This is a genomic window from Maribellus luteus (assembly GCF_003576475.1).
GTDB classification, from domain to species: domain Bacteria; phylum Bacteroidota; class Bacteroidia; order Bacteroidales; family Prolixibacteraceae; genus Draconibacterium; species Draconibacterium luteum.
Genome location: NZ_QWGR01000021.1, coordinates 1 through 57671, shown reverse-complemented (window position 1 = coordinate 57671; position 57671 = coordinate 1). Strand labels below are relative to the sequence as shown.

Sequence of the window (57671 nt, the reverse complement as noted above, 5' to 3'; positions counted from 1 at the left end):
AAGCATGATTTTTACCAGCTCGTCTTTGTAGTAACCATCGGTTTTGCCCAGTAATTGTGCCGATTTGTTGGTGCCGGTAACCAGTGCCTCTTTCAGGCCGGCTACAATTTCATTTTGCGTAAGCGGTGCATTGGCATCCAGAGTTTGCTGAGCCAGTTGAGTTAATTCGGCACAGCCGGTCAGTAAAATCAATAAAAGGGGGAAGAGTTTTTTTCGAATCATTTCTTTGTGTTTAACAGAGTGTTATTTATTAAAAAGCTTTTTAACCAGGTCATCGCGTCCTTTGGATTTCAGGTCGTTGATGATCTTGTTTTTGAATTCCTTTTTGTACCAGAAAAAGAACTGGCGTTGCTTTTCCTTGGCATCGCGGTTTTTAGCAGTGTAAATTTCCTCCATCGTGTAAGGATGGTAGCCCGAATAATAAACCACGGTGGCCAGCGTCATGGGAGTAGGTGTAAAGTCCTGCACCTGCTCCAGTTTGAAATCCATGTTTTTTGTTTGAATGGCAAGGTTAGCCATGTCTTCCGATTTACTGCCGGGGTGGCTCGAAATAAAATACGGGATCAGTTGCTGGTTTAAATTTTCTTCTTTATTGATGCGTTTGAATTCCTCGTTCAGCTCCTCAAACAATTTAAAAGAAGGTTTTCGCATAAACTTCAGCACCTCGTCCGACGAGTGTTCGGGAGCTACCTTTAAACGTCCCGAAACATGGTGCTTGATGATCTCGCGTAAATACTGATGGTTGGCTTTGTTCGCCTCTTCATTGTTGGTTTTTTCGAGGATCATATCGTAACGAATACCGCTACCCACAAAGGCTTTTTTGACTTTCGGGTGCTGACGCACTTTTGCATACAAGTCGAGCATGGGTTGGTGGTTGGTATCCAGGTTTTTACAAATACTGGGGAAAATACACGACGGCCGTTTGCATTTTTTGCAAATCTCTTCGTGAATGCCTTTCATTTTGTACATATTAGCCGACGGACCTCCCAAATCGGAAATGTAACCTTTAAAGTCGGGCATTTGCGTTACCTGTTCAACTTCCTTTAAAATGGATTTTTCGGAACGGCTGGCAATAAATTTTCCCTGGTGTGCCGAAATGGTACAAAAAGTACAACCTCCGAAACATCCGCGGTGGATGTTGATCGAATGCCGGATCATTTCGTAAGCCGGAATGGTTTCCTTGCTGTTGTAACGCGGATGCGGCAAACGTGTGTAAGGCAGGTCGTAAACCTTGTCGATCTCGCTTTCCTTGAAAGTGGGCCACGGTGGATTTACTACTACTTTCCTGTTGCCGACACGTTGCACCAGCTTTTTGGCCTCCATTTTATTCGACTCTTCTTCGATGTGCATAAAGTTGCGCGCATACTCTTTTTTATCGGCGAGGCAGGTTTCGTGCGAAGCCAGTTCCAGCTCATCCCAGTTCTTTTTGGTGGCATAAGCTTCATCCTCTCCAACCATAAAGGCAGTCTGGGGAATCGTTGTGAGGCTTTCAACAGGAATGCCGCGTTTTACAAGCCTGGCAAATTCCTCGATCGTTTTTTCACCCATTCCGTAAAATAGAATGTCTGCCTTTGTATCTTCCAGAATCGAAGGCATCAACTTATCCGACCAGTAATCGTAGTGGGTAACCCGTCGCAACGAAGCTTCAATCCCGCCAATTACAAGCGGAACATCAGGATATAGCTTCTTTAAAATATTACAGTAGGTAATGGTGGCATAGTCCGGGCGCTGTCCCGATCTTCCGCCGGGCGTGTAGGCATCCGACGATCGTTTGCGTTTGCCGGCCGTATAGTGGTTTACCATCGAGTCCATGTTTCCGGCGGTTACCGCAAAAAACAGGTTCGGGCGTCCCAGCTTTTTGAAATCACGCAGGTCGTCCTTCCAGTTCGGTTGCGGAACAACCGCCACACGCAGTCCTTCGTGTTCCAGAACCCTTCCAATAACCGCAGCGCCAAACGAGGGGTGATCGATGTAGGCATCACCCGTAAAAAGGATCACATCGATCTCATCCCATCCCATCTGCTGCACCTCTTTTTTCGATGTGGGAAGCCAAAGGCTTATATCCGTTTTATTTTCCAATTTTTCTTGTTTTTCTCTACCTATAACAAACCGGGGGCAAATATGATCAAAAAAAAGCATATCGCCTTGTTTATCTGATAAGTAATGGAAAGGCCGCTGTAGAAAGGGGAAATAAAACATGGTTCGAAAACTAAAATTGAAAAAACATTCTATTTTTGTAGAGGTACTACTTGAGGTTTTACACCGTTAGCAACAAGAAATGGAGTTACTGAATCCGAAAGATCTGTTCAACGATCGACCTGCCATCCTGGCCAGCGGAGATTATTTCGCTAAATTCCTGATGTATATTCTTCGTTTTAACAAGCTCAATAAAATTTACAGCCAGATTGCTCAGAAAGAAGGCGTGGATTTTATTGATGAGCTGATAAAAACGCTGGAAATCAACATGGTTTTCGATGAGAGTGAATTGAAAAAGATTCCCAAAGAAGGCCCGCTGATTGTGGTGGCCAATCATCCGCTGGGAGGATTCGACGGTTTGCTGCTGATCAAGTACCTGTCGATGGTGCGAAGCGATGTAAAAGTGCTGGCAAGTTTTCTTTTGAAAAAGATTGAGCCGGTTTCCGAATATTTCCTGTCAGAAAATCCTTTTGGTACACGGGAGGAAAGCATGGCAGGTTTGGGAGAAGCCGAGACGCATTTGAAAAATAACGGTGTACTGTGTCTTTTCCCGGCGATTAATGTAAGCACCAAAGACTCGTTTGACGGAGTTACCGACAAGGTGTGGCAGTTCCCGATTGTGAAATTCATCAAAAAAGCGCAGGTTCCGGTGGTTCCGGTTTTGTTCCAGGGAAGCAACAGCCGTTTGCTGCAGTTTTTTGCCAAAATTCATCCGTCGCTGAAACATGCCCGGCTGCCCTCTGAGTTGCTGAGCAAGCGGCACAAGAATATTAAGTTGAGAATTGGGAGCCCGGTTTCGGTAGCGGAGCAGGATCATTTTTGCGATGTGTACCAGTTTGGGCGTTTTCTGCGTGCCAAAACCTACAGCATGGAATCGGATATTGAGGTGAAGCGTTTTTTCAATTATTCGATCAAGCCGGAGATGAAGCCTCAGCCGATTATTGACCCGATCCCGACAGAATTGATTCTGAAGGAGATTCAGTCTATAAAATGCGATTATACGCTTTTCAAGCTCAAGAATTATATATCGTACTGTGCTCCGTCGAAGTTGATTCCCAATATTCTGAATGAAATTGGCCGTTTGCGCGAGATCACGTTCCGCGAAGTGGGCGAGGGTACCAACCTGAGCATCGATGTGGATGAGTTTGATTTGTACTACAACCAAATGTTTATCTGGGACGAGGAAGAACAACGGATTGTAGGAGCTTACCGGATCGGGCAGGGCAGAGACATCATGGAGCAGTACGGGAAAAGAGGATTCTATCTGCAAACCCTGTTTCGCCTCGATGATAAACTGAAGCCGGTTTTGGAGGAAAGTCTTGAACTGGGGCGTTCGTTTGTAATAAAGGAATACCAGCGAAAACCGATGCCGCTCTTTTTGCTGTGGAAGGGAATTTTGTATTTCCTGCTGAAAAACCCGGAATACCGCTACCTGATTGGGCCGGTGAGCATCAGCAACAACTATTCGAAGGTTTCAAAAGATATGATCGTGCGCTTTATCCTGCGCAATCATTTGAACTGGCAACTGGCAAAGTACGTCCGCTCGCGAAACAGCTATACCTTCAAAAGCGACAATACCGATCTGAATTTGCTGATGGAGAACATGGACAGCATCGACCGGCTGGATAAAACCATTGGTGATGTGGATGAGCTAAATTCCGGGTTGCCCGTTTTGCTGAAAAAGTACATTAAACTGAACGCCAAAATCATTGGCTTTAATGTCGATCCGAAATTCAATAATTGTCTCGACGGACTGATTGTACTGGATGTGTACGATGTTCCGAAAAATACCATCGAATCGCTCTCGAAAGAAGCCAACGACGGATCTATTCTGGATCGTTTTTATGGAAACAGGGAATAGGAGTTCAGAGTTTAAAGTTCAGGGAAAAGAGCGTATTGTGGGCTTTACGTATTTTTAGAAGCAAGTTTTCAGTCGCAGTCACAGTTTACAGTTTAATTTTCTGATGACTCTTCGTTCGAAGTTCAGAGTTTGTTCTTTCACCAAAAGCTTAGGTGGACAGGGTTAATCGTCATTTATTTATCCCAGGCTAGTGGCTCGAAGCTGATAGCTCTCAGTTTTCTTCGATAATGTTTTTAACGCGGCCTACCTGTCCGTCGTCCAGCATTACTTTTATGCCATGTGGATGATTGGGGGATTTGGTAAGGATTCGTTTAACAAATCCTTCCGTTAACTCCCCGGTACGCTGGTCTTTTTTCAAAACAATTTCGACCAGCATGCCCGGTTGGATATTTTTGCGTTGCCTGCCGTCCATTAGCCCTTGTACATTCTTTCGCGTTGTTCCTTAATCCTTTCGTCGGTGATGTAATCGTCGTAATTCATCAGCTTGTCGATGATTCCGTTGGGTGTGAGTTCGATCACGCGGTCGCATACCGATGAAATAAAGGTATGGTCGTGCGACGACATGAAAACATTGCCCGGGAATTTAACCAGGTTGTTGTTAAAAGCCTGGATCGATTCAAGGTCGAGGTGGTTGGTCGGTGTATCCAGAATCAGTGCGTTGGCATCGAGCAGCATCATTTTGGCGATCATACAACGCATTTTTTCTCCACCCGACAATACGTTTACTTTTTTGTAGATTTCTTCACCGGCAAACAACATTTTTCCAAGGTATCCGCGAATGTAGATTTCGGTGGTGTCGTTGGTAAACTGGCACAGCCAGTCGAACAGTGTCATTTCGCCCTGGAAGAACTCCGAGTTATCAATAGGTAAATAAGCGGTTGTAATGGTTTGTCCCCACTGAAAAGTTCCTGAATCGGCATCGCGGTGTCCATTAATGATCTCAAAAAGAGCAGTCATCGCACGGTGGTCGCGCGAAAGGAAAACGATTTTCTCCCCTTTTTGTGTAGAGAAAGAAACATCGCGGAACAAGGTCGTTCCATCAATACTTGCACTCAGGTTTTCCACATCGAGGATGCGGTCGCCGGCTTCGCGTTCCGGTCTGAAAATAATACCGGGGTACTTACGGGTAGAAGGTTGAATTTCGTCCACATTAAGTTTATCCAGCATTTTCTTGCGGCTGGTGGTTTGTTTCGACTTGGCCACGTTGGCGCTGAAGCGTGCAATAAATTCCTGTAATTCTTTCTTTTTCTCTTCGGCTTTCTTGTTCTGGGCCGCCTGTTGTCTCAGGGCAAGCTGGCTACTTTCGTACCAGAAGGTATAGTTTCCGGCAAACAGCTTGATCGCACCAAAGTCGATGTCGATGGTGTGGGTACTGATCGCGTCAAGGAAATGTCGGTCGTGCGAAACTACCAAAACCGTATTTTCATAATTCGCCAGGTAGTTTTCGAGCCAAACCACGGTTTCAAGGTCGAGGTCGTTGGTAGGCTCGTCGAGCAACAAGTTGTCAGGATTTCCAAAAAGTGCCTGTGCCAGCAGCACCCTCACTTTGTGGTTCCCGCTCATGTCTTTCATCAGGGTGTAATGAAAATCTTCTTTTACCCCCAGGTTGCTCAGCAGTGTTGCGGCATCGTTTTCTGCATTCCATCCGCCCATATCGCCAAATTTTTCTTCCAGTTCGGCCGCTTTTAGGCCATCCTCTTCCGAAAAATCGGGTTTGTTGTAAAGAGCGTTCTTTTCCTGCATCAGGTCCCACATTTCGGTGTAACCTTTCATTACAGTATCGAGTACCGTAAACTCATCAAAGGCAAAGTGATCCTGGCGCAACACCGAAAGCCGTTCACCCGAACCAAGGGTAACCGAACCGCTGGTAGCATCAATGTCACCTGATATTGCTTTCAAAAAAGTTGACTTGCCGGCACCATTGGCGCCAATCACGCCGTAGCAGTTGCCCGGAGTGAACTTGAGGTTAACGTCCTGAAACAATACGCGTTTCCCAAACTGAATACTTAAATTCGATACTGTAATCATTTTCTAATCCATTTTACCATTTAGCCCTTCGAAAAGGGCGTGCAAACGTAAGTAATTATTTGTGAATGTTTTCACTGAATTGGATACGAAGGTACAACCAAAACCTAAACTTAATAATGCAATTCGCTTTTTCATTACTTATTCACAATCCTAAACCCTTGATTCAGTTATGTGTTGTAACGAAAGGTGAAATAAAAAGTTAACATATTATTAATGGATTTCTTTTTTGTTTCTTCCTCTCAATTTCCGAAATTGAACTACTTAATTAAAATAAACTGCTTGAAATGAACAAAATTTTACTTCGCCTGAGAATGATTCTCATTCTCTTTTGTGCATCGTTCGCTTCGTTTGCACAATCAGTCCTTATCAATGAAATAAGGATCGATCAGCCTTCAACGGATAATGACGAGTATTTTGAATTAGCCGGAAATGCCGGACAGGATTTAAGCGGGCTTACTTACCTGGTTATCGGTGACGGAACAGGTGGAAGCGGTGTGATTGAGGCGGTTGTGGATCTGACCGGACAGCAAATTGCAGGTGATGGCTTTTTTGTGGTTGGAGAATCGACCATGACCATTACTACTCCCGATTTTGTAGCAACGCTGAATTTTGAGAACGGCGACAATGTCACGCATCTACTGGTATCTGGTTTTACCGGAGCACTTGGCGACGATTTGGATCTTGAGGATGACGGAGTGCTGGATGTAACGCCTTGGACGGAGATTGTGGACGGAGTTGCTTTGCTTCAGTCGACCACTTCCGGCGAAAAAGTGTACAGCACCGTTCAGGTAGGGCCCGAGGGTACTTTTGTGCCGGGACATGTATTGCGGGATTGCAGCCAGCTTTGGCAAATCGGCCCTTTTGATCTTGGGGAAGGAGACACTCCGGGAGCTTCCAATTGCGACGGCCCTGTGGAAGTGAAGGTGGTGATCAATGAATTTTCTGTTTCTACCACCGGTACCGACGTGGAGTATGTGGAAATCAAAAGTAACCCGAATACTGATTTAAGTGCTTATTCTGTGCTCGAAATTGAAGGAGACGGAAGCAGCGCCGGTACAATCGACGAGGTGCTTGCTTTGGGAACAACAGATGCAAATGGCTACTACCTGGCCAATCTTCCGGCCAACGCACTCGAAAATGGTTCGTTGACTTTGTTGTTGGTAAAGAATTTTACGGGAGCATTGGGCGACGACCTGGATACGGATAATGACGGTGTTCTGGATGCTACTCCCTGGGAGGAGTTGACTGACGATGTAGCAGTGAATGACGGAGGTGCCGGTGATTTGAACTACTCCACTTCTGTTTTAACCGTTTCTTTCGACGGTCTAGCTTTTGCACCGGGCGGTGCTTCGCGTATTCCGGATGGAACGGATACCGACTCTCCTTCTGATTGGGTGAGGAACGATTTTGATTTGTACGGAATATCAGGTTATGAGGGAAGTCCTGCAAATGGGGAAGCGATAAACACTCCGGGAGCCGAAAACGAAAAATATGTTTTTGTTGAAACCATTTCGCTGATCATTAACGAGGTGGATGCAGACACACCGGGAACAGATACGGAAGAATTTATTGAATTGTATGACGGCGGTTTGGGAAATAAAGCGCTGGATGGTTACATCGTGGTTCTTTACAACGGGAACGGCGATGTTTCGTATGCAGCTTATGACCTGGCCGGTTATTTTACCAATGCCGAGGGGTATTTTGTTATCGGAAATGCGGATGTAGCCAATGTTAATCTGGTGGTTGCAAGTAATGCCATTCAGAACGGAGCAGATGCAGTTGCCTTGTACAAAGATACGATCACAAATTTCCCGAACGGAACGCCGGTGACGCTTACCAACCTGGAAGATGCACTGGTGTATGATACCGATGATTCGGACGATGCCGGTTTGCTGGTACTGCTTGAAGCAGGCGAGCAGCAGGTAAATGAAAACATGACCGGCGACAAAGACAACCTGTCGATGCAGCGGATTCCAAACGGAAGCGGAGGCGCTCGCATGACGGCAAGCTATTCGATGTTCAAGCCTACACCCGGAACCGAAAATGGAGTGATTGTTAATCCTCCTGCGCCCGACGTAATTTCGATTGCTGATGCCCGCGTTGCTGCCGAAGGAACAACAGTAACAATTACCGGAACTTTAACGGTTGCCGATCAGTTTGCCGGTTCGGCCTACATGCAGGATTCAACCGCCGGGATTGCTGTTTTTGATGCACTGGTTCACGGTGCGGGAGTTTTCCAGATTGGCGATTCCATTACCATTACCGGAACAAGAGGTGTGTATAACGGACAAATTCAGATCAGCCCGGTAAGTGAAGTGACTTCGCACGGAGCTGCTCTTTCTCCTGTTCAGCCCAAAGCGCTTACAATGGCCGAGCTTTCTGCGCATCCGGCCGAGTTGGTAAAACTTACAAATGTTACTTTCCCGGCACCGGGAGCATTGATTTTTGGGAATTCAAATTTAGTGGTTGCTGATGCTTCGGGAAGTGGCGAAGTCAGAATCGATGCCGATGCCGCTGATTTGGTTGGCCTTGCTCAACCCGAAAATTGCGAAGAGCTAGTAGGTGTTGTTGGCAGGTATTACGATTTATTTCAGCTGATGCCGCGCATAAAAAGCGATTTGCCTTGCGCCGAAAAATACAAACAAACGGGAGATGATCTGGCTATCTCAAAAGAACAAACGCTGGATGTTGTGACCTGGAACATCGAGTGGTTTGGCGACGAAGGAAATTCTCCGGCCAAAGGCGATGCCAATACGGTTCAGAAAGACAGTGTTAAGGCTGTGCTGAATGCATTGGACGCTGATATTTATGCCGTGGAAGAAATTTCGGATGATGTTTTGTTTGCGCAAATGGTCGGTGAAATGAACGGTTACAATTACGTGCTTTCTGATTATACATCAAATCCGAATGATGCCGGCGTAAAACAAAAAGTGGGGTTCATTTACAAAACATCAACTGTTTCGGTGGTGAAAACCATGCCGCTCCTGGCTTCTATTCATCCTTACTACAATGATGGCGATGGTTCGGCGCTTGTCGGATATCCCGATCCGGATGTAACGCGGTTCTATGCCAGCGGCAGGTTGCCTTTTATGATGGTGGCAGACATTACCATCAACAGTGTTACTGTTCGTTACCATGTAATCGATATTCATGCGCGAGCCAACAATAGTTCCGATCCTTTGCTGCGTTACCAGATGCGGAAATACGACGTGGAGGTGCTGAAAGATACACTGGATCAACATTATTCCGATGCCAACCTGATTCTTTTGGGTGACTACAACGACGACGTGGATGTAACAGTGGCTGATATTACAGCGACTACTGCTTCCAGTTATGAAAGTTATGTGGCGGATGCTGCCAACTACAAAGCGCTTACCGGTGTTTTAAGTGAAAATGGTTTTCGTTCGTATGTGTTTGAAACAGATATGATCGACCACATTTCTGTAAGCAACGAATTGTTTGACGAGTACATTGAGGGTTCGGCAAGAGTTCATTACGAGTTTTACGACAGTGATTATACCAACACGGCTTCCGATCACTTCCCGGTTTCGGTCCGTCTTCAGGTTCAGAGTTTGGCTGTCAGTTCAGTTTTAACCACCGAAATAGATTGTTTTGAAGGCGACAATGGAACTGCTACCGTTGAAGTTACGGGCGGGATTCGACCTTATACTTATGCCTGGAGCAATGGGCAAACGCTGGCAACTGCAAGCAATCTTTCGGCAGGTATTTATTCCGTAACCGTAAGCGATGCATTGAATAACAGTGTTTCTGCGGAAGTTGAGTTATTTGATCCTGCACCGGTTGAGTTTACATTGACCGACGATCAGGTGGTTTATCCTGCTTATCCCGATTCAGCTTGTGCAACGCTTGCTGTTGCAGATGTAACAGGTGGAGCAGGCGATTATTCTTACCAGTGGGGCACCGGCGAAACTTCTGAGTCAATCATGGTTTGTCCCGAAGTGCCAACGGTTTATTACCTTACTGTTACCGACGGAAATGAGTGTTCGGTTACTGATTCTGTCCAGGTATCTCCTGTTGATGTATATTGTACAACGGGCAAGGGAATGGACAAGATTCAGCTTTGCTACAAGGGGAAAAACATGTGTGTGGCCTATCCTGCTGTGGATGAGTTGATCAAAAACGGAGCTGTTTTGGGCGCTTGTGTCGCAGAAGAAGTGACGGCCGCAACACTCGATGGTTTCATGGTTTATCCGAATCCATTCGTAAGCGATGTGACCGTAACATTTAGCAGCGATGAAAAAGCCGGTGCAACGGTGGAAGTGTATGCTGAAGGTGGGGCCGTTGTTTACAGTGAGGTCATTTCCATTCACAAAGGGTACAACAAAGTGGAACTGAATTTATCTTTCCTGACTGCCGGAACATATGTGGTGGTAGTTAAAGGAAGTTCTCTGATTTCGGTTTCCGGAACGATCATCAAACAATAATCGATTAAAAAGAAAAAATCAATATAAAACCGGCGGGATTTCCTGCCGTTTTTTTTATATCTGTCGGTGATTGCTTTTCAAATAAAGGTTACTATCGCCGTAACTCAAAAAACGAAAATTGTTTGCCAGCGCGTATTCGTACACCTTTTTCCAGTCGTCGCCTAAAAAAGCACTGATCAGCAAAAGCAGCGTGCTTTGTGGCTGGTGGAAATTGGTGAACATGCCACTGATCAACTTAAAATTGTACCCCGGAAGAATGATGATCTGTGTGGAAAAGCGAATCGCCTTTTCGTTGTTTTCGGCCAGAAAATAGATAATGTTTTGCAGTGCTTTTTCAATGCTGATGCTGGCCTCGTTTTGGTAAGGTTCCCATTGTTTTACCTCCGGATGAAAAGGATCAAAGCGCTTTTCTTCCAGTTGCAGACCGATCCAGTACAAACTTTCGACCGAGCGTACCGACGTGGTTCCCACTGCAATAATGTTGCGCGGGTCTTCCAGAAAAGACCGCAAAATATCGATCGGGATTTCAACCTGTTCGTGGTGCATGGTGTGCCCGTCAATGGTTTCCGATTTTACGGGCTGAAAAGTACCGGCTCCCACATGCAGGGTTACTTCGCGGGTTTGGATATTCTTTTTTCGTAGGCCTTCAAAAACACTATTCGTAAAGTGCAGGCCGGCAGTTGGCGCAGCTACTGAACCATCTATTTTGGCATAAACGGTTTGGTAGGTTTCTTCGTCCGACTCTTCCGTCTCGCGTTTCAAATAAGGCGGAATCGGCAGTTGCCCGATGTGTCCAATGATCTCGGAAAAATGAATTCCGCCGTTCCAGATAAACCGGATGTGAAAGGTGTTTTCTTCCTGTGCAACTTTTGCAGCGGTCAGGTTGATTGTTTTACCGTCCAGTTCAAAGGTATGCGTCAGAAATCCTTCTTTCCATTTTTTTGAATTTCCCACCATGCATTTCCAGGTTACTTCCTCGGTTTGCTGAAAAGCGAGTTGGTGATCTCCGGGTTCAACCGGCTCCAGGCAAAAGATCTCAATCTTGGCACCGGTTTCTTTATAAAAGAACAAACGGGCGTGAATTACGCGGGTATTGTTAAATACAAGTTGCGCATTGTCAGGAAGATAGCTGGAGCAGTTTTCGAAGATGTCTTCTCCTGTTTTGCCGTCTTTCCAGGTAAGTAATTTCGACTTATCGCGCTCCTTTAACGGGTATTTGGCAATCCGTTCATCGGGCAACTCATAGGTGAAATCACTGATCTTTATGTCTTTGTATGAAGTCAAACCAATTGTTATTTGCGGTGCAAAAGTAATATTTTCTTTGGTAGTGCTGTTCTTACTTTGAAATCCAAAATCGCAAAAGTGCAGGCAGAAAGTTTACCTTTGTACAAAACAATGTAACATGATTAAAGTAGGAGACAGAGTAAAATTTCTGAACGACGTGGGTGGCGGTGTTGTAACCGGGTTCATCAGCAAGAGTATGGTGAACGTGGAAGGCGACGATGGTTTTGAAGTGCCATATCCGATTTCGCAACTGGTAAATGTAAGTGCGCCCGAATTAAATGCAAAAGGTACGGTTCCGCAAGCTGCTCCTGTTGTTGAAACAAAGATGACTGAACCGGAATACATTGAGCCGGAAGGCGAGGTGATTAACGGGAAAGATGCCCCTGATTTTTACTTTTGTTTTGTTCCGAAGGATGCTAAAAATCCGTTGGCCGGAGAAATAGAAGTTTTTCTGATTAACGATAGCAACTATAAAATTCTGTTTACCTACTCGTATTTAACTGAAAGCGATGTAAAGACGGTGGAGACGGGAAATGTGAAATCAAATTCAAGACTGAAGATTGATTCGCTGACCCAGGAAGATTTGAGCAGCCTGCCGGATTTCGGGTTTCAGGTTTTGTATTTCAAGGATGACGGAAATGAGTGGTTTCCGCCGGTAACCAAACGTTTTAAAGTAAACCCGGTGAGGTTTTACAAGGCTTCTACTTTTCAGCCAGGTTCGTATTTTAAACGGCCGGCCATGGTGTTGAAGATTACCGCTAATCCGTTAAAAGATAGCCTGGACGCCATTACTGAAGATGATTTCAAACAGTTGGTGAAAGAAAAATCGGCAGCAGAAACACCGGTGAAAGTTCAGAAGAAGAAACCATCGGATGAAGTGGTTTTTGATTTGCACATCAACGAACTGCTGGATCAACCCGAAGGATTGAGTAACCGCGAGATTCTGGAAATTCAGCTTGAAAAAGTGGAGTCGGAAATGAACAACGCCATTCGCGATCGTGTCAAACGCATTGTGTTTATTCACGGGGTAGGACAGGGCGTTTTAAAACAGGAAGTGGCCAATGTACTTAACCGTAAATTCAAAAAGTATTACTACCAGGATGCTTCGTTCAAGGAATATGGCTATGGCGCTACCATGGTGATTTTGAGACGGTGATGCACTACTTTTTCTGAAAAATAGTTTCGATCGTAATTTATACCCAGCCTCTTATCCTTCCCTGTTTGCAGCTGCGCTGTAGACATCTTTTTTTCATTGGGATTTGAAAAAGAACAGAAACGGTTTTAAATAAGAAACATGAAATAAGGAATAAAAAATCAGGAAATATGGACTCTTTTATTCTGTTTTCGACAGTTCGTTATTCCTTATTCTTTATTTCTTATTTTTTTTGCTTATTTCAGACTTAATTATGTGTATGAAAAGTAGCATAGGGAGAAGGAGGAGCTGTCCCGGCAGAAACAGAAGAGAGTCGTTATCTGAGAATTAAAAACATTTTATTTCTGTGAATGTCGCCAGAAAATCATGTTTTGCTTCTTCAGAAAATAATCTTCCGGTACTTGTTGTAAAGAAAAGAAACCACCAGCAGCAGGGCGCCAACCGAAACAAACACAATGGTTTTGGGAACGGTCGCCAAATTAGATAGGTCGTAAACAAACAATTTGATGATGGTTACGCCAAATAGAATAATCGAGGTCAGGCGCAGGTGTTTCTTTTTTTTCCATATCCCGTAAACGATTAGCAAAAAGGAGAGGATTCCCCACAAAATACTGAGTCCGTAGTTGTAGACATTGGCCGAATCGGACAAATTCAGCCAGTGGATCAATTCGCTGCTGCAAATAACGATCAGCGTGATACTCAGCACTACCTCAAAAGTATTCACAATATTTTTCTGGTTAATTTGTACGAGTGAAAACCGGTAGAGTGCGTAAAAAAGCAAAGCCAGAAACAGATAAAACACGTACCTGATCAGCAGGTAATAAATAGTTACATTGTAATTACCAGCTAAATCGGTTGACAGGTAGCTTTCGCGAAGAGAGCCCAGTGAAGATAAGCCGCCTGAAAGCAACACCACCATAAGCAAAAAGCCCATCACCAGAATAAAGCCATTCAGCACCATGTTCCTGATACGTTTATGGTTGACAAATGCCAGGGCCGAAAAGAACAGCACGGAGTAATTCATCATCCAAATGGTTTTGAAAGTGAAAATATCTTTGTTGGTGTTTTCGTAGGCTTTTGTCCAGGTTCCGTTTTCGTTCAACTCGTAGGTTGCATAAATTTGTCGGTTGTTCCAGTATAGATCTATTTGATTGTAAAAAGTGATAAAAATGGTGAGCAAAAAAAGACCTCCGAATAAGATGTTAAACACCTCCAGCCAACTCTTCATTTTGCCTTCTTCAGGCGACCATTGGGTATTGGTATAATATACAAAAGCATATGATGCAGCAACTGCCAGCGATGTCAAAAATGTGAGATTAAGAAGCGGTGTAAATACCTCGTTGATTGTTTGAGGGTAAAAATTGTACGACACCGAAAACCAGTTTACCGTAAGCGCGAAGAAAGTCAGTACCATCAGGGAGGCTGAAATATAGTCGAACAATGGAATTTTCTGACTGCGCCCCAACCAAAACAGGAAAGCCGCTTCGCCCGCCCAAAGAATGGTTATGAGATGGGATTCAAACTGAATGCCGATAGCGATGGTGATCAGTAAAATAACCAGCCCGATTGTCCAGTAAAAAAGTTCTTTTTTTTCGGAACGGTAAACAAGAAAGGCCGTGCTTCCGTGCACAAGGGCATTGATGAACGTAAAAAGTCCTCCGTACGTTTGGCTAAGGTCATTCATGTCGAGTGCCACCATGCCAATGGTATAGAATATGGCTGAATTCAGTATTAGAAAAACGATGTCGTCGATCGCCAGTTTTTCTTTCAGAATGAGTTTGTAAGACAGAAATACCAGGTAGAAGATAGCAAAAAACAGGGACGCAAAAACGAGGGCTGTTCCCAGTTGGTTGTCGTAATCTTTTGATGCAAACCAGGAAATAAAAATGCCCCAGGTGGCCAGAAAAGCAATGTAGTTGAGCGGCTTCCATTGCTTTTTAGTGGAAATAAACAGAATGCCCAGGTTGATAATTGCCATGTAGGTAAAAAGAACAAGTGCGCTCGAAACCGGACTGTATAGAATAAAGGGAACAATGTAGGCGCCGGCCAGGCCAAAGTGGGCGATTACCTGGCGGTCGTAGTACAGGGCAAGTGCCACCGTAAAGACCGTAAATAAAACCATGAGCAGAAAGGCTACCACATACGGAAACAGGCTGTAATAGGTGTAAGCGGCATAGCTTATAAAGTAAAAAATGGCCATGGCACCGCTAAAAAGAACAGCACTGAAATTGAAGTAATTTTCTTTTAACCGAACAGCAAAAAACGCCAGAATTCCGCCAACCAGGTAACCCAGAAGGATGCGCATTAAAGGCGAAATCAGGTTGTTGTCGATGGCATATTTTGCACCGATCCCAACACCGATGATTACCACGATCATTCCTATTTTGTTGATGAGGTTGGTGCCAACAAACTGCTCGAATTCGGAGGTAATGCCACTTTGTTCCCAAAAATTTGGGACTTTTTTACTTTCCTTTTTTACGTAATGTTCTGTGTACCGGGCTTGCTCTTTAGTTGTTGCCGTTTTTTGTGCAAGTGTTTGTTCATGGTGCGTGAACTCCCTGGTTTCTTCAGCAGCAGGCTCGGGCTCTTCCACCTGCAAGCGGACAATATGACGTTGCAGCGCATTTATCTCTTGCTGAAAATCCGATTGTTTTTTTAGTAATTCGTTTAACTTTTGGAGGAGTTCCTGCTTCTCCGATTTTGATACATTCATGAGGAATGGTTCTCTGGATTAGACTTTTGGTTTAAACAACAGTTCCCGTTTTCAAGCTAAACGGTATAATCAGAACAGTAGTGTGTCAATCAATTTACAAAATTAACGTCAGATCAAAAACTTATTGATTACTTTTGCAGCGGCAGGCCGCTTTATCGCTCTGACGTTTACTGTCAGGGAGGAAAGTCCGGGCAACGCAGGGCACCGTGCTTCTTAGCGGGAAGATCTTTGAAAGGGGATAGCAACATAACAGAAAATAACCACCTTGTCCCGATAGCTATCGGGACAGGGAACGGGTGAAAAGGTGTGGTAAAAGCACACCGGTGGTGGTGGCAACATCATCAGCCGTATGTCTCACGGGTTGCAAAGCCATGTATATTCCGGTTGTCCGCTGTTGCGGTACAGCAGAACGGCCCGTTTTGTTCCTAACGCACAAAGGAACCGGAAGGGGTAGGCTGCAGGACCCTGGTAGTGATACCTGGGCTAGATAAATGATAAAGCTTTCCCGGGTGACCGGGATTGACAGGACCCGGCTTACAGGCCTGCCATTTTTTTCTTTTTTATATTTCCCTGAAAAAAATAAATTTCAGAAATTGCCCGGCTTTTCAAATTCAGAAAACGGGTTTGGAGAAGGCAAATGATTTTAGCATTTTTATCCACCTGATTGCTATGACAGAAAAGAAGGATAACAGTGATATTGAAATTCTGAAAACAGAGGGAGTTCGAAAGACCTTTGTAATGAATCAGCCCTTTGTTCCGGCGTTTAGTGCCTTGTTGCTGCTTAAGCAAGGACGTCTTACCGTGAGGTACCGACAAGAAAAACATGTGATTTCAGCTTGCGATATGTTGCTGTTAAACCGCCTGGTGGTTGTTGAGTTGTTGGAGGTGTCGCCAGATGCCGAAATGCTGATGATAGCCATGGGGAACGATTTTCAGCACCGCGTACCCGTGCGTTTCAACAAACTGGATATGATCCAGTATTTTGCTACTTCGCCTGCTTTGCAGTTGTCTTTTTCTGAAAATGAGTTTAACGATATCTGGGAAATTGTCCGGATTATGGAGGACCGGCAACACCATACAGGTTTTGTTTTTACCATCGATCTGCTTCACACGCTCCTGGTGTCAGTTTCTTATATGATGGCCAAGCAAATCAGCGAGAATCTGCCGCTGAAAAACGGCTCCGATTCGCGGCGCGAAAAACTGACGGTTGAATTTATTCGTTTGTTGCATGTGCACTTCCGGCAACAGCATAATCTTAGCTTTTATGCCCAGCGCCTGCGGGTAACTTCAAAACATTTATCAGAGAGTCTGAAGAAAGTAACCGGTTTTACCGGGCGCGAACTGATTAATATGGCATTGGTTTGCGAGGCAAAAGTGCTGCTTGTAAATGATAATCTGAAAGTTGCGGCCGTTTCAGAACAGTTGAATTTTAGTGATCAGTTTGCTTTTAGTAAGTTTTTTAAGCGGCTAACCAATACAAATCCCACCGAATACAGTCGTGGATTGCTTTCGTGTAATCCGTAGTTCAGACATGCTTTCCCGAAGATAGTCTATTCTGAGACGAAGAAAGAATATTGACATTTGTAGCTTTTATGATTAACAGAAAACGAAGGTGCAGACTTGGTTATTTTGAGCCGTTTTTATAAAACAAAGCCGCGTTATTTGTTGGAGTAAGTATTGACAACGAAGCCAGTTCAGCCAAATTTTTAAATAGAATATCAACATATAAAATGTTTCACATAAAAGTGGAAGTGTAACATATTGCAGATCATGTTACTAATTACTTTATGTTGAATTGGATAATATGTCGTAATTTTGAAAGACGGAGATAAAGCAGCAATGTTCGCCAAATGAACCAGGTAGTTGCTTCACTGTTGATTTAGAGAAGCATTCGAAACGTAATTTGACTGAGGATTGCACGGAGAGAAAGCCATAAACAATTGAGTAGATGTGATCTGTTTGCATACAGTAATACAGGATGATAAGCGGGGGAATGATCAGAAAAGCAAAGGGCGGATATGTCTCCAATGGTATAAAGTGCTAAGTCTACTGCTGGCATTTGTACTTGTCGTTTTCGGAAATTGTATAAGAAGTTGCATTAATACTGTAATATGAGATATTTGACCGGCCTTATATTTGTCGTATTTTTTATGAATTCCTTGTTCGCGCAGGAGGAGCAAAATGCCCGGTATAATATATGGGTTCTGGGGATGAATATCGGCGATTTCACGGTAAAGCAAAGGAGTGAAAACGGAAATCTGGACATACAGGCTGTTACCGACGTGGAAGTGAAGTTGCTTGTTCCGTACCGTGTGAAATTTGTTCAAAACAGCACCTACAAACAAGGAAGCCTGGCCAATTTCCATGTACAGACATTAAAAAACGGAAAGGTGAATTCGGATACTAAGCTCGAGAAAAGCGGAGATTCATATGTGCTGGTAAAAGATGGCGATTCGACCCTGGTACACGAGAACATTACCTTTAGCGGGAGCCTGCTTTATTTTAACGAACCTGCCGGAATTTCGCAAGTGTTTAAAGAGCGCAGCGGCGAGGTGCAGAAAATTGAAAAAGTGGATAAGCATACTTATAGGATAAGCGACGAAAAAAACCGGAAAGCACACGAGTATAGTTACAAGGATGGAATACTTCAGGAAGCGGAGTTAAAACACCCGCTGGCCACCGTTTACCTTAAAAGAGTGTTGTAGACTTTGAGCTGATATGATTGTATATTCTGACATAGAACCTGTTTACTACCTGTTGCCACTTATTGGCTTTGTGGTAGGATTGTTTGGAACCATGCTGGGGGGCGGGGGCGGATTTATTTTTCTTCCGCTGCTTACGATTCTGATCGGAGTTCCGATGCAAACCGCGGTAATTACCTCATTGGTTGCCACTCTGCCGATTGCTATTGTCGGAACGGTTGGCCATTCCCGGAAATCAAACATCGATTTCAGAACCGGGTTGGTTTTTGCCTTGGCCGGAATTGCAGGTGCCTTTGTCGGAGCAGGGATTACAAGCCTGATCAGTCCGGGACAGTTGCGGGTAAGTTTCGGAATCTATTCGGTGTTGATTGCCGCTCATATTGCCTATGGAACGATGCGAAAAAACGAACCGGAGCAGAGCATGGAAGCATCTTCCATGCCGTCGGGAATAAAGAACAAGGCCAAAGGTTCGTTTTTTGGTTTGTTTGCCGGAATTATTACCGGAACCTTTGGTACCAGCGGAACAGCCCCGGTGATAGCGGGTCTTTTTTCGATGCAGATTCCGTTAAAGCTGGTGATCGGAACATCGTTGCTGGTGGTTCTGGCCAATACGGTTTTTGCCATTGGCGCCCATTTTCTGGTGGGGCAGATCGATTTTACACTGGTACTTTTTTTAACCGGCGGCTCGGTTATCGGGTCGTTGCTGGGGCCTAATCTTTTGGCTAAAATAAAAACAGACAAGTCGGAGAACAAAGCCCGCTACATTTATGCGGCGGCAATGGTGATTATTGGCGTTTTGATGATCACCGGGTTAAAGAAATAATTTTATAAAAAGAAGATGATTCAAACGATTTACTATATCATTCTTATTTATTTCCTGTTAGGTGGAATAGCGTTTTATTTCATCAACCGGAAAAAAGAACCCGCGGTTGCCCGGGAAAGTTATACCAAGTTTGGCGTTTACTTTCTCATCATCAACGCACTGTTTTTCAGTATTACCATCAACTCGCTTGCGTTTCACTTTATCGCAGTATTTATTATTGCGGGTGGCTTGCTCGAGCTGACTAGCCTGTATCGTAACAGCGGATTCCGGAACAAACGCTTCTTCTTGTTTTCGGTAGTGTTTTTTGTGGTTTTATCAATCGGGTTCTTTTCGTTTAGCGGATTCGACAAAGGATTGATCCTGTTTTCATTTTTGGTGCTTTCCATCTTCGACAGCTTTAGCCAGATTACCGGACAGTTGTGGGGGCGAAAGAAATTGTTCCCCGAAATAAGCCCGAAAAAAACAGTGGGTGGACTTGTGGGCGGAACCTTTGTGGCTTTGGGAAGCAGCTTCCTGTTAAAAGATTTATACGCCGGAAGTACCGTGAGTGCGCTCGTTTTGGCGGTAGGCGTAATTGCTTTTGCCTTTGCCGGAGATTTGTCGGCTTCGTTTTACAAACGAAAATTTGGAGTTAAAGATTATAGTAAACTGATTCCGGGACACGGCGGGCTGCTCGATCGTTTCGACAGCCTGATTGCCGGTGGAGCCTGGGTAGCGCTGTATGTGCAGCTTTTTAGTTTTTGAAAGTATTTTATAGATAGAAATGGGAAATATTGTTGTTTTATCATTTGTGTATCTGGTCGGGATCGTATTGCTGCTGGCATTTAACGAATTAAACTACAGGAGACTAAATCTGAAAGGAGAGTTTACCCGTAAATTTGCTCATTTTATGGCAACTTTGGCAGTGGTCCCCTTCCCATACATAATTCCGTCGCACTGGTATGTTTTGGTACTGGCTATTTTATTTTTCCTGGCGCTTTTCATAACACAGCATAGCAAACAATTAAAATCAATTCACGATATTGAGCGAAAATCTATAGGCAGTTACTTGCTTCCCCTCTCAATTTATGTTACCTTTTTAATAGCAAACCTGCTTGACAATAAGTTCATTTACATTTTGCCCATGCTGATTCTGGCCATTTGCGACCCAATTGCGGCCATTCTGGGGATCAATATTAAAAACTACAACGGTCGCATCGTATTATTTGGGCACAAATTCAACAAAACATGGTTAGGGTCGGGGAGTTTTCTGGTTACCAGTTTCGTAATCAGTTTGATCGCACTGTACTTTCACCGGCATGTGTTCGATATGAAAACATTTCTGCTGGCGATTTCGGTGGCTGTGGCAACCACGGTTGGCGAGCTTATTAGCTGGCGCGGGTCTGATAACCTGACCATCCCGCTTAGCGCAGTAGTGATTTTGGTTTTATTTCTTTAACAGAAAAGTAAAAACGATATATACGGTAGTAGAACTACCTCTAGAAGAAAACAAGAAACATGAAAACGATTGTTATTAACGGAGCAAACGGCTATGTAGCAGCCAACTTTATCAAGGAGCTACTCTTGGAGGATTTCAGAATCATTGCCTTGGTAAGGACGGGAAAACTCCCGTCGGAAGAGAGAATGAGCAACATGCTTACCGATTTGAACGAAGGGGAGGAAATTAAATCCGACAACCTGAAAGTGTATGACTATTCACTGGTTGATGGAAATTTCTCCATTCCGGAAGGGCAGCTGCGCCAGATTTTTCAGGGCGATGTGGATTATTTTCATTTTGCGGCGAGTTTGAAATACGATTTCAAAGCTAAGGATGAAATCTTTCAGACCAACCTGGACGGAGTGCAGAATTCCATGAAGGTATTTTCGGAGTTCGCATCAAAAGGTTCACGCTTTTTCTTTATCAGTACCGCTTATTCGTGCGGAACAATGGATGGAAGGTTTGAAGAGAAATTCTACGACAACGCCGATATTTCCATGTTCCGCAATTATTACGAGCAATCAAAGCGTTTTGCCGAAAACCTGATCAGAAAACAAATAGAAGAGGAGGGATTGAATGGACATATTTTACGTTTATCACAAGTAGTTGGAAACAACAAAACCGGAGTAACCAAAACCGATTACGGGATTTTTGATTTTGCCCGCAGGATTCAAAGCCTGGCCAACCGGCACCCTTACCGGAAACTACGTGTAAAGGTTAACCCGGAGACTACGCAGAACCTGATTCCGATTGATACCGTGGTAACTTACCTGATGCAGATTGTGAAAACACCAGACCTCCCTGTGATTTTGAATGTGGTTGCCAAAGCAGGCATTCGGAATAGTCTCATATTAAGTTGTCTGAGTGAATTGCTTCCGATTACGCTTATTCCTCAACCCGATTTGGAGGTTTCGGAGATGGATTCGTATGAGCGGATTGTTTCCATTGGCATGTCGTTCACCAATAGTTATACAAATGTTGATATGAATTTCGACACCACAAAACTGGACGAAGTGATGCAGGTGGAAGAGAACGAGGCGAGTGAAGCATCCATCCGGGCCATGTTGGAATATTTTTTGGACAAGTCGTCGGATAAAAAAGCCCGGATTGCCAGTTAAGAAGAAAAGAAAAACAGAAATTAGCAGAACATAATTCGTGTAACCGGTACCGGAATTATTTCCCGGTGTGGGTTGCATGTTTTCTTATACAACACCCGGTAAAAGTGCCGGGAACATTGATGAATAAACAATTATAGACAAATGAAACAGATTACAGTAAGAGGGGAAAAAATATTGAATGTGCCCAATTTTATCAGTCTGTACCGACTGCTGGCCTTTCCCCTGATATTTTATTTTGCGCTTACCGGCCAGGAAAACTACTATGTAATTTTCTTGTGTATTAGCCTGGTGAGCGATGTGCTGGATGGAAATATTGCCCGCTTGTTTAAGTTGCAGACCAATTTTGGCGCAGCACTTGACAATCTGGCAGACATATGTACCTATGCCATGGCATTGCTTGGTTTGTTTGTTTTTAAATGGACCGAAATTGAGCCGCATGCCTGGATATTGTACTTATTCCTGACGGTTTTTGTGCTCAGTTACATTGTTTCGTTTTACCGCTTTGGTAAAATACCGGGCTTGCATTTATACTCGGCTGTTTCGGCCGGATACGTTCAAAGTATATTCTTTTTTGTACTCTTTGTTTTTGGGTTTTATACCTGGATGTACTACCTGGCAGTAGGCTGGGGAGTGATCGCTTACATCGAAAAGATTTTTGTACTGCTTCGGCTCGATGATATCCGGATTGGAGTAAAAGGATTGTACTGGATCATTCAGAGTGAGAAAAGGCAGCCAATAAATTAACCGAAATGTTGAGGAGGATATTTACAACTGCCGCACTTCTGGTTGTGGTAAGTTGGTTGGGTAGCGCTCAGGAGGTTAACGGAATTGTGCAGGACGTGGATACAAAAGAAGCCATCCCGTTCGCCAATATCTGGATAAAAGGGACCATGCAGGGGACTCAGTCAAACGTTGACGGCTATTTTGTGTTGAAAAAAACACAGGGAGACACGTTGGCCGTTTCTTCGGTGGGCTATGTTCAGCAGGAATTTGTGTTGAATGGCAAGAATGAACAACTCAAGGTCGAATTAAAAAAGGAGGTTCAGAAAATTGAAGAGGTTACCATCAAGTCTGATATTCCGTTTGCCCGGGTGGTGTTCAACCTTATTCAGAAACACAAGAAGGAAAATCGCGAAAAGCTGGAGCAGGTGCGCGATTACAAACAGCTCGAAAACACTACGGTTTACATTGCGGTAGATACCACAGCAAGAATCAATCGGTTTTTCGATAACATGGAGGAGGTGACCATGGAAATGGAAGGGCAGAGTCTGCGGTTCTCGCCGATTTACCTGCTCGAAGAAGCCGAGCAGGTTTCAGCCGATTCCATGAATGTGGTTTACAGCAAAAAAGACGGCATATTTCCGCGTTTAAACCCGGCCATCGAAAGTTTGCTTCTCGACAATGTGGTGGTGGACCTCGATTTTTACAAAGAGCAAATTCGTATTCTCGACCGCGGTTTTATTTCGCCCATTGCCGGCTCGGCCTGGATGTACTACAACATCTACTTTAACGACAGTGTATACGAAGGCGACCACACGTACTACCACATGACCTATTCTCCCAAGAACCCGCTTAACCCCTTGTTCTCGGGGAGTTTTTTGGTGGATAGTGAAACATTCGCATTAAAAAGTATTGAAGCTTATATTTCGGGCAAGGCCAACCTGAATTTTGTAAACGGATTCAGAGGTACCGTGACGTATAAAACATTGCCCGACGGAGGTTACTTTTTCGATGCGCAGAACATTGGCATCAATCTGTCGATCCGCCTGAACAAGGATTCGGCTTCCTACAGTTCGAAACGTATGGACCAGATTGCCAGTGGAAACTGGCTGATCAATAAAACCACGCAATACTCCAATGCCGACAGGTTAAGCACAATAAAACCAGGTGACTGGAAAAACCAGCCCGAATTTTCAGTTGAACACCTGGGAGAGGAAACCTATTTTACTGTAAATAAGCTGAAAGAGCAGAAGGTGGTAAAAGGGATCGATAAGGTGGGAGGAATGGCGCTTACCAGTTTCTACAATGCCGGAAAACTGGATGTGGGGCCGGTGTTTGATATTTATACGACCAACCGCATTGAGGGAACACGACTGACAGTGCCCCTGCGAACCAGCGAACAGATGTTTAAACGCTTTTCGGTGGGTGGGTTCCTCGGATACGGATCCACCAGTAAAGAGTTTAAGTACGGAGGAAACTTGATCTACCAACCCGGCGCTACCGATAAATTTTTGTTGCGTTTCAGGTATTACAACGATTACAACCTGATTTCGCAGGACAAGTTCTTGCGTTTCGTAAAGAATAATCCCAACAATAAAGGAAATGCCAACTTTATTGCATCCTTTACTACACGCGAGAAAAATCCCTTCCTGAAAGAGGAGCAATATGTGGAATTTCGGGTGGATTATAATGGTGAAAAAGACGTGCATCTGGAAGCTTCTCCTTATATTCTCTGGAACAAGAGTACGCCGTATGTAAGTTTTGTAAGAGACGGTATGTCGCACCCGAAGTACACAAACTACGGGGTTTTGTTTGATTTGCGTCTGGCTTTTCGTCAGCATTACGACAAGTTTTTCTTCGACCGTGTGTATTACATCAACCCGGTGCCGGTGATCAACTTAAGCTGGGATGTGGGTACAACCACCATTCCGGGCGTTAACAGAAATGACCTGGGGTATTATTCGCATTTGCACGGATCGATTTCGGGGCGTTTGCTCTTGGGGCAACTTTTTGTGAATTACATGCTGAACGGCGGCTACCTGTTTGGCGATGCACCTTACGATCTGCTCGATCAGCCGGTGGGGTCTATGTCGCTCGGATTTGCGAAGTACCGCTTTAACCTGCTGCATCATGCATCGTTTGCCCACAATGCGTACACCAACCTGCATGCTCATTTAAACGGTGGTGGTTTTATTTTGAACAAGATACCGGTGATCCGGTCGTTCAAATTGCGTGAAATTGTTTCGATAAAGGCCCATTACGGGAACCTGACCAAAGGATACAAACCGATTTTTGATTTGCCTGGTTTTTACGACAACAGCAAAAACGTGCCTTATGCCGAAATCGGTTTTGGGGTAACCAATGTGTTTAAAGTGCTTCGCGTGGAATATGTAAGACATTTGGGCGGTACATACCGCAATGCCCGTTTCACCGACAAAAACGGCATATTCTTTCGGACTGAAATGAGTTTCTAGATCGGTGAAAGATACATCTGCAACCCGGAGCAAAACCTGCTTTTGGTTGCAGTTTTCTTTTGAATCTAATAAATTCCCCTTGGCTATGCCATGGGGTTCCGCTTTTTCTCCCTCATTGAGGGGAGATGTCAGCCTTTATGGCTGACAGAGGGGTGAAATAAAGAAAATTCGGTTTTCAGCGATTTAGCTGAAATGAAGTTGGCGTAATACTCCTTGGCTCTGCCACGGGGATAGTCAACTTCAAGAATTTTCTTTATTGAGGTCGTTCTGCCGCGAAGAATCAAATTTCGTAAAAGCCGTTTTTTATGGCAAAAACAACCAGGTTGGCCGTATTTTTCGATTGTGTTTTTAACAGCAAATTCTCGCGGTGCTTGTCAACCGTTCTTTTGCTGATGGATAGAATGTCGGCAATTTCCTGGTTGGAACAACCTTTGCAGATCTGGCTCAATACCTCGGTTTCACGTTCGGTTAACTCATAATCGGTTTTCCCCGGCAATTTGTCATTCATCCGGTTTACAATCGACTGAAGGATCTCCATCGAGAAATAATTTCGGCCTTCCAGTACGTCCGTAATGGCTTTTTTTACTTCCGTAAAATTCGAGTTTTTGAGCAGAAAACCGTTTGCGCCGGCTTCAATCATGGCAGAATAGTAGCTTTCGTCGGAATACATCGACACGGCGATTATTTTTATTTCTGGTTGAATTTCGAGTGCTTTCCGGGCAGCTTCGGTTCCGTTCATTCCCGGCATTTCAATATCCAGCAGAGCAACATCCACTTTCTTTTCTTTTAAGCCTCTTAAAAAATCAGCTCCATTCTCTGCTTCGTAAATTTCGTTGGCGAAATCGAGCCGCGAAAGCAGGAATTTCAATCCTTCGCGAAAAAGCGAGTGGTCGTCCACCACGTATATGTTTATTTTCTTCATTTTAAGGGGATTTGAATGTTGATGCTCATGCCTTTTCCGGGTTCTGATTCGAGGTAATAGAATCCGTTCATTGATTTTATGCGCGAACGAATATTTTCGAAACCCATTCCTTTCCCGCGCAGCGAGTTGGGTTCGTCTTTCATTTCAAACCCGGCTCCATCGTCGGAATATGCCATTTTCAGGTGTTCTCCTTCTTCTGAAATATCCACCGAAATGGTTTGAGGCCGGGCGTGTTTGAGGGTGTTGTTCAGGAGTTCGCATATCACCCGGAACAGGCCCGTTTCAATGTCGTAATGAAAACGCCTGGAATCAATGTTGCCGCTCAGCTTAAAATCGATGCTTGAGTTGGCCAGCATTTGACCGGCAATGGCTTCGAGTGCCTTTGTCAAACCATGATTTTTTAAAAGATGCGGGCTCAGGTGATTGGATATTTCTTTTAATGCCACGATGGCTTCGTCGGTGGCTTTGCAGGTAAGTTCCACCATTTTTTGGTTCGAATGATCCATTGTGTCGGTATCAATGGCGCTTACCGTCATTTTTATCGACGAAAGAACCGGCCCGAGTCCGTCGTGTAAATCGCGGGCAATCGACTGCCGGGCTTGCTCTTCCCCCTGGATAACCGCTTTTAGCAAGCGCGATTCGTTTTCTTTCCGAAGCAGCTCAATCCGGTCCTGTAAGTTGAAAATCTGCCGGATAAAGATAACGCCGGCCAGCATGAGGATGGAGATCATAACACCAATCCAGCTTTCTACTTCGACTTTCGAAACCAACTGCGTTTCCCAGAAAAGAGCGGAAAATTCAAACAGGCGGCGCAGCGCCATTAGTACAAATCCTGCCGAAATCAGGATCCACGAAACGTTAAAACGCGTACGGCGAATCAAACTGACTGCCGTAATCGCCGCTCCCAGCTGAATAAGCATCGAGAGCAGCAAGGCGATCTTGAGCAACATTTGGTTTTTTGGTAAAGGTAGCTTTTTTGCCCGTTTGGCACTCGGAAGTTGCGGTAACTTTAGCCGCCGGGGCACTGCAATTCTTCAACGAAGCGTTGATGCGGCCTTATTAAAACAGAAAAGCCCCGAATTTCTCCGGAGCTTGATTCTGAAAGTATCTTTTTTCTGAATTATCTTCACTCAGATTATTGATCCAATGGTTGGTGGTTTTTCATGGCGGCAGCAGCGTTGTCTGCCAGCTTCGTCATTTCCTGAACCACTTTTGGGTGTGCATCTGCTACGTTGGTTTCTTCTCCCTGGTCGTTGTTGAGGTCGTACAGTTGCGGAGTTTCAAAATTACCTGTCCAGTGTTTTCCCGGAAGAATGAGTTTCCAGTTTTTATATCGGACACTCATTAAGCGCCCTGTGGCAGTAAAACCATACACTGCTTTGTGCGGAGATTTGGCACCTTTTTCGTTTTTCATTAAAGGCTGAATGTCTTTTCCGTCAATTACCCGGTCGGTAGGGATTTGGGCTCCCGCAAGGTCGGCGAAAGTGGTAAAAAGATCCATCCCTGTAATCATCTCGTCACATTGGGTTGAAGCAGGAATATTTCCCGGCCATTTCATGATGCACGAAACACGGATACCGCCGTCAAAACGTTCCTGGTATTTGCCTTCGCGCAGCAGGTGTTCGCGGCTTTCATCGGTAAAACCGCATTTGCCGTAACAGTTCTCCAGCTCTTCGTCGCGGTGCACCAGTGGCCCGTTATCCGACGTAAAAACAATGATGGTATTGTCTTCAATTTTCAGTCTTTTCAAGGTATTCAGAATAATACCCACCGAGCGGTCGAGGTATTCCACGGCGTCGCCATAGGCTCCGGCTTTGCTTTGCCCTTCAAAACCTCTCGGAACAAAATACGGAGTATGGGTTTCGATGTTGGCATACTGCAGGTAGAAAGGCTTTTTATCCTGTACTGAGCGGTAGATAAACTTGCAGGCTTCGCGGGTAAAAAGCGCCGGCAGTTCGGCCAAATCGTTGTTGTCGCATCGTTGGATAACCTGGGCCTGTTCAATCAGCGGAATTTGCGGATCGCTGATGCCGTTGGGCCGCCATCCTGAGTTCCCGATACGTTCCGGGCCGTGGTCGTTGGGGTAGGGAATGCCCAGAAATTCGTCAAAGCCATGAACACAGGGCAGGTACTGAGGCAGATGTCCCAGGTGCCACTTCCCGTACAAGCCGGTGGTGTAGCCTTGTTCCTTCAGCAATTCGGTGATCGAAACTTCCAGTTCGTCCTCGAGCCCGGTGGTGGAGTGCGGAAAAAGCACATACAAACCGGTACCGTTGTTTACCCTCGATGCGTAACGGCCGGTTAAGGCAGAAGCCCGCGACGGGGTGCAGGTGCCATGCGGAGTATAGAAATTGGTAAACTTCATCCCGTCTGTTGCCAGCTGGTCGAGATTCGGAGTATTGATGTCTTTCGCACCAAAACAGCCCAGGTCGTCATAACCCACATCGTCGGCAATAATATGAATGATGTTGGGTTTTGTTATTTCCTGTGCGTTGATGAAGGGGGTAAAAAAGGTGGCAACAATTAAAGTGAAGAGTTTAATTTTTACACGCATGAATTTTAGTTTTATAGTGATTTATTTTTTTGTTTCAGCTTTCTACGCAGGTGTCAGGGGTTTTCATTCGACAGCTTTTGGGCGCTTTGGTTTAAGCTCTTTTGTTGATGAAAGCAACAAAGTTGCCGCAAAGAAACGGGATTTCTTTTATCGGAGGCAAGACTTTTGTCATCTAATAAACAAAGCTTAATGTAACTTTTTGTTTGCTTTTTGTTGAATATGACAGAATTATGATTTTAAAGTGCCTGTGCACGTGGTACTATATATGTTTCGGGTGAGTAGCCCGTTTGTTTTAGTTTTAAAACTGACTTGGTGGCATTCCCGGTTGCATTCAAAAAGTAATCTCTTAACTTAGTTCGGGTAAAGACAGGCCGCGGATTGATTTTCTTCCTTTTTAGCACGAAATTTGGAGAAATCAACGATCTCTGATTTTTAAACTGATCGGAAAATTAATCTACTGCGAAAAATAAGTCGATCTGTTCAAGTTCTGCAGGAACAGGCTTTTTTGTATCGATATTTGATCTATGGTAAAAAACGGATACTACATATTTTTATGGATGTTGGCGTTGCAAGTGTTTGCCTCCAGGTTGCAGGCACAGGAAAATTATGAGATCAGGCGGATTGATTTTGTCGGAAATAAAACCCTGGAGAAAAGCTATTTGATGGATAAAATGGCGACCGATGAGGTGTCGTACCTCGACAAGGTTTTTTCCAAAGACGAACCAACTCTTTTTAACCGCGATCTGATGGAGATTGAAATGGAGCGACTCCGGAAAGTTTTCCAGGGAGAAGGTTTTGTGGATGTGAAAATTAAACTCGATCCGCCCAAAGTCAACGACCAGAAGAAAACAGTGCACCTTCTGTTTGTGATAGAAGAAGGCGAACCTTATACGATCGATTCCGTTTTGTTCCGGTTCAGTGGTCCTGGCGTGTCTTTCAACAACGATTCTCTTGCAAAGGCGAAAATGAAGGAGCTGAAGTTGCTGGAAGGGGAACGTTTTAGGGACGAGTCTCTAAAGGAAGATCTTTCGGTTGTCCGCAACATTTTTCTGGATTTGGGCTATGCTTATGCCCAGGTTGATTACGAACTGGGATTAAAAACCGACCGGCATTCAACGTCCATCACCTACGTGGTTTCTCCGGGGCCGGTTTGCGTGCTTGGCGAAACCAGGCTTGTAGGGAATAAGAAGATTTCAGCAAAATTTATTGAGAAACAGGTTATTTACAAAGAAGGCGACCGGTACGACAAATCGGTGCTGGATAAAACGCGGGAGGATTTGTACCATCTGCGGCTTTTCAGAATTGTGTCGGTACTTCCGCAAAAAGAATATGCGACCTTAAAAAATCCGATTCCGGTGACTTTGTATGTGGAGGAAGCTCCGCGGGTAAACACCAAGTTTGGGGTGGGGTACGGAACGGAAGATAAGTTCAGGACTTTTGCCGACTTTACCTACCTCGGATTTTTGGGTACGGCGCGGCGTATTAATATTTACGCCAAACATTCGGCGCTGGAACCTTACTATTTCAGTTTTAAGTGGACCCAGCCAAAGCTTTTTAACAAGAAAGGGTCTATTTCGATCAATCCCTTTCTGGGCATCAATTCAGAGCCGGGGTACGAAACCCGCACCTATGGTATAAACCTGCCATTGACTTATGAATTTGATAATAGCCTGAACTCTACGCTGACATATTATTATGAAAAAGTGGAGCAGCGCATTGAAGCGGGAGATACCGAAGTTCCTGATCCGGAGGATGAGGAATATCTTTACAATAAATCCGGGATTCAATATAGTTCTGTTTATTCAACTGCAAAACCCAAATTCTCTCCGGAACAGGGGGTAAATATTTCGCTGGGAGTAAAGTTGAACGGCTACGTGTTTGGTGGCGATTTTAGCTACGTTCGTTTGTGGAGTGATTTCCGTACTTACCAGAAAATAGGCGACTGCGTGCTGGCGCTTCGTCTGATGGAAGGCGGGATTTACTCGTCGGATGCCAGTGGTTTTATCCCGGTTGAAGACCGTTTCTACTCGGGTGGAAGCAATTCCATCAGGGGGTGGAGCCGTTCGGAGTTGGGGCCGAAACGCGAAAGTGGCACTCCGATGGGAGGAAAAAGCATTCTCGAAGCCAACATCGAGTTGAGGTATCCGCTGTTTAGACGGGTGAATGGTGTGGCTTTTTTTGAAAGCGGCAATGTGTGGGAAAAAGCATTTCATTACCGGCTGAATGAATTGGCTTATGCCGTTGGTGGTGGTTTGCGCATTGAAACACCCATCGGGCCCGTGCGTTTTGATGTGGGCGTACCACTTTGGAATGAAAAGAGAAGTGCCCAGTTTTTTTTGAGTGTAGGACAGGCTTTTTAGTATGAAATGAAGCGATTATTGCGATACATATTTCTTGTGCTTGCCTGGCTGTTCGCCGGTGTGGTGGCTTTGCTGCTTGTTGCCGTTCTGCTTATTCAAACCGGGCCGGTAAAACGCAAAATCGTGCAAATCGCCGAAACGCAGGTTTCAAAAACCGTAAATGGTCAGCTGAGTATTGGAAATCTAGAGGGGGATTTTTTTAATAAACTGAAGCTGGAAAATGTTTGCTGGACGGTTGAAAAAGATACCTTTCTGTTTGTGGAATCGGTGAGTGCTTCGTACCGGCTTCTGCCTCTGCTGCACGGCGAGCTGCTATTAAATTCGGTGCAACTCACGAAGCCTTATGTCAGGTTAAAGCAGGAAGTTGATTCAACCTGGAATTTTCAGCGTCTGGTTCCGGAAACGAATAGCAACGAAGTGGATACAAGCAGTGCTTCCGGAAATTTTCAGATTATTTTATCCGACTTTGAACTGGCAGAAGGCAAGCTGCGGATTCAGGCACTTGATTCGCTGATTCCGCGTGAGGTGAACAACCTGAATGTAAACATGGCGTTGAAATACGCCACAGAGAAACAGGAGCTCCGGTTAAAGAAACTGGCTTTTCATACTCTTCATCCCGATTTTCAGTTGGCAGAGCTTTCGTTGGATATTGTGCGCGACCAGGAAGCTGTTTCCCTTCGTAACTTTCATGTAAAAACAGCCCGGAATGCGTTAAAGGGAGAAGCAAATTATTCGGATGTTTCGTCTTTAAATGTGGCTGCCAAACTGGAAAGTGAACCTGTGAACCTGAATGAATTTGAGTTTTTTATTCCTGCAATAAAACTGTCGGCAAAACCGGTGGTAAACTTTTCTTCGAAGATCGTTGAAGGAGAACTGGAGGCCTCTTTGGCGGTGAATGATAAAGAGCAAGGGCTGCAATTGGACCTTTTTTCCGAGAACTTTGGCCGTTTTTTGGATGATCCTCAGTTTGCCGGTTTAAAATACCGTTTAACAGGTGACATCCGAAATGTAAACCTGGCTTACTGGCTGGGAGATCCGCAGCTTAATTACCTCTTGAACGGCAGGTTAAATCTCGACGGTGAAGGTACCGATCCCAAAACGGCCCGCTTGAACCTGGATGCCGATTTTAGCAATTGCCTGTTTGCCGGAAAACCGGTGGAGCAGTTAAAAATGACGCTTTGGTTGGACAAGGGAAACCTGTTGGGAGATATTACCGGAGAAGGGAACTTTGGCTTTGTGTCGCTGGTTCCCGAAATAAAAAACTGGCAGGGAAACCCGGAGTACCGGCTTCGTGCCCGGACGCGTAATTTAAACCTTGCTCCTTTGCTCGGAAACGATTCTTTGCAATCGGATATTAACCTGAAAGCCCAAATGGCAGGCAGAGGTTTTGATCCTGCTGCTCTTACCGCATCTGCAAACATTGTTGTTGCTGAGTCTGAGTTTGCGGGCTTTGTTCTTGATTCATTGGTTGGAAACTTTCGGTATGCACAAAAGAATATTGGGATAGATTCGTTATGGGCGCAAGCTCAGGCCTTGCGTGTAAATGCCAGCGGAAATTACAGTCTGGAAGATCATTCGGATATTCGTGTTGAGGCGGTGATTGACAGCATTCAGCCATTTTGGGCTTACCTGCCTGTGGATAGTTTATATGGCAAAGGAAAAGTGGAAGCGCATGTTTGGGGCACGCCCGATTCTCTTTTGCTGAATTCACTGGCAGAGCTGGAAGAAATTGCTTTTTCCGGTTTGACAGCAAAAAAACTGAAGCTAAAAGGAAGTGGCAGCATTACATCGACTGATACAATTTTCGCGGCACAGCTTGTGGCCGAAAAGCCGGGTACAGCTTATTTTATGCTCGATACAGTTAACGTGGCCGCAGAATACCGTACCGATTCTGTGTGGCTGACGGCGCAGCTTGCCGGAGAGCAGCTGAAAAGTGCACTAAGTACCCGGGTTTTGTTGGGCGATACAATGAGGGTGGAACTCTCGGACTGGAGTCTCGATTTTATGAACCAACATCTGGAACTGGTAAATGCACCCGCCTGGTTTGAAATGGATTCGCTGGGGTACCGGTTGCAAAACTTCAAAATGGCTTCCGACGCTTCGGATACGTCCCAGTTTATAAAAGCAGAAGGTACGGTTTCGCTGAAAGGGGAGGAGGATTTTAAACTGGAGATAGCCCATGTTGATATTGGCCAGTTGCTGGAAAGTTTGGGGCAGAAAGCTGATGTGTTCGGAAAAGTAAATGCCAGCATTGCTTTAACAGGCACCGCTGCAAACCCCGCGCTGACCAGCGATTTTTCGATTGATAATGCCTTGGCTTACGGCTATCGCTTTTCGGCTTTGGGAGGCGGGTTTGGTTTGGAGAACCAACGCTTTCAGTTTCAGGGGCAGGCAATTCCGGCTGATTCGGGGAGTATTACCATAAATGCTGCCATGCCGGTAAATGCCCGGCTGGATAGTATGAATTTTGGGGTAGACCCGAAAGATACCGTAAATGCACTGCTGCGTGTTGATCGTTTTCCATTGGCATCACTGCCTTTCCTGAAGGCCGGGGAGCAAATCAAAGGAGAAATGAACGGAGAAGTGGCGGTGGGTGGAACGCTGGAATCGCCCGATCCCAAAGGAAGTCTGAAGTTACTGGATGCTGCAGTAATTATGCCGGAGTATGGAATAAACTACCGCGACATTGTTTTCGAACTTAATTTTTCAGAAAAGGCAGCGAGGCTCGATTCCTTCTTTATCAAATCGCCCGACGGTGTTTTGCAGGCCAGCGGTGCTGTTGACTTTCAATCAGCTTTTTACAAAGGTGGAATCCAGAAATCGGAAGTTCACATTCAGTTTAAGCGTTTTAACCCGTTTAGCCACCGGCATTACAACATGCAGCTTTCGGGCGATGTAAACCTGAAAGGAGAGGCCGGCGACGTTGTTTTTTGGGGTGATTTGAAGGTGCCCAAAGCCGAAATTTACCTGCCTGCGGTTATGAACCTGATGGGAAAAATCAGTGCACCGGAAATTCCGGACCCCATTCTGCTGCGCGAAATTGAAAAGCTTTCGCAAAGTGCCGATTCTTTAAGCATGTCCGGTTTGGATTCAGTAGCTACAGTAAAGGATACAATCAATCTTAACTACTTCGATAATTTTACCGGAAAGCTGAATATCGAGTTTCCGCAGAATACCTGGATCAAAAACAAAGATATGTTTGTGGAAATTTCGGGCGACCTGGATGTGGTAAAAAACAACGAGTATTTTGAACTCTTCGGAAAAATTGATGTGGTGCGCGGGCAGTACGACTTGTTTGGAAAGATATTTAAAATTGACGAAGGCTCGGTAACTTTTCTGGGAGGCGAGGAAATGATGCCAATGTTAAACGTTAAAGCTTCCTACGTTTTCCGTAACTCCGACCGTGCCGAGCAAAAGCTGAGCGTGGCCATTTCAGGAAAAGCATCTGAGCCAACCATTCAGTTTTTACTGGACGACGCGAGTATCAGTGAAGGAGATGCTTTGTCGTACCTGATTTTTGGGAAAGGCGTAAACGAGCTTTCGGTTGCTCAGCAGGACAATGTGCCCGGTGCCGGACAACTGGCCGGGTCGGCGGCAATGGCCGTGCTTTCTTCGCAACTGACCGATCTGCTGGGAAGGAGCCTGAATGTAGACTACATTGAAGTAAAAGGCTACGGCGATTTTGAAAATTCCGGGTTTGTGGTGGGAAAATACATTACCAACGATTTGTTTGTAAGTTACGAGCAACGCTTTGGCGAAACCGACGAAAAAGACATTGCCAAATACGAAGTAAAGCTCGAATACGAGCTGTTTCGCTTTTTGTTTCTTCAGCTTAATAACTCTTCTACCGACAGTGGTTTCGATCTGATTCTGAAACTAAATTCAAAATAGGATTTATACCGATTTAACAACAAAATGTAGCATTCTTTCACTTTGTTCAGACTGCTCCTTTGTTGTAGTATCGGCATTAACCATTGTAAGCTTCCAAATTCCGTACGGCATTTTAAAGAACAATTGGTATTACTAATATTTTTAATTTTGTTCGATATTAAAATATACCTATTATGAAGTCTTTATGCTTAACAGTGGCTCTTCTTCTGGCATTGGTGTCAGGGGTGTTCGCCGAGGAAAAAACAGATACATTAAAAGTGCTTTGCTACAATTTGCGTTTTGGCGAGTTGGCTTCGCTCGAAGAGCTTGCCGCTTTTATTAAAGAAGAGCAGCCTGATGTGGTTGCCTTGCAGGAAGTGGATTGCCACACCAACCGGGAAAGAGCGCCTCTTCAGAACGGAAAGGATTTTATAACAGAGCTTGGTTATCGCACAGGCATGTTGTCGGCCTACGGAAAAACAATTCCCTACGCCGGTGGATACTACGGTATCGGTATTCTTTCACGCTTTCCTTTGGCATCGGTAGAACGTATTTACCTGCCCAAAACCGAGCACGGAAAAGAGCAGCGGGCCATGTTGGTGAGCCATGTTGAATACGAGGAAGGAAAGTATTTTACGTTTGCCTGCACACACCTCGATTACACCAATACTGAGGAGCGGCAGGTTCAGGTGGCTAAGCTGAATGAAGTGCTGCAAAAAGAACCCTATCCGGTAATTGTTTGCGGTGATTTTAATGCACGTCCCGATTCAAAAGAAATCGTTGAAGGCATGGCCGACTGGAAACGCTTGTGCAACCTGGATTCTACTGTTCCGGCGAAAGAGCCCCGTCATAAAATCGACTACATCTTTGCCTATCCGCAGGAAAAGTGGGAGGGGATTGAAAATATCACCTGGAAAGTTCAGCTTTCCGATCATTTGCCCATTGGCGCTGTGGTAGAACTTCGTTAGGAAACCGATTTATCCGGCTTCTTATTTCGAGTATAAAAAAAGCTCCGAAGAAATTCGGAGCTTTTTTTTGGTGACTCAGCTGAGGCTCGAACCCTATTTTACTGTCTCAGCTTCTTTAATAATGCTAACTGTGTTAAATATCTAGATTTGTTTTATTAATAATAGAAGCTCACTTTAGTAGGTGAGTTAGTACTTATAAATTCTTTCGAATTATTACTCGTAATTTAGACTATTGGAAGATTCCAGGGATCTCGATATTTTGCTTGAGCATAAGCACTTGCTTTAGGATTATTCACAATGCTCCTTGTTATTGGATCATATGAAATACAGGAACTTGTCCGGTATGAAATATTTCCGAGATGAGCTAAAATTGTTGCAAATGCTCCTTTCTCAACCGGGCTGTTCGTATTTTTCGATTGATTTTGAATGCACTGGCACCAATTACTGGCATGAGCTTCGATACCTCCATCCTCAAATTTTCCTTTGAGAAGAACTGCTTCTGCCAAAGGATTTCTGTCCTTTCCTATCTCTGGAATCAGTTCATATCCTTCTCGGTTGCAAACAAGAGTGCCCTTACTTCCGATCCAGGCTACACCCTGGTTTCGATTATACAATTTAGCCACTTGTTGGGTCCATTCAATATGAAAATTTTTATATTGAAAAATGGTAGTCTGGCAACTTGGCGTCTCATTAAAACTTTCAGGATGTTTATAGGCCGACGAAAAAACAGCCTCCGGATAAGAGCGGTCGCAAAGCCCTAGTGCTTTTAATCCATCAAATGCTGAATCAATCCAGTGAACTCCCCAGTCGGTTTGTTGTCCTCCACCATAGTCCCAGAACGTGCGCCAACTCCAATAACGATGATTGTTGAAAGGTCGCTTTGGAGCCGGTCCTAACCACATATCATAATCAATGTATTCAGGGGCAGTAGTATCTTCGACTTTCGCAATCGGATTGGTTGGTTCATTGATCCAGAGCTGCACTTTGTATACATCACCAAGCACTCCCGATTTTAATATTTCGTTTGCTTGCCGAAAATAGCGCTGGCTGGTTTGCCATAAACCTGTCGTTACAACTTCCTGGTATTTTTTCTGTAAATCAATCAGCAAGTTGCATTCTTCAATTGTATTGGCCACAGGTTTTTCAATATAAATAGCCTTCTTTGCTTTTAGTGCTTCGGCAAAAATGTATGTATGCCAATGGTCAGGTGTGGCGACAATTACTCCGTCAATATCTTCGTTTTCCAAAAGCTTTCTGAAATCTGTATACAAGAGCATGCTTGATGTCTGTTCCGGAAAATCCTTTTTAAAACGTGTAGCCTGTTCTTCAAGTCGTTGTTGATTGACATCACACAAGCCCAGGCAATGAACCCACGGATTGTCGGTTAGTGCTCCCTGTAAATCACGGCATCCCATTCCTACCCCGATAACTCCCAAATTTACATTTTGGCTTGAAGAGTGTTGAGGTACACTTTGTATTGTTTTTGCTGAAATGATGGACGATAATCCTATCCCTGCTGTTAAAGCTGAAGTTTTTTTTAGAAACTCTCTTCTATTTGTATTCATGATATTTCGTATTAAAATGTCGAACTCTGTGCTTTTAAAGGTTTCTGATCCAGATGTTCCGGTATGCTACTTTTGTCCCGTGATCTTGTAAAAAAAGAGGGAGGCGGCCATGTGGCTCATATTTAGGTAACCCAACATAAGGAGTATGCCCTTTCAGGACAAAGTTGTTTTGCACCAGAATGCCATTCAATACAACGGTGATCATTGCCGGAGATTCGAACTGGTCATTTGTCCCAAATCGAGGGGCCTTCCAGTAAATATCGTAAACCTGCCATTCTCCATTTTTAGTATAGGCATTTACTGCCGGTGCACTTTGTTTGTAGATACTTCCAACCATGCCATTTACATAGGTTTCGTTGTTGTCTCCGTCCAGTACCTGAACTTCATAACGACTTTGAAGCATGATACCACTATTGCCTCTGTTTTGACCATCGTAAGCTTCTGGATCGGGTGATCTGAACTCAATATGCAGTTGACAATCTCCAAAGAACTCCTTTGTGATGATACCTCCTTTGCCAGGCTCTACCTGGAGTGTTCCGTCGATTATCGACCACTCAACATCTCCTCCATTTTCTGATTTCCATTTTGACAAATCAGTTCCATCGAATAAAACAATTGCATCAGAAGGAGCGCTACCTTGCTTGCCTGGTTCAACTTTTGGCGGTACCGGATAATGCCATTCAGTACTCTCGGGCAGCCATTCATTTTCCTGTTGGGCATATGATTGAATTGACATGCAGAGCAGAAAAAACAAAGAGAAAAGAATTATTTGTTTCATAATATTATTTTTAATGTGAGGATAATGTTTTGATAGTAAGTGAGATATTGTGTTTTTAGTGTGGTGTGCCAATATCTTTTTATATAAGAAATTTTTGGTATTTGAATAAGTATTGTATCCGACGAATCTCCCGGATACAATACTTGACAAATGTTTATTGAATATTCTGTTGCAATAAAATTTGTTCAACAGAAGCTTTTCGATCCAATTTTACTTTAGAAATTTTTGACCATTGAATATGTGTAACCGGCTGGATCAAGAACTAATTTAATAGTGTAATTTCCGGCTTCGGAAACCTCAATATCGCTACCTCCTAGTTCGAGTGATCCATTGGCATCCGTATCTCCAAAGTTTACAGCCCAGCCATCGTTGGCTCGGAATTTTATTTTCCCGCTTGTAAGATCAGTTGTAATTTTCCAGGTGTAGGTTCCTTTGTACTCGTTGTCACTAAGAGGAAGGAGCGTCATATCGGAATCGGTATCCCAGCCACCTGAAGTAGCAGAACCAATCAGCCCCCAATCTGTTTTTTCAGTTTTTGTTGTCCCGTCCGAGAAATTGACGGTGACCCTGTAGAAACCGTCTTCGCTAACCTTGAGGTCTTTGGGGTTGTTCTGGGTAATTTTATCCGTAGTTCCTTCGGTTAAACCCCAGCCACCATTCCAGCTGCGGGTTGGTAAAAATTTGTATCCCCAACTATCAGTAGTTATATAAGAAAATACCTGGTACGTGTTTTCGCCTATGTAGGTAAAAGGAATTGCTTTGTCCATATTACCGTCGGCAACCGTTGAGCCTCCGATTAAATAAATTTCATCGGTAACTGTTACCATTTTCCCTTGCATATTCACATAAACAACATTTGCTGAATTGTCTCCGGTATAAACAAAATTACCATTGCTTCCTTTTTCGCAATTGCCGATATATGAAAGGTTCTCGGTTGCTGCAATTCCATTGTCCCAGCTACTAATTTTCGGGAAGAATTTAAACTCGGCGTTGTTCCTGTCATTTCTGAAATTAATTACACCGGCATTTACTTTTGGCGACAAGCCGTTTAATAAAATTGCCTGGTCGATCAACCATCCGCTGCTTCCTTCAATATCAGAAATGGCATCGCCAACAATATAGATTGGCAAAATCCAGTCGGTGGTTTCAAGACAAAAAACACTACTGGGGTATTCAACTGAAATACTGGCAGTAGAAGCACGAACAGTCCATTTAAAGGCACCCTTGCTGTATTCTTTTTTATCAAAGAGCTGATACCACTCTTCATGCGTTTTGGTAAGTTTATTATCGAGTCCTGAATTGTCGGACGGAATTGAGAATACAGGTTTAGAAAAGTCGCCGTCAACTTCATCTATCAATACCTGATATTTAACGTTCTCATTTGCATCAGTAGCATTTGACTTTCCCCATGTGAAGATATATTCCTCGGCAGCTTTATTGCCGTCGATTAGCATATAACTGTTGTTGGTTGGAAAGGTCAATTCACTTTTAGAGAGACCATTTGAACTTGTAGAAATCAGCACTGTGTGTTTAAACTGTGCCGCTACAATATTAGGAGAGCCATTATTGGCAGTTACTGTCCAGATTACTTTTGCATATGCACCGTTCGGCGTTATTGATGTCGCCAAATCATGTAACTCTTGATGTGTGAGCGATGCAATATTTGAACTTCCGTTTTTATTTGATTCTTTCGAAAATAAAGGATTGGAAAAATCACCATCAATTTTGTCAAACTGGATGGTGTAGATAACGTCACTTCCTAGCCCCGAAGTTGTTGCTTTCCAGTTGAAGTCAATCGACTCGTTTGGCGTTCCCAGGTTTACTGCAAGGGAATCGTTGGACGCAGGACTGATTAACTGGAAGTCTAGCATTTTTTCGCCATTGACACTAAAAAAGTCCAGGTCTTTTGCACACGAGACAAATAAAAATATGAATGCCACGAATGTATATCTATATAAATTTTTCATAAACAATAGTTTTTAAGAATGTATTTTTATTTACTATTCAAAAACAGAGAAACTCTTAGAGAAAGCATCACTATTGACAGTATCTCTAATTCCATTCGTTTCTATTATTCCTGAAAAAAAGGCCTCCAACACAACTACATCGTCAATTGATTTCCCAGAGGGGAAATCACCGAGTTTCTCAGCTAGAAAAGTACAGGAATACTCCTTGTTTCTTTCTTCAAAACACGGAATATTAGCCGCTTTTATCAGGACATTGTTGTTGTCATCCATCAATGTTATAGTCGCACTAATTTCTTTAGCACTTAACATTTTATAGTTGGTTGACAGATTCATGTTGTAGGATATTGTAATGACGTCGGTATTTGAAACGGAAGTGGGAAAAGTCCGGAACAACGCTTCTTCAAAAACCAGGGGAGTAAGGGTAAAATCTTCACCCGATGCCTGTGGGTCACCCGATTTGCTCCTAAGTAGAAAACCAAAGGCCCTAATTCCACCTGGATTTTCGGTAAAGCCAAATAAATCAGCTATGGTTGAGTATGTTACTTCACCTTCGTTGCGGGTAATGGTTACAGGCAGCTGTATCTTATAAGTATTTCCCTCAACGTAGGTCAGTTTGGCATTTTCCGAAACATTTCCCCAGTCAGCCGAGTTTCCGTTGTAACAAAGCTTCATTTCTGTCGGTCCCGATTTAATATCGTTACACCATGACCAGATGTACAGATCAGTAATCCCCTCAAGGGGGGTGCCAGTTACATCAAATAGCAGGGTAACATTTTCGGTCAATGCATCAACATCAGCAGGAATAGTTTTTAAGGTAGGTCTCTGTGAGTATGCGGTAAAAGACACATACAGTATTGTTATGATTATTACTATTTTCTTCATAGTGCTATTTTTTGCTTAAGTAATAGGTGTAACTTATCGTTTCCTTTTTTGTGTTAGCATCAACTTTCACAATTGTAAACTCAATCTTATCGTATATGATATTGGCAAAACTCCCAATAACAATTGTTTGGTTTTGAGAGCCATTACTTAATAATATCTTGCTGGGAACTTCATCGCTGTCAAACGACCAGTTTCCTTGTTCAATCATATCAATGAAAGAATTTCCTGTGACTGAAGTGAATGTCCCGTCAGAATTAAAACTGATAGAGAAATCAGTATAAGGATTATTTTCAAAAATATTTGTCAGGTCTTTTTCAGTAGCAAAAGCAGGATAAGCTTTGGCTTTGGCCTTTAAATCGGTTTGGACAAATTTTTCCAATTGCCATGTGCCAACCATTTGTTCTTTTCTGTTTGCTCTTTCTCCTATTTCAGGAATCTCATCAGCACATGAAACAATGAAAAGTAATATGGGTATATATATGATTAACTTTTTCATAAGTATCTTTTTATAGTCAATTTTCTGCATAATTATTATACGTCTCCTCTACTGAGGTTCTTCATTCAGTTCGAATAATTCATTTGCCTCTGATGCGGTAATCTGCAGTACCATTCCGGGATAATCCCAGGATACTCCTCTAACCAACAGATCTTTTTCGCCTCCAGAACCTCTTCTTTTGAGATCCTGAGTGCGGAATCCTTCACAAATCAGTTCAAGCCTTTTTTCATTTTGAATAGCAACGAGCAGATTCTCTGCAGATATATCTGAACTGACATTTTTGCTATCGTCCCCGAAAGCTCTTTCTCTAATGTCGTTAAGATCTTCAATCGCAATTGCTTTGTTAACACTTTGTTTCAGCAATGCCGATTCTGCCCGGATAAATTTTTGCTCGGTAATAAATGCCAGAGGAATATTCTTGAACGATTTGTTGTATTTGGTACACCCAATATACTCATTGTCCTGGTTGACATTGAAAACTTTGTACCACAGGTTGATCCTTTTATCCTGGGTGCTTGCTGAAATGACATTGTAAAACAGCTCGGGAGCGATCCTGATATTCGGAATATTAGTTTCATCAGCCTTGTATTCGTCAAAATAACCGCCTACACTTCTATTTCTTTCCGGAGTAGAAACCAGTTTAAAAAGGACTTCCGACGAAGGAGTGAAAACTTCTGAGCCAATTGTATCGTTTGCAGACAAAAAACGCTGATAATGTGAAGCATCGAGTTGTAATCCCGAATTGGCTACTACATCATTCGCCATCGTAAAAGCATTGTCGTAGTCGTGTTTTTGAAAATATAACTGAGACAGAAATGCTTTGGCTGCCCATTTTGTTGCCCGGGCAAAATTTGAATTGCTGGGAGGCAAGTCGCTCTCGGCAGTTTTCAAGTCACTTTCAATCTGATTGTAAACTTCCTCAACAGTATTTCGTGCCAATAATTCGATTTTAGTATTTGTTTTCAGAACAATTCCTTTGTGCGAATTATCAGCAGTATAATTGTATGGCTGTGAGTAAAGGCGGACCAGTGCAAAATGACATATTGCCCGGATAAAGAGGCATTCTGCTTTTAGCTCCTTCTTCGTATCATCTGACATCTGAATATTATCGATGTTTTCCAGAACAGTGTTTGCTCTCATAATACTGACATAAGAGTTTGTGTAGGTATCATGGTCGGTAAAATACACTGTAGAGAAGCGATTGTGAATGTTTACAAGATTACTGGTTACACCCGGTTTAAATGTTAAATCGTCGCCGAGTAAATCTCCTGAACGCTGGAAGGTTCCTCCATATACACCCGGCAGAGCATCGTAAGCCGAATTCAAGAGTTCTTTAATATTACTTTCTGTTTGTAAAGCGTCAGCAGCAAGAATTTCTTCACTGTTGCTTGGATCTATTTCAAGAAGACCTTCACAAGCTGTAAATAAGAGTCCAATAACAATGAGAAGGAATATGTATTTATTATTTTTCATGTTTGATCGTTTTAAAATGAAACATTAAGCCCAAGTGTGTATGTTTTTGCTTGAGGGACAGTTAGGTAAGTGGCGTTTGGACTCATGTTTCTATCCCTGGCATCGTTAAAATCTCTGGCTACTTCAGGATCAATCCCCGGAAAGTTTGTAAACGTTAGGAGGTTCGTTCCTGTGAGAGAGATTCTTGCAGAAGAAAGCTTGAATTTACTCAAGAACTTAGACGGAATATCATAAGCAAAACTTAAGTTCTTCAATCTTATATAAGAGGCATCATAAATCCACATACTTGTATTAAACCATTGCTCGGAAGCTCCCCAGTTGTTCCCGTCCAGGGTTAGTCTTGGGTATTTAGCATCGTCTCCCGGTTGCTGCCAACGGTCGAATCCATCGGTTCTGAAATTCCAGTTCGACATCAATGTCATTTGTCGTTTAGCAGCTGCATCATACAATTTTGCTCCATAACTAAATATGAACAGTGTACTTAATGAGAAACCTTTGTATTCGAATGTGTTTGTGATTCCGCCAGTAAAGTCAGGAATCAGTTTTCCAGCAGGCTTGGCATAACCATTTTCGCCGGCAAAAATGTAGGTTTTGGTCTCGTTCCCATCTCTGTCCAAATAGATGGGGCGTCCATCTTCCGGGTCAATTCTTGAGAATCGTACCATTCGCATTGTTCCGATCGGATAGCCTAACAAAATGCGGGTATCATTTGCGCCGCCGCCGATTTCCTCCGAAGTGAGCCCTCCCAAGTCAGTAACTTCGTTGTCAATTGTGGATATGTTGAATTTAGTTGTCCACTTAAAATCTTGTGCTGAGTGCCCTACAAAGTTTCTGGTGGTGATATTGAATTCCAATCCTTCGTTTCTGATTTTGGCAATATTTTTCCACTGATCGCGGAAACCAGTTGTTTGAGAAATACTGACATTAATAAAGACATCTTCTGAGTTTTTCAGGAAATATGCTACTTCTGCGGCCACTCTTCCTCCCCAAAATTGTGCCTCTGCAGCTAAGTCGAGGTTCTTTGTTATTTCCCATTTTAGATCAGGATTCGAATACCTGCTGGGATAACGAACGGGCATATCATTGTAATAAGAACTGTTGTTTGTCGGTGTGATGTAAGTACCCAAGTGTTCATAATTCGGGATATTTGAGTTCCCCGTGTATCCGTAGCTTGCTTTTAATTTCAGAAAGCTCAGTACATCTTCATTGATAATATTTTTTACAAATTCTTCTTCGCTTGCGATCCACCCGAACGCAAGAGTAGGGAAGGTTCCGAACTTGTTATTGGCACCAAAGCGAGATGACCCATCAAACCTTAACGATGTTTGTACGATATATCGATCTTTGTACTTGTAGTTTAGTCTTCCAAAGAAACTGAGGAAACGCCATTCCTGGGTACCGTAGTCAATTAAGTTTTTTGGGTTTGTGCTCTCCGGGTCATAATCATATTCATTTCTTTCGCCAGTGGTTTTTGAATATTGCATTTCATTTCCCAGCATAAAGACTATTTCATTTTCTCTTATGTTCGTGTTGTAGGTTCCAACTGCATTGTAGTTATAGTTGAAAATATTTGTCTTGGACTTCCATGCATAATCCCCATCAACACTTCTTAAGTATTTATCTTGAAATCCTTCGTTAAAGAACTTCAAGTAGTCAATAGCGCCACTAAACGTAAAACTTAGTTTTTTGATCGGAGCATAATTAATTGAAAGACTGTTTATTGTTCTTGTTTCATCATTAAATACATCCTGTAATTTACTTACCATTACAGGGTTTGCATCATTTCCCGCTCCTTTGAAATATGTGCCGTCTTCGTTTTTAATAGGATAAATTGGTAATGCGGTTCCCATTGCAGCACCCGTTCCACCCGACCAAGGGTCTCCGACCAGATCGGTTTTTGTATTAGCCAACATGGTTGATGCGGTAATTGTAAATTTAGGAGAAAGGGTGTAGTTCAGATTCAGTTTTCCGTTGTAGCGTTTGAACGCATTTCGTTTGATATACGATTCATTGTTATTATGCGAGCCGCTTATGTATGCTTTCAATTTTTCAGTAATTCCAAAGCTTGCGGATAAGTTATATTCCTGACTATACCCAGCATGTGTAATTTCCTTCCACCAATCTGTGTCATTTCGTTTTGCTTGTTCCCAAGTAAGGTTGCCAGGAAGATTTTGAGGTACTCCTGTATTTCCGTCATTTTCCCAGGCTTCCTGGTACAATTGCATCCAATCCTCAGTTCCTACTACATTTGGATCTTTTGCCGATGTACTCAAACTATGCTTGGTGCTGAAGTCAATCTTCAATTGTGAGTTCTTTGCTTTTTTAGTCGTGATAATAATAACTCCATTTGCCCCTCTTGAGCCATAAATCCCACATGCAGCGGCATCTTTTAATACTTCAATCGATTCTATATCGTTTGGATTAATCGACGCCAGGGGGTTCGGATTCATTCCCCAAGTGGTTGCATTCAATCCAAACATATCCTGAGAAATTGGGATGCCGTCAATAACGTACAGTGGATCGCCCGATGCATTGATCGAAGCTATTCCTCGAATCCTTACGACAGATCCGGAACCGGCCATTCCCGTACCTTGTGTTACATTAACTCCTGCTGCCTGTCCTTGCAGTGCCTGTTCAAAAGACACAATCTGTTTCCCTTCTATATCTTCAGAGCCAATCTTGGAGATTGAACCCACAATTTCTCTTTTATTTTGCACCCCGTAGCCAACAGCAACAACTTCTTCCAATCCTATTGCTTCTTCTTTTAGAATCACATTGAAAACAGTTTTATTTCCGATCTCTAACTCCTGTGTTTTCATCCCAACAAAAGAAAACTTTAGCATTTTTGCATCATTGGGGACGGCGAGGCTAAATTGTCCGTCCATGTTAGTTACCGTTCCGATGGTTGATCCGACAACTACAACAGTAACACCGGGCAACGTATGACCATTTGAATCGGTTACTTTTCCTGAAACCGTCTTTTGCGGTGGTGGAGCTTGATCTAGTTCTTTTGGTTTTGCATCTTCCGGTAAGGATTTTTTTTGGAAAATAACTATCTGTCGATCAATAACTTTAAAGTCAAGGTCTGTCCCTTCCATTGCTTGGGTTAGAATACTTTCAACAAAGGCTTCATTGGCAGTTATATCAACCCTTAGGTTTCTGTCTACCTGGCTGTTTTTGTAGAAAATATTAAACTCACTATTATCTTGAATTTCCTCAAAAAGTTGCTCTAAGGAAATATTTCTTAAATGAAAGGTAAACTTCGTACTTTGTGAATAAGTTGAGCTCGCGAAAACGTTGCTTACCCCTAATAGTATGAGAAAAACTGTTACCCTCATAACTTTAAAAAAATGTATACCCATTAATCGTTTAAGAAAAACAAGGTATCCCGTTTTACTTTTTTTCATAAATTTGTTTGATTTTTTATTTAATAAATATCGCTTTGGGGCGATGTTAATTAATGTTTAGGCTTGCAGATGGTACCAACATCTGCAAGCTTTTTTAATAAGCTTATTTGGTTTTTTACATAGGCAAAATTAGTTTTGGTTAATAATTAGTTTTTGGTTTTCATATCTAACTAAAAAAGGTGTAGTTTGCGCAATAACATTTAAAACTTCTTCTGGGGTATTTTTTAGATTCAGGTTTCCTGAAAATTCCTCTTTTTTCAGATTCTCACTTTGTAAGATTATTTCGACATTATAATACCTCTCCAGCTTTCTTATAATATTTGACAAGGGTTCATCTTTGAAAATAAAATAGCCATCTCTCCACGACATATAACTTGTGGCATCTACTTGTAGTTGATGAAATGTTTTTTCAACCGAATTGAAAACAGCCATGGTACCGGGAAGGACCGTCAATTTTTCTTTGGTGAAGAAGTTACTTTCAGCAGAAGTAATTTCTATCTTACCTTTTTCCAGAACTGTACTGGACACTTTTTCGTCAGGATAGGCGCTAACATTAAATACAGTGCCCAAAACTTTGATCTCAAAATCTTTTGTAATGACCAGGAAAGGGTGGTGCTCTGAATGAGTAACTTCGAAAACAGCTTCCCCTTCAACATAAACCTCCCTTTTCTTTTTAATATTAGCGGGATACACCAACTTCGATCCGGAGTTTAACCAAACTTTGGAACCATCGGATAAAGTAATCTGTGTTCGTTTTCCGTATGGAACAACCAGTGTATTAAAAACCTGTTCTTCTGCTACAACTTGTTGAGAAATAGTTTGGGCTGAATCTATTAGAATGTTTTCTCCTTTTTTGTCATAAGCAATTTTAGACTCTTTTTGAGATATTAAAACCTTGCGCCCATCCTTTAAAACTAAGTTTGTAACATTGTCCTGTTTTACATTATTTAAAGTCTGCGCAAATTCAGTGACTTCCGGTGTTCTGCTTAATTTATCCTGGAAAAGCCAAACTGATACAGCTATTAAGAGAAAAGAGGCTGCAATGGCCCACCTTATGGTTGAATATCTGTTTTTTTGACGAGTTCTCTGAACTGATAATTGTATCTTTCTTCTGACTTGTTCTTTTTCTTTGTCCCGCGAAGTTGCTTTTGGGGGAGATAAGTAAGAGTAGATAATGCGTGCTATTTGTATTTCTTGCTCTTCAGTTTTTTCTGTTCTATCCGTTAATGAGTTTATGGAAAAATTCTCATCAGATAAAATATCGTGTGCTCTTATTTTATTCTTTTTATTCATTATGTGCAATCTCTATATAGAGAAAGGACAAACAATGCAAGACATAGACAAAAAAAATGAGTTTTTTTATTTTGGGTGTGTAAGTGGTTGCTTTTCAGGGGATATTAGATTGTTTGCTGTGAGCAGGAGAAACAACATGGATACTGAAATACCTTTCTTTTTGAGTGCTTTCCTAAGATCCTTCAAGGCACGGTAAATATTGGTGCGGGCTGACTCAACAGAAATATCCAGAATATCTGCAATCTCCTTGTACGAAAAGTTTTGTTCAAACTTAAGAGAGAGGCCTTCGCGTTGTCTGTCTGACAAATCTTTCATGGCCTCAAACAGAATTTTGTGATTTGCATCTTTGGTCTCGGAGGCTATGATAGCATCTTCATAAGCCATTACCGTTACATCATTCTGCATTAATAATTTATCTTCAGCAGAGATTGTAACATTTTTACTTTGCTCTTTATAAATAAGTCTCCTTAAAGAACGAAATAAATAAAACTGGATACTATCGGTTTCAGCAAGATGGGTTCTGTACTTATACAAATCCAAAAAAAGATCATGAATACAGTCTTTTATTAGGTCATTATTCTTCGAGAAATGTATTCCATAATTATAAAGAGTATCGAAATATTGATCATAAATTAAAAAAAAAGCCTTGTCATCTCCATCAATAAACCTTTTCCAAAGAAAATAGTCCTTGTTCTTCCCTCCTTCACTATTTAACGTAATTTTATTACACATTAAACTGAATTTGTAAATAATGATACAATTTATTCCTAAATGGACAAAATACTATTCAAATATAGTTTCTTTGATTTCTTAGATTGAGAGTCTCTTGATAAAAAGAAGGTGGGGTAGATTAATTTGTTTATATCGATTACGTTTAGTGGATGAAAATTAATAACCATCCAAACTAATATGAGTTTTTATATGCCTAACTGAGTTTGTGTGCGAGTCATGTTGTTTTATCAATGTCAGAAGGTTACTTCTGTTTAGTCAATGAGCTTTAAGCTTTGTTTGCAAACTATCCGAGACTTGGTTTTAGATAAGTGGTTCATTGATTTGGGAAATTTTTTTTGCGCTTAGGCTGGGGCAATTGAAAAATAGCGACTGAGAGTAAACATCTTTTTCTCAATCGAATTTTTTTATTCAAAATTACCATAGTTTAAAAGCAAAAAATAGAGGGACGTAATTATTTGGTTGAATCTCATTTGGTTGTCCTAGCTGCAGAGAAAGGAGTCCAACATGAAATCTCTCCTTCGTATTTTAACGCGATTTCTTATAACTTTGAGCATTCGCTGGTTTCTTTTTTGGAAGATGAAGAAAACGAATATGGCCTTTTAGTAAATATTGTATGCAAGTGCGATTAGACGATGGAAATAAATGGGATCGCTTCAGGCAAGGAGACAACTCTTGTTTTGCAGATATATATTCGGAGATTGCTCCCCGCTTGTATTGGTATGGTCTGAAATTTACCTCAAATCAAAATATAATTGAAGATGTAATTCAGGATTTATTTTCTGACCTGTTCAGTAAAAGAAAAACACTTGGACCAACAGATAATATTCTATTTTATTTGATGTGTTCATTTAAACGCAAATTATTCCGGTTATTAAAAAAAGAGGATAAAACAAGTACTGATCCCCTTTCTGACGACTACAGCTTTCAGGTTAATTATTCTATTGAACAGGAAATAATAAAGGAGGAAGTAGTCAAAGAACAAACTCGTTTACTCGCTCAAGCATTAAAGAAATTACCTTCAAGACAGAAGGAGTCAATTTATTTAAAGTATCACGAAGGGCTTGGTTATGAGGAGATAGCAGAACTAATGGACATTAGTGTCGAATCGTGTCGAAACCTAATATCAAAAGCAATCAAAGCACTCCGTCAATCCATCCATCAACCGTCTCAGTTGATTGCTCTACTGATTTTCATCCGTCAATGAGAGTGCACAGGCATTTTCTCTCTTTTTATTCTTAGGCAAAACAAAATAGTTAAAATAAACGATGATGTTTCACTTGTGGATGTCTTTGTATCTATAAAAGCGACATAAGAAAATGAAACCAAATCAATACATTCATTATACAACCGATGATTTCATTCTTGATCCGCTGTTTTCAAGATGGGTGATTACACCTAATAAGGATTTGGATCGTTTTTGGGATATTTATTTGCAAGAACACCCGGAACAAGAGGAAATGATAAGGGAGGCAATTCTAATTATTCACTCAATGCGAGCGCAAAATGAACCGCTTCCAGAAAAAAAACTCGAACTGATCTTCATCCAAATTTTAAAAAAGAAAAAAACAGGAAAAAGGATCATTCTTCGATATGTTCAATATGCAGCAGCTGTCCTTTTACTAATTGTTTCTGGCACCTTTCTATATCTGCAAAAAACGAATACTATTTATTTCCCTCAAGACCTCCAAGTTGAGGCCAGTGGAGACAAAGGACGGTTGATAACAGCCAATGGAATTACTCATGAATTTGAAACCACCAATACACAAATTATCCAAGCTGCCTCCGACAAACTCACGATCAACAGCGATACCATCATAAGCCCCAAAAAAGAAGTAAAAAAGAAAGAACAGGCGTTGAATCAAATCATCATCCCTTACGGAAAACGTTCAGAAATTACTTTAGCGGACGGGACTCATATTTGGCTCAATTCTGGTAGTCAGCTCTCTTATCCCCCTGAATTTAGCTCCAGCTCGCGTGAAGTATTTTTAAGTGGCGAAGCACTTTTTGAGGTAGCTCCAAATGCAGCAAAGCCATTTTATGTGATTACTCGTGATATAAAAATCCGGGTATTAGGAACACGTTTTAATGTTTCAGCCTATAATGAAGACATTTCGATGGAAACCGTTTTGTTAAACGGGAAAGTGAGTGTTTCGAGAAACAAATCCTTTGCTGAAAATATTGAGATGGTTCCCGGAGAAAGAGTCCGCTACCAAAAACATGACGAAACTTTAAGTAAAGATCAGGTAAATACCGATATATATGCTTCATGGATTAGTGGTTACTTGATATTCGAAAACAAGCCTACCACCGAAGTTTTTAAAAAGTTGGAACGCTATTACAACCAAACAATTATCGCAGACAAAGAATTGGAACAAATTACATTTTCAGGAAAGCTTGACCTTAAAGATGAGTTAGCCGCTGTGCTCGAAAATATATCTTTTGCTTCTTCGGTTTCTGTAACTGAAAACGAAGGTCATTTCATTATAAAACAATAAGCCTATGAGATAAAAAACTAACGGAATCTATTTTGAAAAAATAAAAACCGGGAGATGCGACCAAACAGTTCCCGGTTCCATTTTAGTTAACTGACCCTAGGGTCATTGTGTAAACATAAACAGTCAAATTTATGAAAAAAAAATTAAATGAAGGGGGCCTTTTCAGAGGTCTTCGAAAAACCTTTTTAGTTATGAGGCTTACTCTGCTTCTACTCATTTTTAACTCGGCTCTTGCCTTTAGCATTCCCAGTTACTCGCAAAGTGCAAGGCTTTCTTTAAAGCTAAAACAAGCAACAGTAAAAGAAATTCTGGAAAACATTGAATCTCAATCTGAATTTATTTTCTTTTACCAGGATCAGCAACTAGATACCAGGCGAAAGGTGGATATAAATGTATCGGATAAAAAGATTGAAGAGATACTCGACCTTTTGTTCAAGGGAACTAACAATGCTTACATTGTCCGCGACCGACAAATCACAATAGGGAAGGCAGCCTCAACGCCAGAAAAGACTCCCTCTGTACTTCCAACAGAAGCCACTGAAGGGAAAACTATCAGAGGAAGAATTACCGATGACAAAGGATTGCCCCTTCCCGGCGCTACTATTACAATAGTAGGGACAACGCGAGGAGTAATGACCGATGTGGATGGCTCATTTCAAATTGAAGTTGTTCCCGGAAATAAGTTACTCTTTTCGTTTATCGGAATGACCAATAAGATAGTAGAGTACACCGGACAAAGCGAAATCAACGTCACGTTGGTCGAAGAATCGCAGGAGTTAGAAGACATTGTTGTTGTTGCTTTTGGAAAGCAGCGTAAAGAAAGTGTTATCGGAGCTATCACTTCGGCAGTAGTTTCCGATTTGAGTATGCCTGTAGGGAAAATTAGTACCAGTTTAGCGGGGCAGCTGGCAGGTATTGTCGCTGTGCAACGATCAGGCGAACCAGGCTCCGGAGCCGATTTTTGGATTCGTGGAGTAAGTACCTTCGGTGCTAATAACCGCCCGTTGGTACTGATTGACGGCGTTGAGCGTTCGCTGGACCTGATTGAAGTTGAGGACATTGAAACTTTCTCAATTCTAAAAGATGCAACAGCTACTGCTGTATATGGAGTTCGGGGAGCAAACGGTGTTGTTTTGGTCACTACACGAAAAGGGAAAACAGGAAAGCCACTTATCAATGTAAAAGCAGAAACAGGCTTACTTTCGCCCACCCGTATGCCTCAGATGGCCAATGCCGAGCAATTCATCGATTTATACAATGAAGTACACAGAGAAGCATACAAGGGAAGGAATTTCTATTCAGAAGAAGCCAAACAAAAATACCTGGATGGTTCAGACCCTGATTTATACCCGAATGTTAACTGGCTTGACGAAATTTATAAAAATGCAACAACCAGTCACCGTTTAAATGCGAGTGTTTCCGGGGGAGGTAATATTGCCAACTTTTATGTATCCGGGTCAGTATACCGCGAAAACGGGATCTTCGACGCTATTGAAAGCGAAGAGTACAATCCTTCGTTGAACTGGACCAAATATTCTTTTCGGTCTAATATTGATATAAAACTGCATCGGAACACTATTCTGAATATCAATTTGGCCAATCAGTATGAAGTGAAAAACAGGCCAAACACCACAAGTCTTTGGTTGTATTCTTTCCAAACAGTACCGATTGCCATTCCTAAAATGTATTCTGACGGGAGTTTAGCAAAGCCTGATATTGGTCAGAACCCTTATAACTTGCTGAATAATACTGGCTATGTTCAGATATTCAACAACAATGCACAATCGCTGGTTGGAATTACTCAGGATTTTTCGGAGCTGATCACGCCAGGATTGAAAGCGAATATCAAGTATTCGTGGGATGCTTATAATTCAGCCAGTATCATTAGGAAGAAAAGTCCTACTACCTATTATGCCATTGACCGCGACGCTGAAGGAGGCCTTGTTCTTAAAAGGACAACCGACGGTGGAGATTATATGACCTTTGAACGAGGGAATGCAGGCTCACGTACCACCTACCTGGAAGCATCAGTTACCTACGATCAGGTATTTAATGATGATCACCGGGTAGGAGGCTTGTTTTTATTCAACCAACGGGAACATATCGACAATTTCCCGAGCAAGTATGTGTATTCTCTCCCATATCGAAATATGGGGATTGCAGGCCGTGTGACCTATGCATACCGTGACAAATATTTTGCTGAAGGAAACTTTGGGTACAATGGTTCCGAGAACTTTTCTCCTGGTAAACAATATGGTTTCTTTCCTTCAGTTGCATTGGGGTATATGCTTAGCAGTGAGAGCTTTTTTCAGCCATTGACGAACGTCATTAGTACTCTGAAGCTGAAAGGTTCGTACGGAACCATCGGGAACGATAAAATTGGAGGAGGCCGCCGATTTGCTTATAATCCAGAGATGCAGGATTATAGTTCCTATACTTTTGGTGAAATGGGACAGACTTGGATTAGGGGGCTCGCTACAGGTTATCCTGGGAACCCTCATGTGTCTTGGGAAAAAGCCAAAAAGTTGAATATTGGGGTTGAAGTAGGTTTACTAAATAAACTTGATGTTCAGGTAGATTATTTTCACGAATTGCGCGAAGGTATTTTCATCGAAAGGGAAAGCGTTCCATCTATTGTGGGAATTAATGTTGATCCTTACGTTAATCTTGGAAGAATGAAAAACAGAGGGGTCGATGCATCCATGGAGTACCGCGAACAAATAGGGGATTTGAATATTTCTGCTCGTGCGAATTTTACTTTCAACCGGAACGAAAAATTGTATGATGACAAACCAACTCCCATAATGGCTTATAAAAGTGAGGTAGGTAAGCCTTTGTATCAGCAGTTTGGACTTGTAGCATTAGGTTATTTCGAGTCTGAAGAGGATATCGCCAATAGTCCAATTCAGCAATACGGGCCTGTTCGTCCGGGTGATTTAAAATACCGCGATATCAATGGAGATATGGTAATCAACGCATCTGATATGGTTCCCATTGGCAGAACAAGTATTCCTGAAATCAATTATGGATTTGGATTTAGCATGGGGTATAAAGGATTTGATCTCTCGTTATTTTTCCAGGGAGTAGGAAATACAACCATGTTTATAGGAGGTACTGCGATCAATGGTTTTGAAAACTCAAATCTATTCTTGTCGGGTGTTTATGCCGATGTTGCTGAAAACCGATGGAGACCCGAAGACCCAGATCCTAAGGCCAAATATCCCCGCATGTCTATTTACACCAATGAGAATAACCGACAACGATCAACTGCCAAACAAATCGAGAATAGCTTCCTGCGTCTAAAAAATGCAGAATTCGGATATACTATTCCCAAAACGATTTCGGACAAAGTTGGTTTTTCTTCGGTCCGTATTTATGCACAAGGAGTCAACCTGTTAACAATGAGTAGCTTCAGCCTTTGGGATCCCGAAATAACTGATCAGCAGGGAGCTGTCTACCCAAATATGAAGACTTTAAATTTTGGAGTTAACTTAAATTTCTAAAAGCCGAAGTAATGATTAAAAATACATTCTTATACATTTTGTGTTTTGTCGGAGTAATCGTATTTCCCTCGTGTGAAGAATATCTTACTCCCAGTTTGAATGACCAAATGACTCTTGAGGAAGCATTTGACAAGCGTATTACAACCGAACGCTACCTGTCTCAGGTATATTCATTTCTTCCCAAGGACTACGAAGCCAAAGAGAGTACAACTCCCCGGTCAGATGAAGCATATTATTCATGGATTGCCTGGGCACCTTATCTAGGGCACAACGATGGTTCTTGGAACCCGTCAACTAATCTGTACCACACTTGGTCTTATAACTACAAAGGCATCCATCAGGCCTCCATTTTTATCGAGAACGTTGATAAATGTCTGGAACTATCTGCGGAAGAGCGTCTAAACATGAAGGCAGAAGCTCGGTTTATTCGAGCGTATCTTTATTTTATGATGGTTGAGCAATATGGCCCGGTATATATATGGGGAGATAGAGTTCCTGATTTGAATATAAAGAATGAAGAAATTGACAGGCATTCATTGGAGTTCTGTTTCGAATTTATTAACAGTGAACTGGAAAAAGCAGCAAATGATTTGCCTCTCAGAATTCAAGACCCGGCATGGTATGGACGAGCCACCAAAGGAGCGGCATTGGCAACGCGAGCACGGATGTTGTTGTATGCAGCTCGCCCCCTTTTCAATGGCTGTGACTTATACAAAGGCATGCAAAACTATTATGGCGATTTTCTTTTCCCTCAAGCGCCAGATCCGGTAAAGTGGGAAAAAGCGGCCAAAGCAGCCAAAGACGTAATCGATCTGGGAATTTATAAACTATATGAAAATACAACCGAGAATGATCCTCTTCAAAGAGGGATAAAGTCATACATGGGCATTTACTTTGAGAAATGGAATGACGAATTAATCTTTGCGAAATGGGAGTCTGACGGATGGTTGTGGAATGTTCGTTGTAACCCTCCATTGGTTGTAAAGCATGGTTATGGCGGCTATGCTCCGTCAATGAAACTGGTTGATACTTATCCGATGGCAGAGACTGGTCGTTTTCCAGTTGCTGGTTATCAGTTAAATGGTACTCCAAACATAGATCCGTTGTCAGGATATTCTGACGAAGGATTCGTCGATTCATATGTACACCCAATTGATAAATTTACAATAAAAGCACATCAGAGTTGTGTTGGACGTGATGCTCGATTTTACGCATCAGTTCTTTTCAATGGAATGTATTGGATCAACACTTTCCAGGGGAAAAAACTGGTTACTTTTTATACCGGGGGAACTTCGACCTATAATAATAAATCGGGCGACTTCAGTAAGGTCGGATATCTGTGGAGAAGAATGACTGACCCAAGAAACGATATGGATAACAATAAATGGGGAAGCTTTAGTTGGCCATATATTAGGTTGGCGGAAGTATATCTTAATTATGCCGAGGCTTGCAACGAAAAGCCAACTCGCGATGAAACCAGCGCTTTAAATTACCTGAATAAAGTTCGCAACCGTAGCGGTCTGAACAATATCGAAGAAGCATATCCTGAAGTAAAAGGAAATCAAGGTTTACTTCGTGAATTAATCCGCAAAGAACGTCTGGTGGAAATGGCCTTTGAAAATCTTCGTTATTATGATATCCGTACCTGGATGATTGCCGATAAAGAAAGTAATGGGCCACGTTACGGAAGAAACTTGCTTGCGACCAATTACGAAGACTCATGGGAACGTACCGACCAAATTTGTTTGCCTTTAGTATTTCAGCCCAAACACTATCTGTTTCCGATTCATCAGTCGCAATTAGACGAGATGAAAAACATTACTCAAAATTATGGTTGGTAATTTGAAAAAAATAAAAACAATGGAAATGAGAAGAATATCAATAAAATTCCTGTTTATCTTTTTGCTCGCTTCTACTATGTTTTCGTGCGAAGATAACCGTATGAATGACATCGCAGAAGACAAAATCTATCTGATTAAATCTGGATTGCAGGATGCCCAAATTTTTAATTTTGGAACATATCAATATGAGCTTGCAGTATGTAAATCAGGGATCGGAAGCCAGGAGGCTAATTTAAAACTATCCATAAATAGCGAGCTTCTTGCGTCATACAACGCAGAAAATAATTCGCAATATGAAATCTTGCCTGAAAATTGTTTTACTCTTGAAACCAACGAGTTGAATATTTCGGACAAAGAGGCTTCAGGCAAATTCAGCATTCTTTTTAATACGACAGAGATAACGAAACTTTCATCGCAGGGAAAGAGTTTTGCATTACCTCTTAGTGTCGTGTCAGTCAATAAAATTGAAGTTTTACCGGAAAACGCAGATGTAGTTTTAATCCCTGTTTTGTCTGAACCTTACATTGCGTTTGCCGAACCAGGGCTTTCTGCATCCCCGCTTGCAATTTCCCTTAATGATCCCGAGAGTTTTAATGTGCCTGTAACCATTCAAACCAACTATAAATCCAAAACAAAGCTGGATTTTAAAATTGAAGTTGATACTCAGGAATTAGCGAAATACAACGAAGCAAACAACGCAAATTATTTGCTTCTACCTGAAAATGCATATGAGCTTTTTCCTGGTGAATATTCGTTGAGTGCCGGGCAGAAATCAAAGGACCTAAATGTTTCGATAATCAGGAAGAACTTACTAAATAAGCCCGATCTGTATTTATTCGGAGAATACATTCTTCCTTTGCGGATAACTGAAGTTTCAGAAAATAGCATTGACCCTCAGGCTGAAACTTTGTTGCTCCATATTAGCTGCTCTGCTTATAAATTGTCAAGATCAATATGGGAAGTAATTGATTGGAATTCTTGTATCTGTGAAGAAGCTAAATATGTTGATCTCAATCGGACTCCGGATAAATTACTTGACGATGATGTGGCTACTTTTTGGGGATCAAAATGGGACAGTCCGAAACCCATGCCTTATTATTTTTTGATCGACATGAAAGATACCAAGAATGTAACAAAAATTGGGTTAAGGAAACCTGATAACATTTATCGCGGAAACCAGAAAAAAGGATATTTTGAAATCAGCAACGATTTGAATACCTGGACGAAAATAGGAGATTGGGAAATTACCTCCAACGGAACACGCTCCCATGTTTTTGAGGTAACTCCTTCGCAAGGCCGGTATCTTCGATTTGTGCTTACAGAGGCTTTTACTTATGTGAATAATACAATTGGACCAAACAGTGGGGCTCAGATGGACTTGTCTGAACTCTATGTATGGGGGGTTGATTAATCTGCCGAAAATGTACTGATATATGCTCCTGTACTGCTTGAAAACGAGCAGATAACGGGAGCATATTTGGGAATTTGATAAAGAACCAACTAAAAAACAACATTATAAACCAATAAAAGAAAAGTATGGTAAACAGAAGAACGTTTATCAGCCGCTCGGC

At 42.5% G+C, this 57671-nt stretch carries 37 protein-coding genes and 1 other RNA gene (1 of these 38 running past the window's edge); 20 read left to right on the top strand and 18 right to left on the bottom strand.

The annotated features are described in order from the left end of the window. Both D1614_RS22035 and D1614_RS22030 read right to left on the bottom strand, forming a co-directional pair. On the bottom strand, positions 1-222 hold the 5' portion of the coding sequence (locus tag D1614_RS22035) for a DUF4197 domain-containing protein (protein WP_119440162.1). Its footprint begins 531 nt before the window's first position; 222 of the gene's 753 nt are visible here — the first part of the coding sequence; it begins with the start codon at positions 220-222; its stop codon lies off the left edge, out of view. A gap of 21 nt (positions 223-243) precedes the next feature. Beyond that, positions 244-2079, bottom strand: coding sequence for a YgiQ family radical SAM protein (locus tag D1614_RS22030; protein WP_241558150.1), 1836 nt, complete (start codon positions 2077-2079; stop codon positions 244-246). 199 nt (positions 2080-2278) lie between these two features. On the opposite strand from D1614_RS22030, the gene D1614_RS22025 reads away from it, so the two are divergent. Next, positions 2279-4057, top strand: coding sequence for a GNAT family N-acyltransferase (locus D1614_RS22025; protein WP_119440161.1), 1779 nt, complete (start codon positions 2279-2281; stop codon positions 4055-4057). Positions 4058-4268: 211 nt separating this feature from the next. On the opposite strand, the gene D1614_RS22020 is transcribed toward D1614_RS22025, so the two are convergent. Continuing rightward, positions 4269-4469 carry a YwbE family protein gene (locus D1614_RS22020; RefSeq protein WP_119440160.1) on the bottom strand — a complete coding sequence of 67 codons (201 nt, stop codon included), beginning with the start codon at positions 4467-4469 and terminating at the stop codon, positions 4269-4271. Continuing rightward, the gene (locus tag D1614_RS22015) at positions 4469-6085 is read right to left on the bottom strand and encodes an ABC-F family ATP-binding cassette domain-containing protein (protein ID WP_119440159.1); all 1617 of its coding nucleotides are present in this window, start codon (positions 6083-6085) and stop codon (positions 4469-4471) included. The genes D1614_RS22020 and D1614_RS22015 overlap by 1 nt, the downstream gene beginning before the upstream one ends. Positions 6086-6369: 284 nt before the next feature. On the opposite strand from D1614_RS22015, the gene D1614_RS22010 reads away from it, so the two are divergent. After that, positions 6370-10530: a T9SS type A sorting domain-containing protein gene (locus D1614_RS22010; protein ID WP_119440158.1), complete on the top strand. Its 4161-nt coding sequence runs from the start codon at positions 6370-6372 to the stop codon at positions 10528-10530. Positions 10531-10584: 54 nt separating this feature from the next. On the opposite strand, the gene D1614_RS22005 is transcribed toward D1614_RS22010, so the two are convergent. Continuing rightward, positions 10585-11814 (bottom strand): S-adenosylmethionine:tRNA ribosyltransferase-isomerase, encoded by a 1230-nt coding sequence (locus D1614_RS22005; RefSeq protein ID WP_175579297.1) that lies wholly within the window; start codon positions 11812-11814, stop codon positions 10585-10587. 118 nt (positions 11815-11932) lie between these two features. Here D1614_RS22005 and D1614_RS22000 point away from each other — a divergent pair, with 118 nt between their 5' ends. Next, positions 11933-12970, top strand: a complete 1038-nt coding sequence (locus D1614_RS22000; RefSeq protein WP_119440156.1) for a Smr/MutS family protein — start codon at positions 11933-11935, stop codon at positions 12968-12970. 376 nt (positions 12971-13346) lie between these two features. Here D1614_RS22000 and D1614_RS21995 read toward each other — a convergent pair whose 3' ends face one another. Beyond that, on the bottom strand, positions 13347-15680 hold the full coding sequence (locus tag D1614_RS21995) for a DUF2339 domain-containing protein (RefSeq protein WP_119440155.1): 2334 nt from the start codon (positions 15678-15680) through the stop codon (positions 13347-13349). A gap of 139 nt (positions 15681-15819) precedes the next feature. Here D1614_RS21995 and rnpB point away from each other — a divergent pair. The 9 genes from rnpB to D1614_RS21950 all read left to right on the top strand — a co-directional run bounded on the left by rnpB (position 15820) and on the right by D1614_RS21950 (position 24994). After that, positions 15820-16233, top strand: an RNA gene (gene rnpB, locus D1614_RS21990) — RNase P RNA component class A. Between the two features lie 71 nt (positions 16234-16304). After that, on the top strand, positions 16305-17204 hold the full coding sequence (locus tag D1614_RS21985) for a helix-turn-helix domain-containing protein (protein ID WP_147384342.1): 900 nt from the start codon (positions 16305-16307) through the stop codon (positions 17202-17204). 626 nt (positions 17205-17830) lie between these two features. Next, positions 17831-18385: a DUF6134 family protein gene (locus tag D1614_RS21980; RefSeq protein WP_119440154.1), complete on the top strand. Its 555-nt coding sequence runs from the start codon at positions 17831-17833 to the stop codon at positions 18383-18385. A gap of 13 nt (positions 18386-18398) precedes the next feature. Continuing rightward, positions 18399-19205 (top strand): sulfite exporter TauE/SafE family protein, encoded by an 807-nt coding sequence (locus D1614_RS21975; RefSeq protein WP_119440153.1) that lies wholly within the window; start codon positions 18399-18401, stop codon positions 19203-19205. Positions 19206-19220: 15 nt separating this feature from the next. Beyond that, complete coding sequence (locus D1614_RS21970; RefSeq protein WP_119440152.1) at positions 19221-19949, top strand: phosphatidate cytidylyltransferase; 729 nt, start codon at positions 19221-19223, stop codon at positions 19947-19949. 19 nt (positions 19950-19968) lie between these two features. Beyond that, positions 19969-20643 (top strand): phosphatidate cytidylyltransferase, encoded by a 675-nt coding sequence (locus tag D1614_RS21965; RefSeq protein WP_119440151.1) that lies wholly within the window; start codon positions 19969-19971, stop codon positions 20641-20643. A gap of 59 nt (positions 20644-20702) precedes the next feature. Further along, positions 20703-21800 (top strand): SDR family oxidoreductase, encoded by a 1098-nt coding sequence (locus D1614_RS21960; RefSeq protein WP_119440150.1) that lies wholly within the window; start codon positions 20703-20705, stop codon positions 21798-21800. Between the two features lie 141 nt (positions 21801-21941). After that, the gene (locus tag D1614_RS21955) at positions 21942-22544 is read left to right on the top strand and encodes a CDP-alcohol phosphatidyltransferase family protein (RefSeq protein WP_119440149.1); all 603 of its coding nucleotides are present in this window, start codon (positions 21942-21944) and stop codon (positions 22542-22544) included. Positions 22545-22549: 5 nt separating this feature from the next. After that, complete coding sequence (locus D1614_RS21950) at positions 22550-24994, top strand: DUF5686 and carboxypeptidase-like regulatory domain-containing protein (protein WP_119440148.1); 2445 nt, start codon at positions 22550-22552, stop codon at positions 24992-24994. Between the two features lie 280 nt (positions 24995-25274). Here D1614_RS21950 and D1614_RS21945 read toward each other — a convergent pair whose 3' ends face one another. From D1614_RS21945 to D1614_RS21935, 3 genes are all read right to left on the bottom strand, one after another. Further along, a complete protein-coding gene (locus tag D1614_RS21945) occupies positions 25275-25916 on the bottom strand; it encodes a response regulator transcription factor (RefSeq protein WP_175579296.1) in 642 nt (213 codons plus the stop codon). After that, positions 25913-26866: a sensor histidine kinase gene (locus D1614_RS21940; protein WP_119440147.1), complete on the bottom strand. Its 954-nt coding sequence runs from the start codon at positions 26864-26866 to the stop codon at positions 25913-25915. The genes D1614_RS21945 and D1614_RS21940 overlap by 4 nt, the downstream gene beginning before the upstream one ends. Before the next feature lie 185 nt (positions 26867-27051). Continuing rightward, positions 27052-28470 (bottom strand): sulfatase family protein, encoded by a 1419-nt coding sequence (locus D1614_RS21935; protein WP_119440146.1) that lies wholly within the window; start codon positions 28468-28470, stop codon positions 27052-27054. Between the two features lie 524 nt (positions 28471-28994). On the opposite strand from D1614_RS21935, the gene D1614_RS21925 reads away from it, so the two are divergent. From D1614_RS21925 to D1614_RS21915, 3 genes are all read left to right on the top strand, one after another. Continuing rightward, positions 28995-30830 (top strand): BamA/OMP85 family outer membrane protein, encoded by a 1836-nt coding sequence (locus tag D1614_RS21925; RefSeq protein ID WP_119440144.1) that lies wholly within the window; start codon positions 28995-28997, stop codon positions 30828-30830. A gap of 18 nt (positions 30831-30848) precedes the next feature. After that, positions 30849-34721 carry a translocation/assembly module TamB domain-containing protein gene (locus D1614_RS21920; RefSeq protein ID WP_162304604.1) on the top strand — a complete coding sequence of 1291 codons (3873 nt, stop codon included), beginning with the start codon at positions 30849-30851 and terminating at the stop codon, positions 34719-34721. A 173-nt stretch (positions 34722-34894) separates the two neighbouring features. Beyond that, on the top strand, positions 34895-35668 hold the full coding sequence (locus D1614_RS21915) for an endonuclease/exonuclease/phosphatase family protein (protein WP_119440142.1): 774 nt from the start codon (positions 34895-34897) through the stop codon (positions 35666-35668). Between the two features lie 224 nt (positions 35669-35892). On the opposite strand, the gene D1614_RS21910 is transcribed toward D1614_RS21915, so the two are convergent. From D1614_RS21910 to D1614_RS21870, 9 genes are all read right to left on the bottom strand, one after another. Then, the gene (locus D1614_RS21910; protein ID WP_119440141.1) at positions 35893-37233 is read right to left on the bottom strand and encodes a Gfo/Idh/MocA family protein; all 1341 of its coding nucleotides are present in this window, start codon (positions 37231-37233) and stop codon (positions 35893-35895) included. Positions 37234-37267: 34 nt separating this feature from the next. Further along, a complete protein-coding gene (locus tag D1614_RS21905) occupies positions 37268-38011 on the bottom strand; it encodes a 3-keto-disaccharide hydrolase (RefSeq protein WP_119440140.1) in 744 nt (247 codons plus the stop codon). Positions 38012-38226: 215 nt separating this feature from the next. Next, entirely contained in the window at positions 38227-39978 is a 1752-nt protein-coding gene (locus tag D1614_RS21900) for a SusE domain-containing protein (RefSeq protein ID WP_119440139.1), read from the bottom strand. Positions 39979-40011: 33 nt separating this feature from the next. Further along, entirely contained in the window at positions 40012-40860 is an 849-nt protein-coding gene (locus D1614_RS21895; protein WP_119440138.1) for a hypothetical protein, read from the bottom strand. 4 nt (positions 40861-40864) lie between these two features. Continuing rightward, on the bottom strand, positions 40865-41356 hold the full coding sequence (locus D1614_RS21890) for a DUF5004 domain-containing protein (RefSeq protein ID WP_162304603.1): 492 nt from the start codon (positions 41354-41356) through the stop codon (positions 40865-40867). Positions 41357-41404: 48 nt separating this feature from the next. Next, positions 41405-42829: a RagB/SusD family nutrient uptake outer membrane protein gene (locus D1614_RS21885; RefSeq protein ID WP_119440136.1), complete on the bottom strand. Its 1425-nt coding sequence runs from the start codon at positions 42827-42829 to the stop codon at positions 41405-41407. An 11-nt stretch (positions 42830-42840) separates the two neighbouring features. Then, complete coding sequence (locus D1614_RS21880; protein WP_119440135.1) at positions 42841-46236, bottom strand: TonB-dependent receptor; 3396 nt, start codon at positions 46234-46236, stop codon at positions 42841-42843. A gap of 129 nt (positions 46237-46365) precedes the next feature. Then, positions 46366-47529, bottom strand: coding sequence for a FecR family protein (locus D1614_RS21875; RefSeq protein WP_119440134.1), 1164 nt, complete (start codon positions 47527-47529; stop codon positions 46366-46368). Between the two features lie 66 nt (positions 47530-47595). Further along, positions 47596-48261: an RNA polymerase sigma factor gene (locus D1614_RS21870; RefSeq protein WP_119440133.1), complete on the bottom strand. Its 666-nt coding sequence runs from the start codon at positions 48259-48261 to the stop codon at positions 47596-47598. A gap of 613 nt (positions 48262-48874) precedes the next feature. Here D1614_RS21870 and D1614_RS21865 point away from each other — a divergent pair. The 5 genes from D1614_RS21865 (at position 48875) to D1614_RS21845 (ending at position 57511) form a co-directional block, all read left to right on the top strand. Continuing rightward, positions 48875-49465 carry an RNA polymerase sigma factor gene (locus D1614_RS21865; RefSeq protein ID WP_119440132.1) on the top strand — a complete coding sequence of 197 codons (591 nt, stop codon included), beginning with the start codon at positions 48875-48877 and terminating at the stop codon, positions 49463-49465. Between the two features lie 112 nt (positions 49466-49577). Next, the gene (locus D1614_RS21860; RefSeq protein ID WP_119440131.1) at positions 49578-50756 is read left to right on the top strand and encodes a FecR family protein; all 1179 of its coding nucleotides are present in this window, start codon (positions 49578-49580) and stop codon (positions 50754-50756) included. Positions 50757-50887: 131 nt separating this feature from the next. Then, a complete protein-coding gene (locus D1614_RS21855) occupies positions 50888-54259 on the top strand; it encodes a TonB-dependent receptor (protein ID WP_206610118.1) in 3372 nt (1123 codons plus the stop codon). 11 nt (positions 54260-54270) lie between these two features. After that, positions 54271-56100 (top strand): RagB/SusD family nutrient uptake outer membrane protein, encoded by a 1830-nt coding sequence (locus D1614_RS21850; protein ID WP_119440130.1) that lies wholly within the window; start codon positions 54271-54273, stop codon positions 56098-56100. A gap of 19 nt (positions 56101-56119) precedes the next feature. Then, positions 56120-57511: a BT_3987 domain-containing protein gene (locus D1614_RS21845; protein WP_162304602.1), complete on the top strand. Its 1392-nt coding sequence runs from the start codon at positions 56120-56122 to the stop codon at positions 57509-57511. Positions 57512-57671: the final 160 nt, after the last annotated feature.

What these genes read in the sequence shown, in the direction of transcription:
- D1614_RS22015 (WP_119440159.1), bottom strand. Translation starts at nt 6,085, where the DNA reads ATGATTACAGTATCGAATTTAAGTATTCAGTTTGGGAAACGCGTATTG.
- D1614_RS21975 (WP_119440153.1), top strand. Translation starts at nt 18,399, where the DNA reads ATGATTGTATATTCTGACATAGAACCTGTTTACTACCTGTTGCCACTT.
- D1614_RS22020 (WP_119440160.1), bottom strand. Translation starts at nt 4,469, where the DNA reads ATGGACGGCAGGCAACGCAAAAATATCCAACCGGGCATGCTGGTCGAA.
- D1614_RS21910 (WP_119440141.1), bottom strand. Translation starts at nt 37,233, where the DNA reads ATGAATACAAATAGAAGAGAGTTTCTAAAAAAAACTTCAGCTTTAACA.
- D1614_RS22025 (WP_119440161.1), top strand. Translation starts at nt 2,279, where the DNA reads ATGGAGTTACTGAATCCGAAAGATCTGTTCAACGATCGACCTGCCATC.
- D1614_RS21855 (WP_206610118.1), top strand. Translation starts at nt 50,888, where the DNA reads ATGAAAAAAAAATTAAATGAAGGGGGCCTTTTCAGAGGTCTTCGAAAA.
- D1614_RS21865 (WP_119440132.1), top strand. Translation starts at nt 48,875, where the DNA reads ATGCAAGTGCGATTAGACGATGGAAATAAATGGGATCGCTTCAGGCAA.
- D1614_RS21895 (WP_119440138.1), bottom strand. Translation starts at nt 40,860, where the DNA reads ATGAAGAAAATAGTAATAATCATAACAATACTGTATGTGTCTTTTACC.
- D1614_RS21960 (WP_119440150.1), top strand. Translation starts at nt 20,703, where the DNA reads ATGAAAACGATTGTTATTAACGGAGCAAACGGCTATGTAGCAGCCAAC.
- D1614_RS21880 (WP_119440135.1), bottom strand. Translation starts at nt 46,236, where the DNA reads ATGAAAAAAAGTAAAACGGGATACCTTGTTTTTCTTAAACGATTAATG.
- D1614_RS21890 (WP_162304603.1), bottom strand. Translation starts at nt 41,356, where the DNA reads ATGAAAAAGTTAATCATATATATACCCATATTACTTTTCATTGTTTCA.
- D1614_RS21900 (WP_119440139.1), bottom strand. Translation starts at nt 39,978, where the DNA reads ATGAAAAATTTATATAGATATACATTCGTGGCATTCATATTTTTATTT.
- D1614_RS21925 (WP_119440144.1), top strand. Translation starts at nt 28,995, where the DNA reads ATGGTAAAAAACGGATACTACATATTTTTATGGATGTTGGCGTTGCAA.
- D1614_RS21980 (WP_119440154.1), top strand. Translation starts at nt 17,831, where the DNA reads ATGAATTCCTTGTTCGCGCAGGAGGAGCAAAATGCCCGGTATAATATA.
- D1614_RS21850 (WP_119440130.1), top strand. Translation starts at nt 54,271, where the DNA reads ATGATTAAAAATACATTCTTATACATTTTGTGTTTTGTCGGAGTAATC.
- D1614_RS21970 (WP_119440152.1), top strand. Translation starts at nt 19,221, where the DNA reads ATGATTCAAACGATTTACTATATCATTCTTATTTATTTCCTGTTAGGT.
- D1614_RS21875 (WP_119440134.1), bottom strand. Translation starts at nt 47,529, where the DNA reads ATGAATAAAAAGAATAAAATAAGAGCACACGATATTTTATCTGATGAG.
- D1614_RS21950 (WP_119440148.1), top strand. Translation starts at nt 22,550, where the DNA reads ATGTTGAGGAGGATATTTACAACTGCCGCACTTCTGGTTGTGGTAAGT.
- D1614_RS21995 (WP_119440155.1), bottom strand. Translation starts at nt 15,680, where the DNA reads ATGAATGTATCAAAATCGGAGAAGCAGGAACTCCTCCAAAAGTTAAAC.
- D1614_RS21905 (WP_119440140.1), bottom strand. Translation starts at nt 38,011, where the DNA reads ATGAAACAAATAATTCTTTTCTCTTTGTTTTTTCTGCTCTGCATGTCA.
- D1614_RS21935 (WP_119440146.1), bottom strand. Translation starts at nt 28,470, where the DNA reads ATGCGTGTAAAAATTAAACTCTTCACTTTAATTGTTGCCACCTTTTTT.
- D1614_RS22010 (WP_119440158.1), top strand. Translation starts at nt 6,370, where the DNA reads ATGAACAAAATTTTACTTCGCCTGAGAATGATTCTCATTCTCTTTTGT.
- D1614_RS21940 (WP_119440147.1), bottom strand. Translation starts at nt 26,866, where the DNA reads ATGTTGCTCAAGATCGCCTTGCTGCTCTCGATGCTTATTCAGCTGGGA.
- D1614_RS21870 (WP_119440133.1), bottom strand. Translation starts at nt 48,261, where the DNA reads ATGTGTAATAAAATTACGTTAAATAGTGAAGGAGGGAAGAACAAGGAC.
- D1614_RS21955 (WP_119440149.1), top strand. Translation starts at nt 21,942, where the DNA reads ATGAAACAGATTACAGTAAGAGGGGAAAAAATATTGAATGTGCCCAAT.
- D1614_RS21965 (WP_119440151.1), top strand. Translation starts at nt 19,969, where the DNA reads ATGGGAAATATTGTTGTTTTATCATTTGTGTATCTGGTCGGGATCGTA.
- D1614_RS22000 (WP_119440156.1), top strand. Translation starts at nt 11,933, where the DNA reads ATGATTAAAGTAGGAGACAGAGTAAAATTTCTGAACGACGTGGGTGGC.
- D1614_RS21945 (WP_175579296.1), bottom strand. Translation starts at nt 25,916, where the DNA reads ATGAAGAAAATAAACATATACGTGGTGGACGACCACTCGCTTTTTCGC.
- D1614_RS21860 (WP_119440131.1), top strand. Translation starts at nt 49,578, where the DNA reads ATGAAACCAAATCAATACATTCATTATACAACCGATGATTTCATTCTT.
- D1614_RS21915 (WP_119440142.1), top strand. Translation starts at nt 34,895, where the DNA reads ATGAAGTCTTTATGCTTAACAGTGGCTCTTCTTCTGGCATTGGTGTCA.
- D1614_RS21845 (WP_162304602.1), top strand. Translation starts at nt 56,120, where the DNA reads ATGGAAATGAGAAGAATATCAATAAAATTCCTGTTTATCTTTTTGCTC.
- D1614_RS21885 (WP_119440136.1), bottom strand. Translation starts at nt 42,829, where the DNA reads ATGAAAAATAATAAATACATATTCCTTCTCATTGTTATTGGACTCTTA.